The following is a 55462-nucleotide window of genomic DNA, read 5'->3' as shown; positions in this document are numbered from 1 at the left end:
ATGCGGCTCTGGTTTTTTCTGCCTATCAATGTAATGGACTCTGCTTTAACCGAATCAGGGAATATGCTGAATTCAAAATCAGATTTGAGGCCCTCACCTCTTACGCCGCCATTCACTTCCTCGTCCGGATCCGACAGTACATGCAGATATGAGTAAGTATCGAAAATCAGCACAGGCGTCTGAACGGCTTTTAAACGGTAGCTGCTTTCTTTGGGTTTAGCAGCCGCTGCGTCGGAAAAGTCAGAGTACATGGTTACTCTGTTTTTATCATCAAATTTGAAATAAAAGCCAAAACTGCCTCCGCCATTTGGATAAATTACCGCATTCCAGCCATTAGGTGCCTCTACCAACTGTTTTTCGTAAGATGCAAGCGCCGCATTGAGACGCGCGTCTGCTGTTTCCTCAAAAACAGTATCGTCACTATTTTCGCAGGACACGAAAGCAGTCGCCAGGAAAAGCAGATATATAATGGATTTTTTCATCTAATAATTAAAATAGTTTGTTCATAGATCCTCTAACCCTCTTTTGAAGGCTGTAAAAATCTATTTTCCAGGTATTTTTATAGTACGCTACAATGATCGCTTCTTTTTGTCTTAATGACGACTGCGCCTGCGCTTTCGTCACGCCTCTTGGGCTCGTACCTTCGGGAATTGCGTTCACAATCTTATCAAATCCTGCTCTACCTTCCGTCAGCATCATCGCGATCATTTCTACAAAATCTTCGTCGAAATTCAGCGAACTGTAAGCCGTCACAAATCCATCCCTTCTTGCGTCTGTATCCGACCAGTTTATCCAGTTTCCACCCTGATACAACGACTTTGTAATATTCTTATATTCAACAGGATACAATACTGTCTGATGCAAAATGTGTCCAAATTCATGGTGTATCGTGTGCAAAAACCAGTCTTTCACAAAGGCTGAGTCACGGGATGCATTATAGCCCTCCATACCCTTGATTTTGAACAGGTTCACGCCATATAAAATCACCTTACGGCCTCCCTCAGCCGTTCCAAGCGTAATGGACCCCTCGGCATTGTACTCGTTACTCCCGGAGAGAATAAAGAATTTAGGCGAATATTTATTGTAAAAAACTTTCCCTGCTTCCTCCACGTATGGATTCGTCCATGCCTTTTTAACGGTACTCAGCAATGGTACTACCTGCGCTTCATCAGGCGGGACGAGCGTTTTGGTAATGTTGGCAAACTCAAACTGGTCCCATTTATACTTTGCGGAAATATTGTAAGGCGTAGTAAGGCTGTCGAGTATCCATTTGTCTACCGGCCCCTGTGCCCAGGTATCGCTGCCTAGTCCGGGAATGTCTCCCACTTCCCCTATTCCGTCTTCCTTGCACGCACTGAGCGTGACACTCAGCATGAGCGGCGCAAAGAAAATTTTTGAGAATGATTTTATGTTCATTGATGTCGCTATTTTCTGATTTTTACCTGCTATTCTGTTCAATACCCGATAATGTCGCCGATTGTGGAATTTGAAGAATCCTGCGCGGATCATTAGCCGGAACCGAAATAACCGATCCCGTAAATGTTTCGTGTTCAACCGGAATCGCGTACCGTTGTATGTCAAACCACCTCATGCCTTCCTGTACGAATTCAACCCTTTTAAATGCCAGAACCGTACTAATGATGTTGTTCCTTAAATTACTAGTTCCAAAATAAGTTCTCATGCTACTTGCAGTGACGCTTTGCGATGTGCCCTTGTAATTGCTTACGCGTTTGCTGACGAACACATTCAGGTCGGCCAATGCAGCCGTAGTGTTGTTCAGGTAAGCATTTGCTTCAATTTTATTGAACAAAACTTCCTCTGCCGTTAATACCGGGAGCATGACATAAGGTTGTCCAATATCAGCATTCACTGATTCCCTGACGAAATACTCATTCAGCTTCGGGATCAAATAGTTATTGTCCCCCTGGGTATATAGCGGGTAGACCCAGCTGGCCCCTCCTGCAATAATGTTTTCGGAGTCTGAAATTTCCTGCCATTTCCGGAAGTTCAGGCCGTATCTGTAAACCGCCACGTATCGGCCGTACGTCGAAGACGTTTCGATTAGCAGCAGATTGGCATTTTGTGTCGCCCTCGAATAGGTATTGTACAGCTCGGCAGGTGACAGGCTCGAATAAGTTGTATTCCAGGGCCTTAGGTTGTCACCGATACTGCCACCGGGAAATGCATCATTACAGTATTGCAGTACTTTGGTATAATCCTTTTTGACCAGATAAAACCGCGAGGCAAATGCATTGGCAGCAGCCCGGTTGAAATGGTATTTCGGAATGGTGTAAGAACCGTCACTGATCAGCGGCAAGCCTTCCAACAAGTCCTTTTCGATCATTTCATAAACATATGCGACTGTTTTCCTTTCGTATTTTTTAATAACGATCGTTTCAGGCTCAGTTACATAGGGTATGCCAGGATCGGAATTAGGTTGCTGCGGATCGAAAAACTTGCTGAAATAATTGACCAGCATGAAATGGGCATAAGCTCTTGCTAATAATGCCTCTCCCTTCTGTGCATTGTATTGGATTGGGTCGCTGGACTTATTGATAATTTCCAGTGCCTGATTCGCTACGGAAATGGCACGATAGCATTCAGCCCAATATTGATCTGGCGAATCTTGCTCATCCACGGTAGCTTCTACTTCTTCAAACTGAAAGGAAAAGCGATTGGTTTTGTCATCCTGTCCACTACCCTTATCTCCTACATTATCACTCATTGCTTCCGAAAAAACCACGTAAGCGCCCTGAGGATAAGCGGTTGTAAGCAATTGCGACACCTGTTTCGGTGTGTTGATCGTTGCCCTGGTACTATCTGGCTCTTTGGAAAGAAAATCTTCGCAGCCTGCCAATGCAAGAACAGGTATGATCAGAAGTATCCTTTTTAAAATCAATGTCTTACTCATATTTTTAATTCATAAAATCATCCGGTACTTAAATCATTTCAAACCTCTCTCCTTACAACGTCAGCTTTATCGCTACTGTGAACTGCTTCTGTATAGGCTGCGCTACACCTCCCGAATTAAAAAATTCCGGATCCTGTCCTTTCAATTTCTTATCAGCATAGATCAGCCAGGGGTTAATGGACGAAATCTGAATGCTTGCTGCCTTAAAACCGTATTTTACCGCAATAGGAAGCGGTACTTTATAAGCCAGCGAAACAGATTTCAGCCTCACAAAATCTCCTTTTGCAACACGTTCGGTTGAGTAATTGTAGATGTTGTAAGGATAAGTACCCACCAGATATTGCTGTTCCAGCTGGTCGCTGATCGATGGTACCTGCGTGACTTTCTCGTCACCGGGTAAAACCCATCTATCCAAAAATTCCCTCGGCATTGCATCCAGATCACTGAATGCGCCTTTATACAATGGATTCAGACGAATTTTGTTCCCAGCCTGGTAAGTGAAAAACACATTCAGCGAAAACTCTTTATAGGTAAGCGTATTGTTGAAACCACCCGTGATAGGAGGATCAACAGGCCCTTCGTATTTCAGATAACTGATGTTCTGATCCTGCAAATAAACGTCAGAACTTACCTCACCGTTCTCGTTCAAAAATATCGGAACGCCGGTTTTAGGATTAAGCGATCTGTAATCAATGGAGAAAAGGCTTCGTACCGGCTTACCCTGCACATTCGCTCCTTCTGCTTTGACAAGGTCGAAAATACCCGGATTGTTATCGACACTGGTGATCAATGTGCGGGCATAACCTACTGTAATCCTTGAACGGAAATCCCAGTCACGATTTTTGAAAAGAACGCCGTCCAAAGAAAAATCAACACCATGTGACCGCATATCGGCGTAGTTAGCAACTTTGTAAATCTGTCCGCCAATCCCCGAAGTCTTGATCTCATCGATCAGATCAAAGCTGTTTCTAATGTAGCCGTCGACTGTAAGATTGACTCTGTTTGCCAGGAAACCAAGGTCTACTCCGACATTGCCACTGTACAGTTTCTCCCAGGTAAGCTCGGTATTTTCAAGTGAGGTGAGCTGTATCGCAGATTCCTTTTCATCCACGACGGGCCTCCTGGTAATAATGCTTTGAAACAAAGCGGCGGTATTGGTAGCCGGGCCGGTATCGGCAGAAAGCCCGTAACTTGCACGCAGCCTTCCCATACTCAGCCACTTAAATCTTTTCACGAAATTTTCGCGGTCAAAATTCCAAGACCCCGCTACTGTATACGTCGGCAGCCAGCGGGCGTTGGCAGACTTACCAAAACCATTGGAACCATCGTAGCGAATGTAGCCTGTGAAGTTATATTTATCATCCAGGGTATAGCCCGCGCTTCCGTAGAATGCAGCGAAACGTTCATAATCCATCCGCATACCATAATATTGGAAATTACTTTCAATGGTTTGTTTCAGGATCCGGTAATCAACGAAAGGCGTTCCGCCCTGTTCGTATTGAAATCCATAACCGGTATTATTCGAATTCTTACGGTTGGTATACTTAATTTCCTGACCGGCCAGAAGGTCTATAACATGCCTGTCATTGAATTTTTTATTGTATCTCAGGTTATTACGGATGTTGTAAAACAGCAACTGATCCTCATTCGTGTTATAGAAACCTCCGCTTGGCAGCACGATGACCGGGTATGCATTGGGTACATCAGGATCGGTATAAAGGTATTTGTTGGCCAAAGCAATGGTAGAATTCCCCGCTGCCCTGTAAGCATTGGCCATGTTACTGTTCTCGGTAATGGTGTGCTCACGCCCCGTTTGAATGTACCGCATCGCACCAATGAAATCGTAAGTCAGGTTATCAGTAATTTTGTAGGAAAAATTGCCTTGTAACTTGATATCAGCTAATGTGAGGTTGATTTTATTGTTTTCCAGCTCAGTAAGGATATTGAATGGAGCAAAGTTTCGCCTGAAATACTCACGATCACCATTCTCGTCAAAAGCGGTCAGCGTCCGGCTGGTATTCAATGCGTAGCTGAATGGGTTGATGTCAAAATCCCTGTCAAATTTACCTTCCACTGGGTTGCTGCGCCTGCTCAGCGAGCCAGGGGCCTGCTGCCGCCGCACCGAAGCCAGCGTAGAAATCCCCATGCTGATCTTGTCTGAAATCTGGTAAGTGTTTTTGAAGTTCAGCGTGTACCTCTTAACCTTATCGGCAACGGTCCAGCCATTGTCATCCAGGTAACTGGCCGACACGTATGAATTAGATTTGTCGGTACCAAAAGAAACGCTCAGCGAATGTTCCTGAATAAAGTTTTGCTTGAAAAGGACGTCAAACCAATCCGTATTTTGTTTGGCATAACCCAAAAGAAAATTCCTCCTTGCTTCCGGTGTATTCGCCAACGGGAATGCTCCGTTGTCATCGCCGGTCATCAAATTGTACATTTTACCGTACACACCGTAATCCGGCTTGGATAATATGCCGGAATTCAAATAGCCTTTCCGTTCCAATTCACCCAAAACAGACATCTGCTGGGCCGAATTCATGATGTTAAAATTCCTGTATGAAGGGGTGAGCTGGGTACTGAAGTTTCCTGCGTAAGTAATGACCGGCTTGCCGCTTTTACCTTTTTTGGTAGTGATCACGATCACACCATTCATCGCTCGCGCACCGTATAATGCTGCCGCAGCTGCGTCTTTTAATATATCAAATGTTTCAATATCATTGGGATTCAACCCCGCAACCGCGGAACCCAAAAGTGTTGTGGGGTCACCACTGGAAAGCTGATCATTGGAAATATTGACAATATCCTCCTGCACCACCCCGTCGATCACCCATAATGGCTTATTGTCCCCATTCAGCGAAGTAGCACCACGGATCCTGATCTTCGGCGCAGCTCCAAAGGTTCCCGACACGTTCTGAATGGAAACACCGGCAGCACGTCCTTCGAGCATACGGCTTACGTCGGGAAGACCGTCAATTTTCACATCGTCCGTTTTCAGCGTAACCGCTGATCCTGTAAATTTATCCTTATCAATCTGCTGAAAACCAGTCACAACCACATCCTGCAACCCTACCGCATCTTCGGACAAAACAATGCTTAGGCTACGACCAGCTTTTACCTCTTTGGGTAGAAATCCTATCATGGTAATGACCAGCGTCGCTGCATCATTCACGCCTTGCAGCAGGAACTCTCCTTTTTCATTGGTTACGGTGCCTTTCTGAGTGCCTTTCACCCGCACCGTCGAACCGATCAGAATTTCGCCGGTACTGCTTTTGACCACACCTTTAATATCAATATCTGCCGCAGAAGCAGAAGAGGGAGAAGCAAAACCGGATAAAAAAACAAAAACAAGGAGTAATACTAACAGCCGACTCAGGCCACTGATCCGATAGAAAACATCCATATATATAAGTATAAGTCTAACTCTAAATTAATGGGTGTCCGCCGAGGCGGGTTTAGTTATTAAAGCTCTCAATAATACACATTATCAGAGAAAAAAACGAAAAGATTATAGCACTAACGGTTACAAATCTTTTTTAAATTCTTTAAACAGTAAACAAAAAATGGAAGTCAATGAATGACTAGGATACGCAAGAAAACCGAATGATGTGGAGGGGATGCTGATAAACTTTGGCAATTATCTTAAATAAAACACATTAGACCTCATTTTATTGTTTTCCTGCTATCTGATTTTAGCCTTTTTTACAAGGGCTCACTGCTATCTTTTTTCTTCTCGGTCAAGACGGCCGTAATGCGGTTCAGTTCATCGACCTTATGGGCAAAATCCCCCTTTAACATATCCCTGACCGCTTTTAGCTGTTCCATGGCTGTATCGAGGTTATCGGGTAATGCCTCACCCAATACTTCTTTAAGACGTTTTGCAAATGTCGGGGACATTCCGTTTGTGGAGATAGCAACTTTGAGATTCCCTTTTCTAACCACAGAAGAAAGGTAAAAATCGCAAATAGCGGGTGTATCGGCGACATTGGTAATGATATTCCTTGCCCGGGCGACTTCGGCTATCCGTTTGTTTTCCTCTTTGTCGTTGGTAGCGACGATCACGAGGTCTTTTTCATGCAGATCATCGTCATTGAATCTCCGATCAATTAGATTTATTCGTGAATTCTGGTTAGCTAAATCCCGTATTTCCTGCCGTATTTCAGGGGAAACGAGTGTTACCCTGGCTTCTGGGGAATTATCAAGAACTGCGGTTATTTTTTCCAAACCGACATAGCCACCACCAATGATCAGTGTATGCAGGTTTTCAAGTTTCAGGAATATCGGGAACAGGTTATTCATCTATCAAATTTACACGAAATACGACACATTAGGTTGTGAAAGCTACCATTTTATAACTATTCCAACAATTACACTTTTACTATGTATTCTTTCCCCGTACCTTTGCACCATGATCGCGATTACGAACCTCAGTTATTTTCTTGGCGACCGGGCACTTTATGATAGTGCTTCGCTACATATAAAGCCCAAACAAAAAATTGGCCTTATCGGTCTCAATGGTACCGGTAAGTCAACTTTACTCCGGATGATTAACGGAGAATTCCAGCCAGACGGTGGAAATATTTCCAAAGCGGGGGATTGCACGATCGGGTTCCTGAACCAAGATTTGCTTTCGTATCAGAGCGATGACTCGATCCTTTCGGTAGCGATGCAAGCATTTGAACGTCAGAATGTTTTGCAGATTCAGATGGACAAGATCCTGCATGATATGGAGCATAATTACACCGATGCACTTGTCGACAGACTGGCCAGGGTGCAGGATGAATTTGAAGCATTGGACGGTTATACAATTCAATCCAAAGCGGAAGCGATTTTGGAAGGATTAGGCTTTGTAACAGACGACCTGCACAGACCTTTGCGGTTGTTTTCAGGGGGATGGAGAATGCGGGTAATGCTGGCGAAATTGCTTTTGCAAAAGCCGTCGCTACTGATGCTCGATGAACCTACCAACCACTTGGACTTACCGTCCATTCAATGGGTTGAAAAATATGTACAGAGTTACGAAGGTGCTGTGATCGTCGTTTCTCACGACAGGGCATTTCTGGATAATACCATTGATACGACTGTTGAAGTTGCCAATGGAAAGCTCAATTACTATGCTGGAAATTACTCCTACTACATGGAGGAAAAAGAGGAACGCAATGAAATTCAGCGCGGTGCTTATGAAAACCAGCAAGCCAAGATCCGTCAGACAGAACGTTTCATTGAACGTTTTAAGGCAAAAGCAACCAAATCCCGTCAGGTACAGAGCCGTGTAAAAGCGCTGGACAAAATGGATGTGGTGGATCAGGTCATTGATGAAAATGCAAAAGTTCACTTCCGTTTCCAATTTACAACCCAGCCAGGAAGACACGTTTTTCAATTGGAGGACGCTTCTAAGGCTTACGGGGAAAAAGTCATTCTCCAAGGTACCAACATCAGCATGGAGCGGGGAGATAAAATCGCTTTGATCGGTGCTAATGGTCGTGGTAAGTCTACGGTGCTTCGCGTCGTAGCTGGTACTGAGCCCATTGAAGGAAAAAGAAGATTGGGACACAATGTTTCATTTACATTCTACGCGCAGCATCAGCTTGAATCCCTCAATGTACAGCATAACCTGCTCGAGGAATTGAAGTATGCTAATTCAAACAAAACCGAAACAGAATTGCGGACCGTTTTGGGCTGTTTTCTATTCACCGGTGATGATGTATTCAAGAAGATCAAGGTACTTTCCGGAGGTGAAAAATCAAGGGTAGCATTGGCTAAAGTACTGCTTTCACAAGCGAATTTCTTGCTGCTCGATGAGCCTACTAACCACTTGGACATGCAGTCTGTCAACATTCTGATACAGGCTTTGCAACAATATGAAGGAAGTTACATTGTCGTTTCCCACGATAGGTATTTTGTTGAAAATATTGCAAACAAGATCTGGTACATTGAAGATCACGAGATCAAACAGTACCCGGGAACTTACCAGGAATATGAAGTATGGGTAGAAGAACGTGGTTTGCAATCTGCTGTGAGTGATAAAGCTGTAGTTAGCAGTGCGCCTCCACAGAAAAGCAGCCAGCAACAGCCCGTTTCCAATGGCAATGCTCAGAAAAACAATGGTAAGTCCGTTTCAAACGAAGATTCTCAAAAAATAAAGAAAGCGCAGAAGCAGATTGAGGAGCTAGAAACGACCATTAATAATCTTGAAATAAAAAAGGTTGAAACAGAGGAAAAACTAGCTGATCCCAAAATATATAATGATTCAAAAGCACTTGCTGATCTGAATCGTTTTTATGCAGATATTAAGCAAAAACTGGATCAGAGCACAGATACCTGGGAGAGTTTGATGCTTGAAGTGGATACGCTTGCGGGGAAGTAAAATCCAGTTGTCATCAAACGAAAAGCGGGAAATCAGATCGATTTCCCGCTTTTCGTTTGATAGCTGATATTAAATCAGTCCTCTCGTTTGCGAATAAATGTCACTTAACTTTAAACGCAAATCGAAGTTTGATAGGGTGATTTGTTCTTCGATATTTTCAGTTTCTGACGCCAAATACCAAATTCCACTTTCATTTTTTCGCCAAACCTCTACTGAAATTGATAAGGAGTCAACAAGTATATATTCTGTTAACGTCGGGATTGTTCGGTAAAGATGGAATTTGTCTCCCCTGTCATAAGCGCTGGTTGTCTTGGATAGCACTTCAATAATCGCTGAGGGATTGACCAATGTGTCTTCATCATTATCTGAAAATTCCAACCTACCGCAGACTATGAGCAAGTCAGGATAAGTATAGAGCCCATTTTGAGGGATGTGCAAGCGCATGTCGCTTGAGAAGCTCTGGCAGGATTTTCCTTTCAAAAATCCACCGATTTCAATGGATAAGTTTTCCTTTATCCGATTATGATTAGGGCTGGCCCCAGCCATTGCAAATATCTCTCCCCGATAAAATTCGCTCTTGTACTCGGCCTCTCTTTCCAATTCCAGATATTCCTTTTCTGAATACATTTTGATAGTTTGTGCTGTCATTCGTTCAAGGTAAGTTAGTAAAATTGTTAATCATGTTCAAAACCTCTTTATTGAACTATACGTACCTTACATTGAAAAGTAACGTTATCGTTTAAAACCTTATCATGCGTTTATTAGTCATTTTACTCTTCCTGGCATCGTATTTTGAGAAAGCAAATGCGCAGCAGCAAAATTTGCGTCTGGAAGATTTTATCTATCAGGAAAAAATCAGGACCGTGCTGCTGTATCCCACCCTGGAAAATCCTGAAAACCCTACACGACTGCTGACGCCGCCCATTAAACCTTTGAATGGCACATCTCCGCTAGAACTTGAATTTGATGATCTGTCAGGCCAGTTTGAAGGTTACCGGGCCAAAATAGTGCATTGCAATGCCGATTGGACCAAGTCGAATCTGAATGACATTGAGTTTACATTTGAATTCAATGAATATCCGATCAATGCTTACGAGCAGTCATTCAGTACCAAAGTGCCGTACTTTCATTACCGGCTGGAACTCCCAAAATTGAAGCTTTCCGGTAACTATGTAGTGTATGTTTATTCTGATCGCGACAGAAAACCTGTTTTGAGCCGCCGGTTCATGCTTTATGAAAACCGGGTCAACATTACTGCGCAGGCCCGCTTTTCGCAAGGGATTCAACAGCAGTTCAGCGATCAGCAGATTGACTTTACGATTGATTATAAAGGTTACCCGCTCAATGCGCCCCAAACAGACCTGAAAGTAATACTCAGAAAGAACTTCCGCTTCGATCAGATCAAAACAGGTTTCAAGCCGACCAATGTCAAGCCATTCGATCAGGTGCTGGAATACACGTTTTTTGATCTTGAAAATACTTTCCCGGGCGGTAATGAATTCAGGTACTTTGATAGCAGGACATTATCCGCAAGAGGATTTGGTATTAATGAAATGGAGAGATCTGATGAATTTACAAGGTTGCTTCTATTTCCGGACAAAGCCAGAGCCGGCGCGTACATTCAGATCGATGATTTTAATGGACAGTACATTGTCGATCAAAGGGAGTCGGGCCGGGGAAGTATTGAGGCGGATTACACGCCGGTTTTATTTACTTTAAGATCAGAGGAAGACCCTGATGCTACATTCTATGTTAATGGTGCATTTAATTTATGGCAGCTGAATGATCGAAATCGCATGACGTACAATCCGGATACGAAAGCATACGAGGCAGAAATAGTGATCAAGCAAGGCGTTATCAATTACGACTATACGGTTGTGAGAGGCAACACAAAACCCGACGAGGCATACATTGAAGGCAATTACGGCGCGACGGAAAACGATTACGATATCCTGATCTACCACAGACCACCAGCGGGCAGATCGGATCTGCTGGTTGGGTACAGGACTGTTGAGTGGAACAGAAGGCGATAAAAAAATGAGCGACTTATTCAGCCGCTCATTGCTCATATTATTTTTTCAGAAAGCCTTAGACATTAAACCTGAAATGCATAATGTCGCCATCCGCAACCACATATTCTTTACCTTCAACAGCCATTTTACCAACCTCTTTCACGCCCGCTTCCGTTTTATATTGTTCATAGTCAGCAATTTTGATAACCTCTGCGCGAATGAAGCCTTTTTCAAAATCACTGTGGATCACACCGGCAGCCTGAGGAGCTTTCCAGCCTTTCACGATCGTCCAGGCCCGAACTTCTTTAACTCCCGCTGTGAAATAAGTGATCAGGTTAAGGAGAGAGTAAGAAGCTCTGATCAGCTTGCTTAGTCCTGATTCTGTCAAACCATACTCACCCAAAAACATCTCATGCTCTTCCGGATCTTCAATTTCCGAGATTTGCGATTCAATGGCCGCGCAGAGTATAATGACATCCGCTCCTTCATGCTTCACCGCTTCTCTCAATTTTTCGGAATATTCATTGCCAGTAAGCATCGAACCTTCATCTACATTGGCAACATAAAGAACTGGCTTTGCTGTTAGTAGTTGCAAGTCGCCGATGACCGCTTCCTTCGTTTCTTCATCAATCACCACGCTGCGGGCATTTTTGCCTTCTTCCAGCGTTGATTTATATTTTTTCAGCCATTCCAGTTCTGCTTTTGCTTTTGCATCACCGGCGCGCGCGCCTTTTTCTGTCTTCTGAATTTTCTTTTCAACAGATTCGAGATCCTTCATTTGCAATTCAATGTCAATGATCTCTTTATCAAAAACAGGATCCACACGCCCTTCCACGTGCACAACGTTTTCGTCCTGAAAACATCTAACCACGTGAACAATGGCATCAACCTCACGGATGTTGGCGAGAAATTTATTCCCAAGACCTGCCCCCTGGCTCGCGCCCTTCACAAGCCCGGCAATGTCTACAAACTCGATGATAGTCGGTATGATTTTTTGAGGACTTACCAACTTTGTAAGTACATCCAGACGCTCGTCGGGCACGGTTACCACGCCCACATTGGGTTCTATTGTACAGAAAGGGTAATTGGCAGCTTCGGCTTTACCGGTAGAAATGGCATTAAAAAGAGTGGATTTCCCTACGTTTGGCAATCCCACGATCCCACATTGAAGACTCATATTTGATTGGTATGCAGTTAATAGCAGGCAATTCCCGTGCAACAGTGCAAAGAACACCTGTCTGCTGAATGATATTTTCTTGCAAAATTACCATTAAGCGAGTACAAAAACCAAAAGCCTTCGTAAATGATTGCGAAGGCTTTTATCTTAATGTAAATTTCTTAATCCCACTTTAGGTCAGACGACTCTCCTACTACATCCACCTCATCGGCTTTGGTCTCAAACTGGGAGAAGTCAACTTCCGGCATCAACTCTGTCTTCACGTGATCCACTGCATCTTTCAAAGCATCTACGAACTTATCGAAGTCTTCTTTGTACAAAAACATCTTATGTTTTTCATACGTGAATCCATCTCCCTGAGGATGACGACGGCTCTCTGTGATGGTAAGATAGTAATCGTTGGATCGCGTAGAGCGAACATCGAAGAAGTAAGTCCGTTTTCCTGCCCTGACCCTTTTGGAGTAGATTTGCTCTCTGTCTTCCACTATGTTTAGTTTTAAATAGGTTTTCAAACGCTAAAATATAAAGTTTATTGCTGCTAACAAAAAAACCGGAGCATATTAGCGATTTGTTAGCATTAGGCTTCTTTTTTTCAAACAATTTGCACTTTAACATCAACTTTTATTCGTTTTTATAATTTTTCTATTACTTTTGAAGTTCGTGGGTTTCCATTTTCACCGGATTAGCTCATCGAATGAATATGAAATAGGGCTTGATTACCTTATTATGTTTCACCTAAATCCAGAGATATGACTTATCATCGGATTCTGATTCTCATCCTATTAGCTTTCGCTACGCAACCAGACACCTTCGCTCAGGTTAAGCTTGGCAAAACAGAAACCGGAAATGCTTCTTACTATGCTACCAGGTTTCACGGCAGAAAGACCTCCTTCGGCGAAGTACATAAAAGTACAGAACTGATCGCAGCGCACAGAAGTTATCCGCTTAATACGATGCTAGAAGTAACGAATCTTGAAAATGATGAAAAAGTAATTGTCCGGGTTAATGATCGCGGCCCATTCTCAAGAAACCGCGTTGTAGACCTAAGTAAAGAAGCTGCCAGACTTTTGGGTATTATTGCAAAGGGCGTAGCTAATGTATCAATCAGAGTCGTTGGAATGGAGGGAATGGTGTTGCTGGGATCCAGTGAAGAAATTGATCCCAAATCCGGAAAAGTAATATCGATGAGCACCAAGAGATAACTTTCAGGCATAAATGAGTAACCGACAACTGGATCTGGCAAAAGTAAGGGAGTTCGGTAACCTGGAATTTCTTGCAAAACAATTAGTTGAAGGGTTCATAACCGGTTTACACAAATCCCCCTTTCACGGATTTTCCGTCGAATTTGCCGAACACCAGCTTTATAACACCGGTGAGTCCACCAGAAATATAGATTGGAAGGTTTTCGCGAAAACGGATCGCTTATACGTGAAACGTTACGAGGAAGAAACCAATCTCCGCTGCCATATCCTCCTGGATACCTCTTCTTCCATGTACTACCCGGAAGAAAACTTTGGCAAAATGACTTTCAGCGTCATGGCCGCCGCCAGTCTTACCTACCTTTTACAGCGACAAAAAGACGCGGTAAGCTTATGCACATTCTCCGAAAGCATTGAAATACAAACTGCCGTCAAATCGACGCCCTCCCATGTTCACAAGATCATGCTGGAACTCGAAAATCAGCTGCAGGCTAAAAGGCCTCTTTTAAAAACGTCCGTCTCGGAAGTACTCCATCAGATTGCAGAAAAAATCCATAAACGTTCGCTGGTTGTTATCTTCAGTGATATGTTTGATAATCTGGAAGAAGCAGAAAAAATATTTTCGGCTCTCCAGCATTTACGCCACAATCTGCACGAGGTCCTGCTGTTTCATGTGACTGACCGCAAAACCGAAGAGGATTTTGCCTTTGAAAACCGTCCGTACGAATTCATCGATCTTGAAACAGGGGATAGAATCAAGGTGCAGCCCGATCAGGTGCGAGAATCTTACAAGGAGTTTGTGGGTGATTTTTACCAGAAATTAAAACTGAAATGCGGTCAGTACAAGATCGATTTTATTGAAGCCGACATTGCCAAAGGTTTCGATCCCATTCTCATGGCCTATTTAGTAAAACACTCGAAAATGAGGTAATTTTTTAGGTAATTTGATGTCAAATACCTCTATCAGGCTTTGCACATCACGTTATGAAAAATTGGCTCACCGCTCTCTCGCGCCTACTCGTTATTATTATTCTGTTCGACGGCTGTAAATCCGCCGAAAAATCACTTAAAAAAGGAGATTTTGACGATTCGGTGCTACGTTCGGCCGACAAATTAAAAAGTTCTCCTACTCATTCTTCATCCATAGAGGTACTCAAACAGGCATACCCGCTTGCGCTCGAACAACACCTAGACGACATTAAGCAAGCTCAGTCTTCCGAGGATATCTACAAATGGGAGCCGCAACTCGACACTTACGTCAAGCTGAATAAACTTTTCACTTCGATTTCGCAATGCGCTGCGTGTACCAAAGTAGTTACCCCTAAAAATTTTGAAAACGAAGAAAAAATTGCGCGCCATAATGCAGCCAATGTCAGATATAAGGAAGCGACGGGTTTACTAAAAATCGGAGACCGGGAAAACGCACGGAAAGCGTATGAAAATTTCGAAAAGGTAAATATCATCCTGCCCGATTTTAATGATGTTCAGAAAAAGCTGGATCTTGCCTACGAAATTGCGTCATTCAAAGTGGTGGTAGAACAGGTATTGGTCACCTCAAAAAGATACCAGCTTAGTAATGAGTACTTTCAGGAACGTGTGAATGAATATCTTCAGACTAATAAGAGGCTAAACAAATTTGTCAGGTTCTATATGCCTAATGAAGCCGCTGAACTGAAACTTCAACCTGATCACATTATTACTCTGCAGTTCGACGACTTTGTGGTTGGACAGACATTAATCGAAAAAAATACCGAGAACCTGATTAGCAAAGACAGTGTGAAAGTTGGGGAAAAATTGGTCGGGCGATCTAAAATCCCGGTGTATGGCAAGGTGACGGCGAAATTCACTCAGAGCCGTAAAACAATACTATCCGCCGGATTACTGGACATGCAAATCACCGATTTCAGGACCAAACGCGTTGTAAATCAAGAAAAATTCAATGGCGAATATAACTGGATGTGCGAATGGGCGCATTTCAATGGCGACGAACGCGCGCTGACTGCCGCGCAGGTTCGCAAATGTAAGAGTCAGGAGTTACTACCTCCTGATCCCCAGCAATTATTCATTGAATTCAGTAAACCCATTTATGAGCGGCTTACTAGTAAATTGCAGGCGTACTATGCTAAATATTGAAGAGGCTTTCAGCAATCGGCTGTCGGCCGTCCTTTTTTACAACTCCTTATTCGTTGAGAAACAAAGACATGAAAAGCTGATCCAGGTGGGCGACCGGAATGATCTCAATTTTTGATTTTTTAAGATCCAGACCTTTGCTATTATATTTTGAAATATAAATTTTCTTGAATCCCAGTTTCTCCGATTCGGAAATGCGGCTTTCGATCCTGCTGACGGCCCTTACCTCTCCTCCCAGCCCTACTTCCGCGGCAAAACATACTGATGGCGGAATGAATTTGTCTTCATAGGACGAAACAATAGATGCGACAACGGCCAGGTCAATGGCCGGGTCTTCCACTTTCAAACCTCCCGCGACATTTAAGAATACGTCCTGTACACCCAACCTGAAACCGCCTCTTTTTTCCAAAACGGCGAGCAACATTTGCAAACGCTTTGCGTCAAAACCGGTGCTGCTACGCTGAGGCGTTCCATAATTAGCTACACTCACCAATGATTGCATTTCGATCAATAATGGGCGGTTTCCCTCCATCATCGATCCGATCGCTATACCGCTCACGGGCTCATCACGCTGCGAGATCAGGATTTCGGAGGGGTTACTTACCTGGCGGAGACCCGTTCCAAGCATTTCGTAGATACCAAGCTCAGATGTACTCCCAAACCTGTTTTTAATGGTCCTCAAAATCCGGTAAGTATTGTGCCGGTCGCCTTCGAATTGCAAAACGGTATCCACCATGTGTTCCAATACCTTGGGCCCTGCCAGCGAACCGTCCTTGGTAATGTGCCCAATCAAGAACACGGGAACACCCATTTCCTTCGCATATTTCATAAACTCGGCGGTACATTCCCTTACCTGGGACACGCTACCTGCACCCGACTCAATGTAGGTAGAGTGCATGGTCTGGATGGAGTCAATGATCACAACTTGCGGCTGAAAGTCTTCAATTTGCCGAAAGATGTTTTGCGTGTGCGTTTCGGTCAGAATAAAGCAATTATCACTTTTAGCAGACATTCTCTCAGCACGCATCTTGATCTGCTGATCAGATTCTTCTCCCGAAACGTAAAGCACTTTTTTATTTCCAAGTGTAAGCCCGATTTGCAGCATTAACGTGGACTTACCGATACCCGGCTCTCCTCCGATCAATATCAGCGATCCCTGAACGATACCTCCTCCCAAAACACGGTTAAGTTCCTCGTCCAAAGTCTTAATTCTGGGCTCATTTGCATATTCAATCTCAGCAATAGACCTCGGCCGACTGGCCAGATTAACCGCTTTCCAGGTTACTGCTGTTTTCTTATCATCTTTTTCAATAACTTCCTGAACTAATGTATTCCACTCACCACATGAAGGGCACCTGCCCACCCATTTGGGTGAATTATACCCACATTCCTGACAAAAATATGCTGTTTTGGCTTTGGCCATAAGGAGAAAAGTCTAATTTGTATACGCTTAAACACTAACAGGATTCGCCTGATAATTATTCAAATATTCATCCGTTTCAACCATAAAATCAAAAAAAATATAGGTTGGGTATAGTTTTTTATCTTTCGGCGTTATTATCCGGTTTTACTTAAAAAATTATATTATCGATGAACATCCTGACAAAAGTAGCTTGTATTTGCATGTTATGCATTTTTGCGTTGACATCTGTACAGGCGCAAAAAAAAGGTTTTGCTTTCGGTATCAAGGGTGGTGTGAATTTGTCACGCCTGACGATGGGAGATGTGTTTACAACACGTTATGATGATAACGGAAATCCCTACCTCGGATATGATGGTAAGGAAGTGAGAGACAACCTTAAACAAAGCTTTAAAACAAGAACCGGAGCGGTAGGCGGAATTTACGCAAGATTTGGACGTACATTTTTTATTCAGCCGGAAGTATTGGTATCTACCAAAGGTGGTTCTTTTGAAATCATTCAGACCGACAAGGAACAGCCGGTTAGCAAAACAATTAACATCAAGTACAGCAACATTGATGTGCCATTACTGATCGGCTTCAAAGGAGGACCATTACGAATTCTTGCGGGCCCGGTTACCTCATTTAGAATCGGGGATAACCAGAAATTGAGAGATGCGTTTAAATATTACACTTCCGATTTGAACAATGCAATGTCTCAGGCCACATTCGGATATCAGTTGGGTGCAGGCCTTGACCTGGGCAGTTTTAGTTTAGATGTGAGAAAAGAAGGTTCATTTACTAATCTGGCTTCTTTTCAGGTAAATGGCCAGCCGGTGGGAGGAGATGAATCAGTGAAGCAAAAGATCAGCTCCTGGCAGGTGACGCTGGGGTTGAAATTGTTTTAAAGTAATGAGTGAATGAGCGAGTTAGTGAATGAGTGAATGGTCCATCAAATTCATTCATTCATTCATTCATCGACTCATCGACTCATCGCACCGGCGACCCGGTCAAAACTCGCTTATAAACAAAACGAGCAGCCTTCGATCGAGCGATGGCTGCTGTTTTTATGAATAACCCACTAATTTAATTCACCAAAAGTTTTTGCGCTGAATGATTAAGCGCTGATACGTAGATTTGTGTGATCCAGAAAACCTGTGATCTCTTTAATTTTTCTACGTGATACGACTACTTCTTTGCCGCAAGACAATTTCAACATGCGGTCGTCTTCCAGACGCTCCACTACATAATCAGCGTTTACAAGATATGATTTGTGTACACGCATGAAATTATTATTCAATTGTTCGGCTAATGATTTCAATGTTTTTGAAACCAAATATTTCTTTCCGGTATTTGTATAGATGAAGGTATAATTTCCTTCACCCTCTAAAAATGTGATGGTATCGGGAGTCAGGAAAATTGTTCTGCCCATGGACTGAACCGAGATAGAAGTACGGCTGTCATTGTAAGTTCTTTCTGACAGGTTTGGGCGAGTAAAGCTTGCAAAATTTTTCATGGTAACTACGACTAATAATGTGATGATTTCTTGAATCAAAATTAGCACAAAGCGAAATCTCAGAAAAATACGTAGAACTACGTATATCCATTTAACCAATTGATAATCAATACAATAAAATTAACATTCCAAATCAAAAGGCGTAACTGAACTTAGTAAAATGCGTAATTTTACTTACTCCCAAAATGAGCTTTCAGGTCAAAAAATTTCCAAAAATCGCCTTAACAGACATTTGGAGGCACCCAGAAGGACTAACTTTAATTATCTTTGCAGGGATTTTAAGGTACCATTTGCACATTTTGCCCCGGTACCGATCTGATTTTTTAACACTAGAAGTTTATGATTACCGAACGGGTAAAAGAATTAGTTGCTGAAATTGAACAAAGTTCCGTTGAAAATAAGGATCAACTGGAAGCATTCAGGTTAAAATATATCAGTAAAAAAGGTGTTATTACCGAGCTGTTTGACGGACTCAAAAATATTCCGCAGGAAGACAGACGTGCCGTGGGCCAGGAACTAAACACCCTGAAAAATCTCGCTCAAAATCGTTTTCAGGAATTTTCGGCCGTTATTGAAAATGTTACCGAAAACAACCCGGAATCGCGGATAGATCTCACATTACCGGTTATTCCTAATTTGCAGGGCAGCTTACATCCGCTCACCATTGTACGCCGGAGGATCATTGAGATTTTTGAACGAATGGGCTTCAATGTCTCTTATGGCCCGGAAATCGAAAAAGACTGGTACAATTTCAGTGCGTTGAACTTTGCGGATAACCATCCAGCCCGTGAAATGCAAGACACTTTCTTTATCTCAAAAAGCGAGGGAGAGGTGAAAGACGATGTTTTGCTTCGTACGCATACATCTAATGTACAGGTGCGCCTGATGGAAAAACAAAAATTGCCCATCCGGTCCATTATGCCGGGAAGAGTATTCCGTAATGAAGCCATTTCAGCGCGCGCACATTGTGTTTTTCACCAGGTAGAAGGTTTGTATGTAGATAAAAATGTGAGTTTCAAAGATTTGAAAGATACATTATACCACTTTGCAAAAGAGATGTTCGGCAAGGATTCCAAAATCCGTTTGCGTCCATCCTACTTCCCTTTTACAGAGCCTAGTGCGGAAATTGACGTCACCTGTTTTATATGTGGCGGCCCGGGATGCAACGTATGTAAGTACAGTGGCTGGGTAGAAATTGCCGGATCTGGAATGGTAGATCCCAATGTGTTGGAAAATTGTGGTATCGATAGTCAGGAATATACTGGTTTCGCTTTTGGAATGGGTATCGAACGCATTACTATGCTTCGCTATGGCATTAACGATCTAAGGCTTTTCACTGAAAATGACGTAAGGTTTCTGAGACAATTCGAAGGCGCCTGATCCGATCATTGTCATCAAAATAAAAGCTCCATATTGGCCAGGACGGCGAAGTATGGAGCTTTTTACATGTAAGAGAAACACCTTAAAACCTTGTCTCAATATAATAAGGTAACATTCTTTTCCAGGACCACCATTCGTGTGGAATGTCCGTCCCCCAGATATCAAGCTCATGCGGGACACCCTTGGAATTCAATATCGACGAGATCTGTCTCGAATATTCCGGTACTTCATAATCTCCCGAACCTGTCACAAAATGGATGTGACGACTATCCCTGTACATGGAAAGGTGCCATTCCGCTTTGAGCTGGGGCAAATAATGCACCGGTGAGTTGAAATAAACATTATCATCGTAATATCCGTCCGTATACACACTCAGGTCATAACATCCGCTCATGGCGATCACGCCGTGAATGTAGTCGGGATGCTTGAAAAACAGATTGGCTGCATGCATTGCTCCAAAAGAAGCGCCGCCAGCTATGATTTCATTGTTTTGGTAAGTCGTGTCTTTAATGAATGGAATCACTTCTTTTATCACATAGTCATTGAAAAGCTGATGCCGCACAGCCTTGTCATACCCGTGCATGTGGGGATTCAGCCAGCTCTCCGAATTAATGCTATTGATACAATAAACCTTCACCTTCCCCGAATTAATGTATGGACTAATACTGTCAATCAGCCCGTTTCGCTCATATTCGAGGTAATCTGATGCGGCCGTAGGAATTAGTAAAAGCGCAAATCCATAGTGTCCATACACGGCAACATCCATATGTTCATTCAGCGCCGGACTATACCAACCGGTTACTTCACGTTGCATTGTTCTATCATTTTAGTTGCTGTTGATTAATAAACCCAGGCATATCCAACATTGGTTTACTTTTGATATTAATAAACCGTTATCATCAGCAGCCTGCCAGCAACTGTCAATGACAACTCAATACAAAACCCAGGTATCTTTTCCGCCTCCGCCCTGCGATGAGTTCACAACCAGTGAACCTTTTCGTAGTGCAACACGCGTCAAGCCTCCCGGGATCACGCTGATATCGTCTCCATACAAAATATAAGGACGCAAATCCACGTGCCTTCCTTCTGCATGCCCTTCTACCATACAAGGAACCCTTGACAATGAAATCGTAGGCTGCGCAATGTAGTTCCTCGGGTTATCCCTTATTTTTTCACGGAAAAGCTCATGTTCCTCTTCGGTAGCTTTGGGACCGATCAGCATTCCGTATCCTCCTGCCTCATTTGCCTCCTTCACCACGAGTTCGGCAATATTTTCAATGACGTAATTGAAATCTTCCTCTTCTCCGCAGATGTAAGTTTTTACATTAGGAATGATCGCCTCTTCGCCCAGGTAGTACTTGATGATGCGTGGTACATAAGCGTAGACCACTTTATCGTCCGCAACACCAGTACCCGGCGCATTCGCCAATGCAACCCTGCCTTTTTTATAAACCTCAAAAATTCCTGGGATACCGATCAGCGAATCCGGATTGAATGATTCCGGGTCCATAAATGTATCATCGATCCGGCGATAGATCACATCCACGATCTGCAGTCCATTGGTTGTGCGCATTTTCACATAACCGTCTGATACTACCAAGTCGCGCGCGTCCACAAGCTCCACACCCATTTGCTGGGCCAAATAGGAATGCTCGAAATACGCAGAATTATAGATCCCGGGGGTCAGTACCGCCACGGTTGGATTCGGTCTATCGGCCAGGTGCTGCAACATTTGCAATAACCTTGTCGGATAATCGGAAACAGGCCGCACGCCGGTACGGGCCAGCACATCAGGAAAGATCTGCTTAGACAACTCCCTGTTTTCCAACATATAAGACACCCCCGATGGACAACGCAGGTTATCTTCCAAAACCATAAAAGTACCATCGTCACCCTTGATCAGGTCAGTACCGGTGATGTGGCACCAGATCCCTTTCGGTGGTTTCAAACCGATACAAGGTTTCAAAAAGCATTTGCTGGATTCTATCAGTTCACGCGGCACTACACCATCGTTAAGTATATTCTGATCATTATACACATCGTCGATAAACATATTCAATGCCTTAATACGCTGTTTAAGGCCCGTTTCCAGCCATTCCCACTCAGCATTGGACAGTACTCGGGGAATAATGTCAATCGGCATAATCCGCTCAGTCCCTTCTCCCTCAGAATAAACATTGAAAGTGATGCCCATAGAAAGCAATGCACGTTCAGTAGCCAGTTGCCTGTTGGTCAGATCATCATTCGTGAGGTTTTCAAATTTGTTCTTTAAATGCTCATAACCAGGACGTATCTCTCCCTCTTCAGTGAACATTTCATCGAAGAAATTTTCGCATTGATAATTTGAAAATGAAAAATTCATACAATACAAAATTTGAATAAGTCTATATCTATAATTTACAGAACAATATATGGTCAATGTTTCACTTTACAAAACAATTATGTATTCCCACGTATCATTAATTCCGTTATTAAATTATAAATATTACTCCCACGACACTCCCCTACGTCAACCTGCAAAACTTTAAACTGTTGACTGACACCTCCAAAACTGATCCTTTTCAAACGTGCTCACTATTGATTATTAAAATCATGCCGTTGATTTGGTACCAATATTATTTTCCCAATCGATAAACATTCGTTGCAAGTCCGTGTACTTACCCTTTTATTTGCACCCTGATATGAATTTCTTATATCTGACGTTTTTAAGTCACTATGCACAAAAGTTGGTTACTCACGCTCACGGTGTTCCTCGGCCTGGCCCATTCTGGCTTGTCCCAGCACATGCCAGGTGTTGCTATGAGTAATTTTGCAGGAACCAATGCACTCTACCACAATCCCGCATTTGTTGCCGACAGCCGGTACAGCCTCTATGTCAATGTAGTGAGTAGCCAGTTTTACACCGCCAATAATCATGTCAAATACGAAGCCCCTTACTCATTTCTGAGCCTGATCACCAACACGGTTTCAGACGAATACCGCAACGAAAGAGGCGTACTGCAATTTCCGCGTTCCTACCTGGGTGAGAAACTGAATGGCAACCGTAAATACCTCAATGCCGGTGGCGACACCCGTTTACCGTCGGTCATGTTCAACATGTTTAAGGGGAAAATTGGTGTAGGTATTTCCACACGGGCAAGGTACATTCTCAATACAAGCGGCGTCACGGAGCCATTAGCACGGTTGATCAGCAAAACCACGCAGCTCAAAGAATTGCAGGGACCAATTTTTGAAAACCAGTCGGGCCAACTGCATCTAAACGGTTTGGGAGAAGTAGCATTCACCGTGGGTGGAACTGTTTTTGACAATGAAACAGATTTTTTTAAGGTAGGTATTACGGTAAAAAGGCTCATTGGGCTCTACAATGCTCATGCCATTATTGAGAATTCATCGTACGACATCCGGCCTGACGAAGCCTGGGAGAATAAGCGGCAGTATATCAATGTCAATGAGATCAACCTGCGCTACGCAATGACCCGCGACGAAGGGTTCCAAAATATTAAACCTTCTCCTGCCTGGCTGTTCGGCGGGGCGCCTCCGGGCAGTGGCTGGGGCTTTGATCTGGGTGCTGTGTATGAGTACCGGCCCAATATCAATAAATTCACCTACACCGAAAAAGGCGTTCGCAAACGGGATGCTTCCAAAACCAAGTATCTGTACCGGGTTGCAGCTTCGCTGACTGACATTGGAAGGGTCCATTTCAAAAATCCTGCGTACGTATTACAACAAGAGATACATACCACAAATAAAGAGCTCCGGTATGATGCCTTTCAAAAATTAAAGGGCTCCGAGGGTATCTTCACGGCGATCAATACCTCACTGGATGGCGGCCAACCGATGGCGCCCAACTTTAAATCCGTGTTGCCGATGGCATTTCAGGCCAGCATAGATTACAATGTCAAGCCTAATGTGTACATGAGCGGACTCTGGGTGCAAAATTTGATCTCGCAAAGCGCATTTGGGATGAAGGCGGAGTCGTACATTGCCGTCACACCACGGTACGAGCACAAATGGTATGAAATTTCGGTTCCGCTTTCCTTAATGAACCGCTATCGTTCCCCGGCAATTGGCATAGTCGGCCGCGCAGGGCCTTTGTGGATTGGTACTGATCACCTCACAGGATTGCTGAACATTGGCAATCCAAAAGCATTCAATCTGTATTTTGGGATTTCAGCCGGGCTTTTCCGACGTCCTCCTGAGTCTCAGAACCAATGCTGGCCACCGGAAGATTCGTGGTTGAGACGCATTTTTACCAAACGATAATATAGTCTCAAACGTTAATAAATGATATGGTATCGTTTTTCTTGACAATACCCGGTATCTAAAAATCAGAAAAAATGAGAGAAATAGAAAAATCCAAAGAGGAGTGGCAGCAGGAACTGACTGGCCAACAATGTTTTGTACTTTTTGAAAAGGGGACTGAAAGGCCTTTCTCCCACCCTTACAACGACAATAAAGAGGAAGGAACGTATGTATGTGCTGCATGCGGAACTCCTTTATTTGATTCAGAAGCCAAATTTGATTCAGGATCAGGGTGGCCAAGCTTCTTCAGGCCGGTATCCTCTGGTAATGTGGAAGAGATCGTAGACAAAACCCACGGCATGACGCGTACGGAGGTAGTGTGCAGAACCTGCGGCGGTCATTTAGGGCACGTTTTCAACGACGGCCCGAAACCTACGGGGCTAAGGTATTGCATGAACGGCGCTGCATTGAAATTCAATAAAGCCGAATAGCATATTTTTCGTAAAAGCCGGACTTAGTCAGATATGTCCGGCTTTTCTTATCTTTGAATTCTTACGAACCTTAACGTTTGATGGAAGTTATCAGATCGTTTTTTACTAAAATCAAGGCCCTGTTTCAATTCATTGGAACACAGCTGGCAACACTCATCAACCGTACTGCTTACAAGCTAACTTCTCTGTTTACAGGTAAGAAACGTGCTGACGGTCTGTTCCACTCCTATCGCCAGAACAAAAGATCGATACGGGGCTGGTGGGAAGACAAAATAGATGTAAATGCGCCATACTACCGGCCGGTTATCATCATCTGGAAAACATTTGTTTACGGGTTTCTGACTTGCGCTATTTACGTTTTCTGTGTCGAGACCAATTTCCTTTGGCTCATGGGAAGCATGCCCAGCGTGGAAGATCTTCAAAATCCCAAAGTAGCCCAGTCTTCTGAGATTTATACTGCCGACGGCATCATGATCGGCAAGTTTTATACTGAAAACAGGACACCGGTCACTTCCAAAATGATCTCGCCCAATTTGGTAAACGCGCTGATCGCCACCGAGGACGTCAGATTTTACAAGCATTCCGGTATCGATTATAAGGCGATGGCCAGCGTAGCCATTGGTATGTTAACCGGCGCTACGGACCGTGGAGGTGGCAGTACCATTACCCAGCAGCTGGCGAAAAAGCTATTTAAAACTCGGAAATCAGGTGCGAGAGGCCTATTAGGCTACGTTCCGGGATTGGGAACATTGATTTACAAAACCAAAGAATGGTTGACCGCCATTAAGCTGGAAAGGAATTTTACCAAAGAAGAAATCCTGACCATGTACTTCAATACGGTAGACTATGGTAACAATACTTACGGAATCAACACGGCGGCACAATCCTATTTCAGTAAGTCTCCCGATAGCCTCAACATTCAGGAATCCGCTGTACTGGTAGGTTTGCAAAAAGCAACAACTACCTACAATCCGGTCCGTAATATGAAACGGTCGCAGGAACGACGCAATGTGGTGATCGCGCAAATGCAGAAATATGGCTACATCAATGCCAAGCAGGCCGATTCGATTAGTGCGTTACCTATTGAACTCAAAACAAAATTCGAAACTCCCTACGACGGCAATGCCAATTATTTCAAAAACGCAGTCGTCGATTTTGTAAAGAAATGGGGCGATGAAAACGGTTATGATCTTTACACCGACGGTTTGAAGATCTACACGACCATTGATTCCCGTATGCAGGAGCATGCAGAGGACGCTATGACTCAGAAAATGAAACAATTGCAACGAGTGTTTGAAAACCATTGGAACAAACAAAATCCATGGGTTGATGAGCAAGGCAATGAAATTCCTGATTTTCTTGAAAACGTTGTTAAAAGAACTAGCAAGTACAAATCGCTGGCCGCTAAATTCCCGAACCAGCCCGATAGCGTGACTTTCTATTTGAACAAAAAAGACACCATGACGGTGTATGATTGGAAAAATAGCAGCCAGATGGACAGATATTGGAGTTCAATGGACTCTCTGGATTACTATAAGAGAATATTGCGTGCTGGAATGATGGCGATGAACCCGCAAACCGGCCAGATCAAGGCGTGGGTGGGTGGTTTGGACTACAATTACTTCAAGTACGACGCGGTAAAACAAGGAAAACGTCAGCCTGGATCTACATTCAAACCATTTGTATACACGACCGCCATCGACGACTCTTCATTCAATATGTCGCCCTGCGATGAGATCGTCGATAAGCCATTTGAAAAGAAATACATGGAAGACGGCGAAGAGAAGGAATGGAAGCCCAGAAACGCTACCGGTACTTTTTCATATTCGAGCATGACATTGAGACGCGCACTGGCACAATCCATCAACTCTGTTACCGCTGAGCTAACAGACCAGGTAGGAGCAGGGAATGTGGCACGTTATGCTAAAAAAATGGGGATTACCACACCATTGAGAGCATTGCCTTCGATCGGATTGGGACCTTTTGATGTATCGCTTTATGATATGGTGGCGGCTTACAGTGTTTTTGTCAACAATGGAACCTACACGCGGCCCATTCTGGTCACGAAAATTGAGGATAGCAACGGTAAGATCATTGAGGAATTCCAACCTGAGCATAGAGAGGCTATCAGTCCTGAATCTGCATTCCTGATGGTACAAATGCTGCGTGGCGGTGTGGAAGAACCGGGTGGGACGTCGGGCAGTATCCGCTGGAAATTTGATGTAACGCGCAATGGCAATGAGTTGGGGGGCAAAACCGGGACGACCTCTAATAACTCGGATGGCTGGTTCATGTGCATTACCCGCGACCTCGTGGTGGGCGCCTGGGTAGGAGGCGATGATCGCAGTATACATTTCAGGACTACCAATCTTGGCGAGGGAGCTAAAACTGCCTTACCCATTGTGGGGAGCTTTCTGGAAAAAGTGTACCGTGACAAGTCCATTGGCTACGAACCAGGGCCATTCCCCAAACCAAGTTTTAAGATATCCAAAGAATACAACTGCCCTACGCAATGGGCTCCTAGCGAAAGCGATTCGCTGGGCGTTGAAGGCGACAGTACACCTGCCAAAAGAAATGAAGAGGATGATTTTTTAATTGGTCCGCCGCCGATCCCGTTGGATACTGGAAAAAGGAATTAAGACTTGCCAAGTCTTAAAGACTTGGTAAGTCTCTCTTAAATCTACCCAACTTTCAAAACCTCCTTATACTGCATCCTATACAAATTCGCATAGACGCCTTCTTTCTCCAAAAGCTGTTCGTGGTTTCCTTCCTCCACGATAGCGCCTTTGTCCACCACAATAATTTTATCCGCCTCCTGAATCGTGGAAAGCCTGTGGGCAATCACAATGGCCGTGCGGCCTTTCATTAACGTTTCAATAGCTTTCTGGATCAGCTCTTCCGTTTCACTATCCACGGACGACGTCGCTTCATCCAAAACAATGATCTTCGGCTCGTGAACCATTGCGCGAACGAAAGAAATGAGTTGTCGCTGACCTACTGAAAGCGTAGCGCCGCGCTCCATGACATTGTAGCTGTATCCGCCGGGCAGTCTTTCAATAAAATCGTCCACTCCCACCATTTTGGCCGCTTCGACAATTTTCTCGTGGGTAATGGTGGAGTCTCCCAGCCTGATGTTATTTTCAATGGTGTCGGAAAACAAAAACACGTCCTGCAAAACCACTCCAATATGTCTGCGAAGCGCATTCAGCTCGAAATCATGAACCTCGACCCCATCTACATATATATTGCCTTTGTTGATATCATAAAAACGGGTTAACAAATTGATAATGGATGACTTACCAGCGCCCGTGGCGCCCACAAATGCAATGGTTTCACCCTCCTTCACCGTAAAATTAATGTCCCTCAGCACATATTCTTCCTCATTATAGGCAAACCATACATTCTTAAATTCTACATTTCCCTTGATGGTTTTGGGGTCAAATGTGCCTTCATTGGATGTATACTCGTCGCTATCAAGCAATTTCAGAATCCGGTCGGTGCTGACGATACCCATTTGCAATGTATTGAAACGATCGGCGAGCTGGCGGATCGGGCGAAAAAACAGGTTGATAAACATGACAAATGCGGTGACCGTACCAAATGTCACTTCCGATTCCAGGATCTGTTTGGATCCATACCACACTACCAGGCCGGTACCAGCTGCCGCAATAACGTCAGCCACAGGATAGTAAACCGAGTAGTACAGAATAGACCGGATATTGGCATTACGATGGACTTTATTGATCTCCTGAAATTTTTGAAATTCAATGTCCTCACTGCTGAAAATCTGGACGATACCCATTCCGGTGAGATGTTCCTGCACAAATGAGTTCAGATTGGAAACCGCAGCCCGCACTTCGTTAAATGAATCCTTTATTTTTTCTTTAAAAACATAAGTACAAAACAGCATCAGCGGGATCATAGACAAACTGATGATCGATAACTTCCAGTCTGTGTAAAACATCACGGCGATGATCAGTACCAGCTGCAAAATATCGCCTGCAATTGCCGCCATACCGTCGCTAAACACATTGGAAAGCGTTTCAACGTCGGAAATCGTACGGGTAACCAGTCGGCCGATGGGTGTGTTATCAAAAAATTTCAGTCGTAGGCCAATGATCTTCTGGTACAGTTGAACGCGGATGTCCCGGATGATGTGCTGACCTAGCCAGCCCGACATATAAGTGTTCCAAAACTGGGCAAGACCTTGAAAAATCGTTACCACGATCATCACGATCAGCATAATGGTCAGCTGGCGATAATTACCGCTGGCAATGGGCGCATCAATGGTGTATTTGATCAAAAGCGGGGTGAGCGGAGCAAGCAGCGCATTCAGTAATATGATCCCAATCAGCATATAAAACTGCTTTTGGTAAGGACGAACGAATGCATATAAACGTCTTAAAGTAGGAAGATCGAATATCTGGCCGCTTTTGGTTTCCTGATTCACCTGGTACGATTAAATTGATTTGCTTTTCTGACTGGTAACTTTACCAACAATGTAAAAGTAAAAAATGTCACCCAAGGATTAAAAAAACTGTTGCTTACCTGGTATCTTTCTCAAATCCATTACCTTACACATCTGACGCTACATCTTTCGAAAAATGGAACTATTACTCAGCATCTGCCTTGGATTGGGCCTCAGCGCAAGCTGCGGTTTCAGAGTATTTCTTCCGATGCTCGTTGCCAATATTGCAGCTATGAATGGCTGGATCACACCTGGCGAGCAGTTTCAATGGCTTACAACCTGGCCCGCATTTTTTGCACTGCTCACCGCAACCGTTCTGGAAATCGGTGGTTACTACATTCCGTTTATTGATAATTTGTTGGACACCATTGCTACTCCGGCAGCAGTAATCGCGGGCACATTGCTGACAACATCGGTAATCCAGATAGACAGCCCTGTACTTCACTGGGGACTAGGACTGATCATTGGAGGAGGGACAGCCGGGCTGGTGCAGGTTGGTACCGGATTGTTACGGTTGTTATCCTCTAAAACTACCGCCGGAATTGGAAATCCTATTGTCTCCACTGCCGAAAATGTCGCTTCATTCAGCTTATCCGGATTGGCTATTTTTCTTCCGGTTATAGCTCTTGTTCTGGTAGTTTTACTGGTTATATGGCTTTTGAAAAGATTAATGAAAATGAAAAAGTCGTAATACATGGTTTCCGTGCCTGATGCAATACCTGTCCATTCTCTTCCGAAAACGCCTAGCCAGGTTCCGGCATTAAGGATTTTCCGGTTTAAAAACAGTCAGGATTTCCAAAGGGAACCGCTTGTGCCTCTGCCTATTACCCCATTACCGACCGACACACCACATCGCCATACCTACTACGAGATCCTGTTCATTGAAGAAGGACAGGGTTACCATGAAATTGATTTTCATTCCTACAATATTCAGGGGGCCGGCCTGCATTTCCTGACACCCGGTCAGGTTCATTTGTTAACTTTTTCGAGTTATTTTCAAGGTTACATTGTCGCTTTTTCAGAGGATTTTTACACTTTTTACAATCCGGTCAATCCATCGTTGTCTCAGCTGCCGTTTTTTCAGCCTGCACGCCGGCAGCCTATCATTACCCTCGATGCTGCCGAAAAAAAGTACTTCCATAATATCATGGAAAATATGGTGTCGGACCATTTGAGTACAGCAACTGACCAGACATTGATCGGCAAATACCTGGGTGTGCTTTTGCAGAAATGTTCTTATTTAATTCAAAAAAATGAGCAACCGGCAGAGTCAGCAGCACATACAGTGCCGGAGCTGGTGGGCCGTTTCCAGGAACTGGTCGAGAAGAATTTCAGGCAAATGCATGAAGTTCAGCAGTATGCGCACGAATTGTCGGTCTCCCCTGATTATTTAAGTAAAATCATCAAGAAATTTCTCGGTACGCCTTCGCAGGAATACATTCTGGATAAGCTGCTATTGGAGGCCAAGCGACTGCTGGTGTTCACCAATTTGAGCAGTAAGGAAATTGCCTACCACATTCACCTGGACGATCCGTCCTATTTCAGCAGGATCTTTAAAAAGAAGACAGGACTCACACCGAACGAATACCGTGATCATGTTCGGAAAAGTACCATTTAATAGCAAATATGTACCTTGCTATGCCTTAACTGGCAATATATCTTTGTATTATCCAAAAATAAAATGGCTAAATAATACTATTGATATAAATTATGCAGATTCGAAACGATCTTACAGCCGCGTCACTCCAATCCAAAATTGACAGATTATGGCAGCTTTCAGCCGAAAAAATCAACCTGATTTCCAGAGAATACGACAACTCCAAAGGAACGCCCGTATTCACCGTCAACGGAAAATATACATTGCGCGGATGGACTGAATGGACGCAGGGCTTTCAATATGGCGCCGAAGTGCTTCAATATGACGCAACAGGAGAATCTGCATTTTTGGAAAGTGCCAGAAAAAATACGGTTACCAGTATGGCTTCTCACGTTGGCCATTTTGGTGTTCACGATCACGGCTTCAACAATGTAAGTACTTACGGAAATTTGCTTCGGTTAATGAACGAAGGCCGCATCCCGGAAAATGAATGGGAGCGCAATTTTTATGAGATAGCATTGAAAATCTCAGGAGCTGTGCAGGCCAAGCGCTGGACAAATGCTAAGAATGGCGAAGGCTACATTCACTCATTCAATGGACCGCATTCTCTGTTTGTGGACACGATCCGCTCGGTACGTGCGCTCATGGTTTCGCATTTGCTTGGTCATAGTTTGATGGGTGAAAATGATTTAAAAACCAGCCTGTTGGAACGCGGAACGTTACATTCTATCGCAACTGCCAAATATTCAGTTTATTACGGCGAAGGCCGCGATAGCTACGATTTATGGGGTAGAACAGCGCATGAAAGCGTTTTTAATACCAATGACGGTAACTACCGCTGTCCCAATTCACAACAAGGCTTCTCAGGTTTCACAACCTGGACGCGCGGACTGGCCTGGGCAATGGTCGGATTTGCTGAACAATTGGAAACACTACCCAGCTTTTCGGACGAAGAACTGGCTCCGCTGGGTGGCCGTAGCGAAATAGAAGCGATTTATTTAAAAGCTGCGAAAGCTACCTGCGATTTTTACATTGCAAACACCGCTTCCGATGGCATTCCATACTGGGATACCGGCGCTCCATTGATTCACAAACTGGGAGATTACACCACGCGTACTTCCGACCCATATAATGAATTTGAACCAATCGACAGTTCTGCGGCTGCTATCGGAGCACAGGGCTTGTTACGTTTAGGTAAATATTTGAATGAAAAAGGCCAGACTGATCAGGGTAATGTGTACTGGCAAGCAGGTTTGACAGCCGTGGATTCGCTCTTCGCCGAACCATATCTGTCGACAGATCCAACACACCAAGGCTTGATCCTGCATTCCATTTATCACCGGCCAAATGGCTGGGATAATATACCGGCTGGTCAGACAATACCGTGCGGCGAGTCCAGCATGTGGGGCGACTACCACGCAAGAGAAGTGGCGCTTTATTTGCATCGGATTAATAACGGGTTGCCTTATTACTCTTACTTGGGCGCTGTGAAATGACAAATTCTGAAAACATAACACTCGACCGTTGCTGCATCCATACCATTACGACCAAGCCCTGGGCTTTGCCGGAGGCGGTGGAAAACTATGCTGCGGCAGGTATAAAAGGCATCAGTGTCTGGCAAAACGCCATTGAGGGAATCGGGCCGCACCGGGCTGGTGAACTGATCCGCAAGGCCGGGCTCAAAATCGTTTCTTACGTACGCGGCGGATTTTTCCCGCATACCAGCAGCGCAGGAAGAGCACAGGCGATTGATCATAACAGAAAGCTACTTGAAGAAGCCGCAGCTTTGGGAGCTCCGATGATCGTACTGGTTTGCGGCGCGTCACCTGATCAGTCCTTGGAAAAATCCAGGGACCAGATCCGGGAAGGCATAGCTGCTATTTTGCCATTAGCCGAAAAATTAGGCGTAAAACTAGCCATTGAGCCGCTTCACCCCATGTATGCTGCCGACCGTTCGGCGATCAATACCATGGGCCAGGCGAATGATATGGCGGAATATTTCAAATCTCCTTTTGTAGGTGTGGCCGTGGATGTCTACCATTTGTGGTGGGACGCTGATCTTGAAAAAGAAATCGCCAGGTGCGGCGCACATGGAAACCTGCTTGCTTATCACGTTTGCGATTGGAAAGTGAACACCATTGATCTGCTCAATGACCGGGGATTAATGGGCGAAGGCTGCATTGATCTGAAAAAGATCAGGGGTTGGGTTGAGGCGACGGGTTTCGATGGGTTTTGTGAAGTTGAGATTTTTTCAAATATCCACTGGGCAAAGGATCAACACCTGTTCCTGAAAGAAATTACTGAGGCATTTGTAACAACAGTTTAATTAAAAAATACCATTCGCTAACCGCTAAAAGCTAACAGCTAAAACAACAATGACAACACATACCATTGGCATCATCATGAACGGCGTTACGGGCCGTATGGGTACAAATCAGCATTTACTAAGATCTATCAAGGCTATTATTGAACAGGGCGGTGTAAAAATTTCTTCTGACGAAGTGATTATGCCTGATCCTATTTTGGTAGGCCGTAATGAAAGCAAACTGCAGGCACTTTGCAAGCAGGCTGGCATTCAGAAATATACTACTGACCTGGATTCCGTAATGTCCGATCCGCATTACCAAATCTATTTTGATGCGCAGGTAACAGGCCGTCGTGCGGCTGCGGTTAAGAAAGCTATTTTGGCTGGAAAACACATTTACTGCGAAAAACCAACCGGTACTACCACTGATGAAGCGCTGGAATTGTATGAACTGGCGACAGCCGCAGGTCTCAAAAACGGTGTGGTGCAGGATAAGCTCTGGTTACCTGGTATGCTGAAACTGAAACGTTTGATGGAGAGTGGTTTCTTCGGAAAAATCCTTTCTGTTCGTGGGGAGTTCGGTTACTGGGTATTTGAAGGTCACAGCATTCCGGCGCAACGTCCGTCATGGAACTATCGCAAGGAAGACGATGGTGGTATCATTGTAGATATGCTTTGCCACTGGAGATACGTTCTGGACAATCTTTTTGGAAAAGTAAAAGCGGTGTCCTGTCTTGGAGCAACCCACATTCCTGAGCGTATCGACGAAAACGGCAAGCCTTATGTATGTACCGCGGATGATGCATGCTACGCGACCTTTGAACTGGAAGGTGATGTAATTGCTCAATTCAACTCTTCATGGACCGTTCGCGTCCGCCGCGACGATCTTTTGACATTGCAGGTAGACGGAACGCATGGCTCGGCAGTGGCCGGACTCCGTGATTGCCACATTCAGCATTATGGTAACACGCCGAAACCTGTGTGGAACCCTGATATCGCGCAGCCTATCCCATTTTTTGACGGCTGGTCTAAAGTACCCGAGCAGGAGATCTTCGACAATGCATTCAAAGCCCAGTGGGAGCTGTTTTTGAAACACATTGTAAAAGACACACCATTCCCATGGGATTTGAAAGCCGGTGCTCGTGGGGTACAGTTGGCCGAAAAAGGCATTGAAAGTTGGGAGAAGCGTCAGTGGGTTAATATTGAGGAGTTGTAAATTTTAATAAGACTTGGCAAGTCTTTTCAGACTTACCAAGTCTCTTTTTTAAAAACATGAAAAAAACAGCACTTATTACAGGAGGAAGCCGAGGTATTGGCTTTGGAATAGCGAAAGCACTGGCGAACGAAGGCTACAACCTGGCGATCAATGGTGTGCGTGATGAAGAAGGTGCGGCCGAGGCGCTAAACGAACTTCGTGAGCTAGGCGCAGAGGTACTTTATTGCCAGGGTAACATCGCGGTAGAAAGTGACCGTGAAGCCATCGTAGAGAAAGCATACTCTGTTTTTGGCCAGATTAATGTGCTGGTTAACAATGCCGGAATCGCCCCACGCCAGCGGCTGGATATCCTGGAAACCACTATTGATAACTACCAGGAAGTGGTGAAAACCAACATGGAAGGACCTTTCTTCCTGACCCAGGCTATTGCCAAACGCATGGCACATGCCAAGGAAAATAATCATGCATTTGATGCCGCCATTATTTTCGTAACCTCCATTTCAGCAACCGTTGCATCCATTAACCGAGGTGAATATTGTATTTCGAAAGCGGGACTGGCAATGACCAATCTGCTTTTCGCAGTAAGAATGGCGGAATATAATATCCCTGTTTTTGAAATCCGCCCGGGTATTATTGCCACTGATATGACTTCCAAGGTACAGGAGAAATACGATAACCTTTTTCAGGGTGGGATCGCACTGCAGCCACGCTGGGGTACACCCGAGGACGTGGGCAAGGCAGTGGCATCCCTGACCAGAGGCGATTTCCCTTACTCTACCGGCCAGGTGATCGGCGTAGATGGAGGAATGTTGATTGATAGGCTGTGAATGGCTGTTAGCGATTAGCTGTTGGCTTTTTGCTGTTGGGTCTTAGCTTTTATTTATCTGAAAGAAACATATTGTCAAACAAGCTAACGGCTAAAAGCTGATAGCTAAAAGCTTCCAACAATGTCTGAAATTCAAAACCCTCGTCCTTCCCTGCTTTCGCAATTGTTACAAGTGCCGGTCATTGTAGCAGCATTGGGTTATCTGGTCGATATGTACGACCTCTTTCTATTTAGTGTCGTTCGCGTGCCCAGTTTGAAAGCGCTGAATGTTCCGACTGATCAGCTATTAACCGAAGGAATCCGTTTGCTCAATTACCAAATGGCCGGAATGCTGATCGGCGGCGTTTTGTGGGGCGTTATCGCGGATAAGCGAGGAAGACTTTCCGTACTTTTTGGCTCTATCATTATGTACTCGCTCGCTAACATTGGCAACGGGTTTGTGACATCATTGGATCAATATGCTATTCTGCGTTTCATTGCTGGCGTCGGCCTTGCGGGAGAGCTCGGAGCTGGAATTACCCTGGTAACCGAAGTATTACCGAAAGAAATCCGCGGATACGGAACCACATTAGTTGCCACATTGGGTGTATTAGGCGCCATACTCGCTTATTTCGTTGCAGATCTGTTCGCATGGCGGATCTCCTATTTCGTCGGGGGCGGTATGGGCTTGTTGCTTTTGGTGCTTCGTTTCAATGTTTTTGAATCTGGAATGTTCCAGCAGGTGAAAGAAAAAACGGTTGACAGGGGAAATATTATGATGATCCTGACCAATGGTAAACGCTTGACAAAATACCTGATGGCTATTTTGGTCGGCCTTCCGATCTGGTTTGTGGTCGGTATCCTCATTACATTCTCACCCGAATTCGGCGCGGCGAAAGGAATCGAAGGCATCAATGCAGGCAAAGCAGTCATGCTCGCATTCTCGGGACAGGTAGCTGGTGACATCGTCAGCGGCTTACTAAGTCAATATCTAAAAAGCCGCAAGAAAGTGATCAGGCTTTTTATACTACTTTCACTTACGATGATGGTCGGTTACCTGATGATACCGATGCAGGATTTGTTTTCCTTTTATCTGATATGTACATTATTGGGGTTCTGCAATGGTTATTGGACGTTGTTTATCACCATCGCAGCCGAGCTTTTCGGAACCAACCTACGGGCGACAGTTGCGACAACTGTTCCGAATTTTGTTCGGGGCGCCACGATCCCGTTGGCAGCGTTGTTCGTCAGCTTCAAGCCAGACATAGGGGTAATTCAAAGCGGACTAGTCATTGGAGTAGCCACATCAGCAGTCGCCCTGCTCGCATTATATTTTCTTGAAGAAACATTTACAAAGGATATGAACTTTGTAGAGAAAGAGTAATAAGTATCGGTTTTAGTTAGGTTTAAAACGGCCGCTGGTTTCAGTGGTCGTTTTTTTTTAACACTTGTTAACATATCGAGAAGCAACATTATGATCTCAGTACGCCTCTCTTTGTTCAAATCATTCAGATAATGTTTAACCGTTCAATTACTCATGAAAGATATCAACCACTCATTTACCTAAAATTTCCACTCCTGTACTTTGTAATACATAGTACCGAAATTCCTGCCACTTTTGTCATGTCCTCAGGGACAAAAAGAAAATAAAAACAATAACAACAGCCATAAAAATAAAATAGCCATGAAAACTTCAGTAAAAACTTTCGCATTCGCATTAGCCTTTATCGCATCTACTTTCGCTGCCAACGCAGAAGACAAAGAGAACAAAAGACCTTCCAGCTTCGGCACTGGCATCTACCCTACCAAAGACGGTAAAATCAATGTCCTGGTAGACAAAGCCAACCTGGAATCAAACACAACCTTGTTACTTAAAAATGAAAATGGTGACGTCGTATATCGCGAAACGGTTAGCAGAGATAACAAGAAATTCGGTCGTGTCCTGAACATGGATCAGATGGAAGCTGGTAAATATAAACTGGACATAATCAGTGGAGACGAAATCCAGTCTAAGTCATTCCAATTGTCAGAGCAAAAAACTGAACGAGTTTTGTCGGTGAAATAATCACTTTTAAGGTTCAATTTGAAAAGCTTCCGGGTTCGCCTGGGAGCTTTTTTTGTTGTTAGTGCCAATCAAAACTGTTACTTATTACGAATACTTGCGTCAAAAGGTCGAAAGCGGAATCATGAAGTTCTATTAAAAGTAGAACTTTTTATCTAAGTTCAACCGGCGATGCAGCTAGAAGGGAAAAGTTTACTAATTCATTTGAAACGTAAAAATCGTGGGAATGACAAATTATGTAAGTCAATTGACCCGCTGATAGCTGACCTGGAAAGTACTGATGTCTTTTGGAAGACTTCCGACTATTACGACGAGATGCCGAAAAAGTGCATAATACCGGTTTCTATTTTATTGATATCCACATTCACCGGGCTCTCGTCATGATAATAATAGAGTCAAACGAAGCAACAATCGTCTGGGCAGGAAGCCATCACGAATATGAAAGAAAATTCAAGAACAATAACAACAGCATTGAAAAATGGCTAATAAACAACAACCTGCTGTAATGACAGCATATGATGTTAGGGAAATAATCCGGAAAGGAGCACTGAAGTCTGAGCTGGAAATGGAACGAGCTGTATGGGCAGAAAGGTCATTACGGCTAATAAGTAAGGATCAGCCAGAGTTGGATTCATTAAGAAAAGAAGTTAGAAACCTGATTATTCAATATGAATCCGTACACTGGTCTGATGTAGAATTGGTTACCGACCAACAGGTTCGAGAAAGTGAATCGGCAGAAAAGCGGGTCAAAAAAGAGTTTAAGTTTTTTCAAAAAAGGAAAGAACTCATTCTCAAAAAATTAAAAAAGTATAAGTTGAATCAAAATGATTTAGGTGAAATCCTAGCTCATGGCAAATCTTACATATCTGAGCTTCTGAATGGGACACGCTCATTTTCAATGAATGATCTGGTCATTATTCACAGATTATTCGATATAAGTCTGGAAGATCTTATATGCATAGAAATATCGGCTGACGTTGAAAAGAGAATCAAGGCAACCTTGGAAAAAGCAGCTGCAAATTCTTCCAAATCAAAAAATCCTTCACAGGTAAGTTCGTTGGTTAAAGCGCTTTATTCCAAAAACGCTTTCCCACCAAACGAATCGCTTTATGAATTCCCGTCGTGACTTTTTGCAAACGCTTTCATTAGGAATCGGAGCCGCCACCCTCACTGATATGACCCCTGCGGTGGCCGTCCCTACTTTTCCTAATGTCCCCGCCGACAAACAACTCCGTGTCGCATTAATGGGCCTCGGCGGCTACGCGAACATTGTGGCAAGAGGGATGAAAGAATGCAAAACCGCAAAACTGGTGGGTATTGTGACCGGTACTCCCTCAAAAGTCCCGGAATGGAAGCAGAAATACGGGATTGAGGACAAGAATATTTACAACTACGAAAATCTCCACGAAATCAAAAACAACCCGGACATCGATCTGGTATACGTGATTACTCCTAACTCCCTGCACCATAAGCATGTATTGCAAGTAGCCGCTGCTGGAAAACATGTGATTTCCGAGAAACCTGTGGCTGATAATGCTAAGCAGGCAAGGGAAATGATCGCCGCCTGTGAAAAAGCTGGCGTGAAATTTTATATTGGCTATCGTCTGCATTTTGAGCCGCACACCCGTGAAGTAGTAAGAATGCGGGAAGCAGGGGAATTTGGGAAAATTATGCACGTCAATAATTATATGGGTTTCAAATCCGGCGATCCAAATCAATGGAGGCTGAAAAAAGCATTGGCTGGCGGAGGTGCGATGATGGACGTAGGAGTTTATGCTTTGAATGGAGCCCGTTATTGCACCGGCGAAGAGCCGATTTGGGTGACGGCGCAGGAATCCAAAACCGATCCCGTGAAATTCAAAGATGTGGACGAAACGATCACTTTTCAATTGGGTTTCCCGAGCGGTATCATTGCCAGTTGTGGCTGTACTTACAATTTCAACCATTCTGAAAGGCTTCACGTCATGGGCGACAAGGGCTGGGCGGAACTTAATCCTGCATTCGGTTATGGCCCAATCCGCGGCATTACGCATAAAGGCCCGATCGAGCAACCAGACGTAAATCACCAGGCCTACCAAATGGACGGAATTGCCGATGCGATCCTGAATGGCAAGCCCGATCCGAATGTAACCGGAGGGGAAGGATTGAAGGATATGATCGTTGTGGATGCCGTTTATGAATCGATCCGCAAAGGTGGAGCCAAAATATTTATCAACAAATAATCACTCATTACTATGGATTCTCGTCGTGATTTTCTTCAAAAACTAACCCTCGGAATTGGCGCTACTGCCCTGGCCGATTTGCCAGCTAACGCCCGCGAACTATATTCAGGACCAAAGGCGGATAAGCAATTACGCGTTGCTATTATGGGACTTGGCAGTTATGGAACGCGGGTTGCGGAGGCGATGAAAGATTGCAAAATGGCAACGCTTGTTGGAGCTGTTTCAGGTACACCTGCCAAGTTGGAAGATTGGAAAAAGAAGTATAATATTCCTGAGAAAAATACTTACAACTACGAGACGGTCAGCCAGATCAAAAACAATCCGGACATTGACATTGTCTATATTACCACGCCTAACTCGTTGCATCACAAACATGTACTGCAAATTGCAGCAGCTGGCAAACACGTTCTTTGCGAAAAACCTGTGGCCGACAATGCGAAACAAACCCGCGAGATGATCGCCGCGTGTGAGAAAGCTGGCGTGAAGTTTTACATTGGTTATCGCATGCATTTTGAGCCACATACCCGCGAGTTGATCCGGATGCGTGAGGCTGGTGAGCTGGGTAAGATCATGCATGTGAACAATTATATGGGTTTCAAATCCGGCGATCCCAATCAATGGAGGCTCAAAAAAGCATTGGCCGGAGGTGGCGCGATGATGGATGTGGGCATTTATGCATTAAATGGCGCGCGATATGCCACGGGTGAAGAGCCGATTTGGGTCACTGCCCAGGAATCCAAAACCGATCCGGTGAAATTCAAGGAAGTGGACGAAACGATTATGTTCCAGCTGGGCTTCCCGAGCGGCGTCATTGCGAGCTGTGGCACGACTTATAATTTCAACAATTACGAAAGGTTATATGTGATCGGCGACAAAGGTTTCGTCGAACTGAGCCCGGCATTCAGCTATGGCCCGATCAAAGGCCGGACGCACAAAGGCCCGATGGACCAGCCTGTGATTACGCACCAAACGCTGCAAATGGATGGGATCGCCGACATTATCCTCAACAACAAACCCGACCCAAATGTAAGTGGGGCCGAAGGATTGAAGGATATGATCGTCGTCGATGCCGTTTACGAATCGATTCGCAAAGGCGGAGCGAAGATTATGTTGGCAGGTAAATAGCATTTCAAACCGCAAAGAATCACCATGAAATTCCCGAAGTTGTTCAAGCAATGCATCTCCGCATTCATGGTGATTCTTGCATTCAATACCAGTTGCAGCAAGAAAAGTGTCACCTTTTCTAAAAATGGCGATACCGATAATCGTTTCAAAGTGATCGGCTATTTACCAAACCGAACGGACCTTGTTGCTGCCTCAAATCAAATTGATTTTGGCAAGATCACGCATTTATACATTGCCTTTATCAATCCCGATTCGCTGGGTAACCTCACAAGAACCGAGAATCTTAAAGAAATCGCGGTGATAGCACATTCCAAAAATGTGAAGATCATGGCTTCCATCGGCGGTGGCGGCGCACCGAAATATTATCCCTCTTTTTTGATTGGAGAAAAGAAAACCAAACTGATCAATGATCTTGTAAATCTGGCAGTTGACAATAACCTCGACGGCATTGATGTAGATCTGGAAGGCGCATTGATCGACGCGAATTACGAAAACTTCGTGATCGACCTCGCAAAAGCACTAAGGCAGAAAAACAAAATGATCACCGCCGCAATCGCGACCGTTTACAAAGACCAGTTTACCGACAAAGCATTGGCGCAATTCGATTTCGTAAACATCATGTCCTACGACCGCACCGGCCCCTGGCGACCTGAGCGCCCCGGTCCGCACGCCCCCTACTCGATGGCCGAAGAAGATCTGAAATACTGGCTGGAAACCCGCAAAATCCCCGAAGAAAAACTTACACTCGGCGTCCCATTCTACGGCTACGGCTTCGGCGGCACTGCTCCTGAAAGTATTTCCTACAAAAACATTCTGCGGCAATATCCTGATTCTATTAACCAGGATCAGATGCATTTGAACGGCGGGATGGTTTATTATAATGGGTTGCCGACGATTAAGAAGAAAACGGAGCTAGCTTTGGACAAGGTTGGAGGGGTGATGATCTGGCAGTTGATGCAGGATAGTACTGGGGTGAAGTCGTTGTTGGGTGGGATTGATGGGGTGGTGAAGGGGAGGTGAATTTTGAGAATTTTTCCATATTTGTCAAACAAAACACACTAATGCCATTAAATGAAATTAGAAAAGTACACACTAACCGCGTCACAAAAGCGTACAGTATTTGAATTCGAATCAATTGGCCCAAAAGGTGCTATTCCTAAGATTGTTGTATTCCAAAAAATGGATACTGACAAATACTTCAACCTGGCATTTGGAGATTTAAACGTTGAAACTGGCGATTTCAATGACCTTGCAACATCGGATAACGGTGATAGTGAAAAGGTCCTAGCCACGGTTGTTCAGGCATTAAAAGACTTTCTAACGGCTTACCCTAATGCAAACGTGTATGCTACTGGAAGTAATGACATTAGAACCAGATTATATCGCATCGGTATTTCGTTGTATGGCGAAGAAACTGCTGAATGGCTGAATATATATGGAGAAAATGACTCTGGTTTTGAACCGTTTGGGTCAGGCAAAGATTATCTGGGGTTTCTTTTTACCAAAAAATCGACTAAATTGTAGTATGCAAAAAACATCATCGACCCCGACAGATCGTAAGTTTTACTCAGTAGTCGATCCTGAGTTGGACAAGTATGAGGGCGTAGTTCTGTTCCCTGATAAACTGGCTATCGCAAACGAAGTTTTGAGAACAAAAGAGCTTCCGAAAGCCTTGCGACCAAAAGTACCTGCCGAAAAGTGACACGTCCCAACATCTTGGTCATTTGCGGAAGAAATAAAAGACGAAGCCGCACGGCCGAGCATATTTTTAAAAACGACTCCCGATTCAATGTTCGATCGGCAGGGTTGAGTCCTCAAAGCAACCGAAAAATTTCTGAGAACGATCTGCATTGGGCTGACTTGGTCCTAGTAATGGAAGCTGATCAAAAGACTAAAATCAGAAAAGTATATCAATATCTCGAATTACCTTCGATCGAAGTGCTCAATATCGCAGATGACTATGAGTTTATGGATGATGAACTTGTTGAAGCATTGACTGTTAAAATGAATGCCTTACTGGATGTTAATTTCGAATTATAAAGTGACAAGTTCTTCCAGACAAGCTTTTGTAATTCGATTTTATCCACTAAGAAGGCAATTCAACTCCTTTGAAAACTGCTTTCAGTAAATCGCAAGGATCAACATCCATCGCAAGAGCAATTAAGTAAAGCTCTTTTGCTCTTAAATGCGAACCTTCCTTCAAAGTCAACTCGCTAAGTCTTGACGCACTAATTCCTGTTTTACGGGAAATCTCAGCTTTGTTAATAGATTTTCTTCCAAGAAAAAGCCCTAATTCAGTCATTTCGGTATTATTGTCTGTGACGTAGCATGAAAATTTTTACCTCGATGGCATAAACAACTCCCGCACATCCACATCCAGCAACCTCGCAATCTCGTAAAAAGTCTCAATCGTAGGCTGCATATCATTTGTGCACCATCTTGAAACGGTGGATTTATCCTTATTAATCGCCTCTGCCAGCCACTTAGCTGACTTATCCCTTTCCGCAAGAACGATCTTAATCCGATTAAACTTCTGCTTAGGCATTAACTCAATGTTTTCGTTTGACGCAAACTTAGTGAAAACTTTAAGTTAATGATAATGAGGGTTTTAAGTTATTAATATGTGTAAATAACGAAATACTATTTTCGTAAAACGAAATTTTAGTTTATTTTTACGAAAACTTAACCATACTTTTACATGCACAAGTTTAAGGATCGTCAATTAAAAATTTATCCAAAATACCAAAGGACTTCCCAATGGCGAACCAAATTCGTTCCAGAAATCAAGCTGTGCGGCGAGTGGCTCAAAAATTTGGGGTTCGATCATGGAGAACACATTACTGTCCGCTTTGAAGATCATAGGTTGATTATTGAACCTGTGGGAGAGTTGAGAAAAAGTCCGCAGTTGGAGATTTGGCAGGATTAAACACTATCGCTTTATTAAAAATAATAAGAGCAACACGCAAAAACTCGCGAGAGCCAATAAGATGCTTAGAACCGTCAAACTTTCCTCTCATCATTTCCCAAAGAAATAAAGGCCGAAATTATCCAACCTCGCATCAATCGCGTAGCGATGAAATATCGGTAGCAACGGTATCCGCCGTATGTTTAAAATCCCGGAGGGATGTAAGATTGTTGCATGCCTGACGGCATTTCGAAAAATTCGTTTGCCGGTTTTCTACCAACATTGTATGCCTAGCGGCATTCGAATACATCAAATGACTAACAAGCTGTGCGGCGAGTGGCTGAAAGATTTGGGGTTCGATCATGGAGAACACATTACTGTCCGCTTTGAAGATAACAGGTTGATTATTGCACCTGTGGGAGAGTTAAGGAAAAGCCCACAGTTGGAGATTTGGGAAGATTAACTATACGGATGAAATCATGGCTAAAAGAAAATCAAGAATGTGGGCAATCCTCCAATCCCAGTCGACCTTCACTCGACCGAGGCTAAATTTGAAGACTTGACGCTGTCTGAGATCAACATGAAAGCAAAAGATATCTTCAAAAATATCCCGAAATCATATAGCGAGTTTAGAACCGCCGACGAGTGGTTACAGGTTCGATATGGGAAGCCTGGATCAGAAACCAGAAAGAGATTTGAAGCGCGAGCCCAGGCTTTTCTTGAGAGTGAATCACCTGAAAGCAGCGCAATCACAGTTGATCCCGAAATCTTAGGTGGCACTCCGGTTTTCTCCGGAACGAGTATCCCTATTCAAAATCTTGTAGACCATTTGACTACCGAGGAATCTATTGAATCCTTTTTAAACGACTTTGACGGTGTTACCAAGTTGCAGGTTATGAGAGTATTGAGAAAGATTCTTCGCTTTCCTGATTGAATCATTAATAAAATTCAGTTACCTCCGGGAAAATTGATCCCAGCCGAAGAATAAATGAAGTTGCACTATCTCCCATGATTTCCATTACTAATGCTACTTTTGGAGACTTTGTAATCTCCTCCATCAAACACACCATTCATGATACCTGTTGATGATTTGAAATGTATTGCATTGGAGCGACTGGCCGACGCCGAGATTCTCCTGCAGGCAAAACGATTTGATTGCGCAGTCTACCTCAGCGGATATTGTATGGAAATTTATCTGAAATATAAAATCTGCCTGACGCTCAACTGGGAAGGATTTCCATCAACTGGAAAAGATTTCGAAAAGTTGAAAAGTATAAGGACACATGATTTGACTGTACTTTTGTCATTATCAGGTTCTGAAAGTTTTATATTGAAGGAGCATTTACTAAGCTGGTCGCCATTGTTGGAATGGAATCCGGAGGTTAGGTATCGGTTGGTTGGCGCTGTAAAGGAAGAAGAAGCAATAGAAATGATACAAAGTGTTAAATTCATGATTGAAATTTTATGAAAGAGATCGTAAAAAAGTTTATTCACATCGAAGAGGAAAGCTCGAGGGAAATGGGAGACTATACATTTTTCGCGCTCTTTTTAAGAGAAAATGCCGCAAATAGATGGGATATTGTTGTTGCCTCCAAATGGATTAACGAGAACAAGAGTGCTGCAAGAAGTTATTTGGCAAAAAAAGTGCAGGACGCGTTGGACGTGACTGAGATTGTGAAAATCAGTCATATCGCGATTTTGGATAATGAACTTTTTGAAGTCCCTGAATTTCTGGAAGACGTTTCCGTTCAGCATGGTTCTATCCGTTTCAAAGACGAAGAATTTTCAGGACAGCAAATTGAGCGTGGTTATGTGATTACGGTGAACAGCAACCAAGCTGCCTAACCCCCATGCGGCTCATCACCTGGAACTGCAACATGGCATTCCGCAGGAAAGCCGATCTGATCCTCTCCTACCAGCCGGATATCCTGGTTGTACCTGAATGTGAATGTCCCGATAAGCTGCTGTTTCCAGCCAATACGCCCAAGCCGACGGATGTTTTATGGTTTGGGAAAAACAACAATAAAGGACTTGCTATCTTTTCGTATAGTGACTACCGCTTCCGGGTTCTTGATAATCACAATGCGGATTTGCGGATGATCATTCCGATTTATGCTACAAACGGACATTTTGATTTCAATCTATTTGCGATTTGGGCCAACAATCCCGACGATAAGGATGGCCAATATGTGGAGCAAGTTTGGAAAGCGGTTTTACACTATGACAGCCTGATTTCCAATACGAAAACGATCCTGATCGGAGATTTTAACAGCAATACGATCTGGGACAGAAAGTCGAGGATCAGCAATCATTCAGATTTGGTGAGGTTATTGGAAAAGAAAGGTGTCCATAGCACGTATCATTTGCATCACAAACAAACCCAGGGCGCAGAAGAACATCCAACATTATACCTATACCGGCACCAAAACCGGCCCTATCACCTAGATTATTGCTTTGTTTCAGAAGATATGTCCGAAAAACTGGAATCCGTCGAAGTCGGTGATTTTGATTTCTGGACAAAATATAGCGATCACGTTCCGGTGATTGTGACTTTTAGAGAATGAAAGGCTTGCTTTCTTGCGTTAAGGATAGTGTTTCTTTTTTTGCGAAAAACGGTAATAAAAAGAGGGAAAATGAATGCTGATTCTGGAAATTTTTCAGAAGTCTATTATGAAGGCTGTTTTGCAAGAATTGGGAGCGATTTGAATTTACCAGCAACCATTTAATAACTGATATAGGCATATTGATAATTAGTGTTTGAATTCGAAATTTGGCTCATTAGCTTCCCACCATTAAGTAAACTATTCCCTCTTAATGTGTCTAATTTATCAAATTCTTACCTGGTCAGCGAAGATAAATCCTCATTTGAATACCGATTTTTCTTCCTGAGCAAAGGTGCAAATACAGTTCTCAAAGCAGTTCAATATACTTACGCGCACAAATTTGAAGATAGGAATGTGTATAACCTTGGATTTGGAGACTATGATCGTAGCGGAGATCGGATCCAAGATAAAATTCATACAAATAACGGCGATGCCTATAAAGTCTTTAACTCGGTAATATCGACGACACCGATGTTCTTCGAAAAATTTAGTGATGATATTTTGATGGTTCTTGGAAGTGACGGAGGATCTGAATTTGCCGAAAATTGTAAAAGGACTTGCATAAAAAAGTGTGAATCGTTTTGCAGGAAATTCAATCAGAGAATAACAATCTACCGAAACTATGTTGAAAAGAATTTCGTGGAATTAAGTCGTACATATTGGTTCTTAGGTGGTTACATAATAGTTAATACCCATATCGTGACTGAAAGGTACATTTTAGGAAGGAATTATGATGCTATTTTAATCTTTAAGAAATAATCATAACTTTAAGTATGGAAACAACAGAAAAACAACTGAGCGGAATGACCGAGGCCGAAGAAAAAGAGTTCCTAAATATGGTTCTCGAAAAGACCCGCGGTAGAGATCTCTTCCCTGAAAAAACCGCAAGAGCCCGCGAGTTCTTAAAAGCACTCGAAGCGAACGGCCAAAGGTTAATCCCTGAGAATTTCAAAGGTGTCAGGAGCTGACACCTTTTTTAATGCACATACCTAAGAAGCTTGGCGAACTAGGCTTAAAATCAGTGAGCTTTTCAACAAACCAATTTTGAGCTTTTCAGCAAACTCACACGCTTAGTTTCTACCGACCTTTGTTATCGTTAATTCAAAAGGAAAAACGATGACAAAGGTTTGGTTTATTACAGGCAGCTCCCGCGGATTGGGAAAAAGCCTCACAGAAGCAGTGCTCAGAAATGGTGATAAAGTTGCCGCCACAGCACGCAATACACAACAATTGGACGAGTTAGTTCAGCAATTTCCGGATCAGATCTATCCGATTCAGCTGGATGTGACCAACAAAGAAAAGATTTACTCGGCAGTCGCAGACACAATTACGCACTTTGGTAAAATTGATGTTCTGGTAAACAATGCAGGCTTTGGTATCACCGGTGCTGCAGAGGCATTTACCGACGAGCAGGTAAAAAGTCAATTGGATACGAATCTATATGCGCCAATCGAAGTGACCCGCGCGGTGTTACCGCATATGCGCAAGCAGCGTTCGGGTAATATTTTACAAATCAGTTCCATAGGCGGGCGTGTTGGTGGGGCGGGACTTACCATGTACCAAGCGGCCAAATTCGGTCTCGTAGGATTCAGCGAAGCACTTTCCAAAGAAGTTTGGCCATTGGGTATTAAAGTGACCTGCGTGGAACCCGGCGGCTTTCGCACGGATTGGGCAGGATCTTCCATGAGTTTTGCACCAAATGTGGAAGGGTATGAGTCGACGGTTGATGGTGTAAAAGGATTTTTTGATAACGGAAATTTTGTTCCAGTGGGCGATCCCGACAAAGCCGCGAAAGTGATGATTGAACTTGTTAATCATCAGGAGCCTCCTTTACACCTGATTTTAGGCAGCGAGGCGGTTGAAATTTTGGAGCGTGCAGATGCCGGGAGAAAAGCCGAATTTGAAAAATGGAAGCCGGTCAGCATTTCAACAGATCATGATGATGCCGAAAATTTCTTTGAATCGGAGGCTGCCAAAGCATATGCTAAAATGAAAGGAATTTAAACTTTCGAACTGGCACATTAAATCGCCTAACACGAAACAGCATTGCGGAACAAAACGGGCCTGCGATGCTGTTCCTATTACCTATTTCTACAGCTATGAGCCAACAAACAGAAGCGTCCAAATTTTCGCAAATTGTGTACTCCTGCTATTTTGCCAGAAGCAGGGAAGGAGAGCAGTTTGTACAGGAACATGTGCTGAGTTACCAGATCGCCGGAACGCTTGTCGTCAATGACGGCGTGAATGATATCATTTCCAAGGAAGGCGATTTTAGGTTTACCAGGCGAAATAATTTAGTCAAGTTCAACAAACAGCCACCTGAAAACGGGGAATTCAAAGCAATTTCGATTTATCTGGATCAGGAAACGCTCCGCAATTTTAGTCTGGAATATGGTTATAATGCTACTCCGCATCAGAATAGCAAAGCTGTTGTAGAGCTTAAATCCGACAAACTGCTCCAAAGTTTCGTCGATTCATTGATGCCCTACCGGGAATTTCAGCCGCCGAACAACCCGCAACTGACGTCTTTGAAATTGAAGGAAGCCATTCTCGTTCTACTGCAGACCAATCCTGAAATGAAGGATGTCTTGTTTGATTTCAGCGATCCGGGCAAGATTGATCTCGAAGGATTTATGAATCAGAACTTTCATTTCAATGTGCAATTGAAGCGTTTTGCCTATCTCACGGGAAGAAGCCTCGCAACATTCAAGCGCGATTTTGAAAAAATATTCCATATTTCTCCCAGCCGTTGGCTACTGCAAAAAAGACTGGAAGCAGCACATTACCTGATCAAAGAAAAAGGGAAAGCTCCTTCCGAGGTGTATCTGGAAACTGGTTTTGAAGACCTTTCGCACTTCTCTTTTGTTTTTAAAAAGGCTTATGGTGTCGCTCCATCGCGTGTCGCATAAGTAAGGAACGAGAATCTGCGTACTTTTAAGGCAACCGGGACCAACTTAACCCGGCATTGTTTTGATATGAAAAAGTCAGCAGGTTTTTATTCAATTTTACCCGGGCTAGCTGCATTGCTCCTTCCGGCTTTACTTTCAGCACAGATCATGGATTCGAAATCGATAGTTGCACCTGGTGCGCAAGTTGAAAAACTCGGCGATGGTTACAAATTCACCGAAGGGCCCGTCGCCGATAAAGATGGAAATGTATTTTTCACAGATCAGCCCAATAACAAAATCATTCGCTGGGATGCGGAGACGAGCAAATTCAGTGTTTTCTCTGACAATGCAGGTCGCGCGAACGGGATGTATTTTGACAAAAAAGGAAATCTTGTCGCCTGCTCGGATGAAGATAACCAGGTTTGGTCTTTTGATAAAAATGGTAAGCCTACTGTTTTGGTAAAAGATTATGAAGGCAAACTTTTAAATGGCCCAAATGATCTCTGGATTGACCCAAAAGGTGGCATTTACCTCACAGATCCTTTGTACAAACGTGATTACTGGAAGCGCGACCCGAAAATGCAGCAAGACGGAGAATACGTGTATTACCTTGATCCAAAAGGCAAAAACATGACAAGGGTAGAAGCTAATATTAAAAAACCCAATGGTATTATTGGCACTAAAAACGGCAAAACATTGTATGTCGCGGACATCGGTGACAGCAAGACCTATAAATACGACATTCAGAAAGACGGTACATTAACTAACCGTACACTTTTCGTTTCAAAAGGCTCCGACGGAATGATCCTTGACGCGGAAGGAAATTTATACATTACCGGAAAAGGAGTGACTGTTTTTGACCCAAAAGGTGAACAAATCGCCCATTTCCCTATTCACAATGGTTGGACCGCTAACATCTGCTTCGGTGGAAAAGACAATGATATGCTCTTTATCACTGCGGAAACGGCGGTTTATGGGTTGAAGATGAAGGTGAAGGGGGTGAACTAAACTTCGGCATTCGGCAATCGGCTCTCGAAAATAGGGCCTATTGTTAATTGTCAACTTACCTACGTTCACTCAAAAGCGAAACCTGCGTTTCCAACTTCTACGGCATTTCTTGTATCATGGCTAGTATAATAAAAACGATTAGCCATGATACAAAATTTCAAATTCTCTCCTCAGGCCGCCGCAGCAAAAGCTGCGCTTTTAAGTATTTTAGTGTATACATCATCTTGCCATACTGCCGAACTGGCAGTTGACAATGACCTTAAAAATGAGACGGAAGTTTATCTCGTAAAAGGCCGACAGGGTACTCAGATTGGGCAGGTCATTTCTTTTGGCGATTTTAAAACTAGCAAAGTAAAGCGCGGCTGGACTTTCAGTTATTCCATTCCATTTATCGTAAAATTCAACGGAGCGAAAGAGAAATTGAGCTTTGAGCAATTTGACCCAAATGGTAACACCGCGGATGTTGCTCTGGTTAGCCGTTTCAAAGAAACCGAGTACGCCTCCTTAAATGATTATTTTTCAATTTCTTTGAACTACAAAAATTATTTTGCTGGCTCAATTAAGCTTAATACTCAGGAAGAAGCCTGGGAGTTCATCGTGCACAATGTGGATGGCGGGAGTAGGAACCTTGGAAGAGATAAGACAATCGGCTTTTTACAAAATGGTGCAACAAAAGTTGATATTTATGGCGTAAGGCAGCTAGAAGGCTCGCCTTCTTTTGTCACACAGGATGATGTATATGGTTATGCATTTCATCTCAATGGGAAAATAATCGGCACCGTGTCTACCATTAATAATGGCAAAGTTTGGCTCAAAAATGGCCTCAGCGACGATTTGAAGTTGATTTTAGCAAGCATTTCTTCTGGGCTAATGCTGCGCAATGTTATGGAGGGCAACACTTTGAGCATGAAATAAATGGTGATTTCTGCGTGGTTACGAGCCAATTCACTGACTCCAATCACGCAGAATTTAAGTATATCCAGATTAGTGAATAGTTAAGATCACATGTCGCCTTTCCCTTTACAATGATCCATACTATATACCTGAGCAAGTCGTTACAAAAGGGAATCAGCTTTCCTGCTATGCGATTAATTTTTACGGCAACATTCCTTTTCATTTCAATCATCGCCTTCGCTCAGGAACGGGTCACTATCAGCGGGTTTGTGAAAGAACAGGGCAGTCAGGAGCAATTGCCTGGTGTCAATGTATATTTGGAAGGCACGCCTTATGGAGCGGTAACTAATACTTACGGCTTTTATTCCCTCACTGTCCCCGCTGCTGATTCCGCAACCGTTTCATTTTCGTTTGTTGGCTACGAAAAAACCGATCGTCGCGTTGGTTTGACCAAAAACAGAGAGCTTAATATCTTTCTTAAAACCGTAAACCAGCTGGAAGAGGTAGTCGTTTCGGCCCGGCGGCAGGAGGATTATGTAAGCCGGTCTGTGCAAATGAGCAAGATAGAAATCCCCATCGCACAGCTCAAAAAAGTACCTGCATTCTTTGGTGAAAAAGATGTACTGCGTGTTTTGCAGCTCATGCCCGGTGTTCAAAAAGGAACTGAGGGTCAAACCGGACTGTACGTGCGGGGAGGTGGACCTGATCAAAACCTGATCATTATGGATGATGCGGTGGTTTACAATGCCAATCACCTCTTTGGTTTCTTTTCCATTTTCAACAGTGATGCCCTGAAAAGCGTGGAGCTTACGAAAGGGGGCTTTCCGGCGAGGTACGGCGGCCGTTTATCGTCCGTTCTGGAAATGAATATGAAGGAAGGCAGTAAGGATAAGCTGCACGGCGAAGGCGGAATCGGGCTGATATCTTCACGTCTGACGTTAGAAGGGCCCATATCAAAAGGCAAATCCTCATTTCTGATTTCCGGACGCAGAACTTACATTGATGTGCTAGCCTCGCCTTTCATTGCCAGGCAGCAACGTGGAGTCGACAGCCAGGTAAAACCGGGCTACTATTTTTACGATCTCAATGCCAAAATGAATTACGACCTGGGCAGCAAGGATAAGCTGTATGTCAGCGGATACTTCGGGCGGGACAAATTTTATGCGCGCGAAAAAAGCAGTTCATCCGAAACCAAGGCCGGGCTGGATTGGGGAAATGCCACTGCTACGATGCGCTGGAACCATGTTTTGAACCAAAAGCTTTTCGTCAATACATCGTTGATTTTCAGCAATTTCAACTTCGGCGTTTCCAGTTATTCCAAAGATATCAGAAGTGACGGCACCACAGAGGATGAATTCAGCCTTGACTATAATTCCAAGATCAGGGACCTGGGTGTCAAAACGGACTTTGACTTTTACCCTTCCACCAGGCATGCCATCAAATTTGGAGCGCAGGCTACATTCCACAAGTTTATACCATCCGCACTGGCCATCGAAGGCTCATTCATCGACAACCCAATAGAACGCTCTGTCAAGCCCGTCAATGCAGTGGAAGCTGGGATTTATCTCGAAGACACCTGGCAGGCATCCGATGCGCTGAAAATTAACGCCGGTCTCAGATTAAGTTCTTTCCAAACGCAAAGCAAAACTTACATTCGCCCGGAGCCACGGATCTCCGCTGCATTGAGACTGGCGCAGGATTTTTCCTTCAAAGCTTCCTATGCCCAGATGAACCAATACGTTCATTTACTTTCCAACACCGGCCTCGGGCTTCCTACCGACCTCTGGGTACCGACGACCGACCGCGTAGCTCCACAGCAATCGAAACAGATAGCGGCGGGATTTGCAAAAGACCTCGAAAAACCTGCTGTTACGCTCACATTGGAAGGTTATTACAAGAGAATGGATAACATTCTGAACTATAAGGAGGGCTCTTCTTTTTTAAGTATCAATGGTGAAAATGCCAACGAGCTGAGTTGGGAGGACAATGTCACGGCTGGCAAGGGCTGGTCTTACGGCGCAGAATTCCTGATACAGAAAAAAACGGGAAGGTTTTCGGGCTGGATTGGCTATACATTATCATGGACCTACTGGAAATTTCCCGAGCTGAACTTTGGAAAAACATTCTTCCCGCGTTACGACCGACGTCATGACCTCTCGGTGGTGGGTATTTATGAAATTAGCAAAAGGATCACGCTTTCCTCCACCTGGGTGTACGGAACAGGCAACGCACTCACGCTGCCTGTGGCTACCTACACGGCTGTAAGCGATAACTTTATGACCCGTTTTAATCCAAATGGCAAACCTGCCATTGGCTGGAATGGCCCTACTGTGAGTGAATACGGACAAAAAAACAGCTTCCGGGCAGAACCATTCCATCGTATGGATTTTGCCATTCAGTTTCACAAAAACAAAAAACGGCATGAACGGACCTGGGAATTCGGCGTTTACAATGCGTACAACCGAAGGAATGCATTCTTCTACGACATTGAGGAAGAGACTACCGTGAATGGTAGCACCACCTCCACCAAAAACACTTTGAAACGGTATTCACTTTTCCCGGTGCTGCCTTATTTCAGCTATAATTTCAAGTTTTAAGTTTCGAGCTCATGAGGTTTGCGTATAACATTTTAATTCTGTTAATGGCCGGGCTTTTTGCCTGTGAATCGCTTATTACCGACATTCCTGCTTCCAAACTTCCGAAGAGTGAGTCTAAGCTGGTGGTGCAATCGTTTATTTCCCCTCAGGCTACCCGCATTAATGTGGTTGTTACGGAATCAGTTCCGCTATTTGGTGAAATTACCAGTTCCAGAGGGAGCGTGATCCGAAACGCCATCGTTAAAATCTCGGATGGTGTCCACGAAGCCGTAATCCCCTTTGATACCGCCAGCCAGTTATACAGCATTGACAAGGCCCTTTTTGTAATTGCCGCATCCAAAACTTACACATTGAACGTATCGGATGGCAAAAGGACGGTAACATCCAGCTGCACGGTACCGGAAAAACAAGCATTCACCAAAACCTACGTGATCGATACTTCTTTGTCCAGAAACGGGTATGACACGGATACTGCCCTAACCCTCAAAATGACCTGGGACGATATTGTTGGCGACATTAACTTTTACAGGGTGAAAGCTTCCGTGGATCTCGAATACAGTATTCCGGAAGGAAACAGCGCAGAGACTTTTAAAGAAAGACGGGTGAGAAACCGCTTCAATTTTAGATGGGACGAAACCATTGGGAGAAACGACTACCAAAGCGATCTTAATATCGATGGGGTCACTTTCACATCGCCTGTCGGACGGGCTTCGCTACCCCAGGTAGTGACCTATGACTATGGTAATGGCAGCAAATTCACGGTTTATCCCAAAGCCAAGATTATTACGGTCACAATGGAAATCTATAACACGGACGAAAACTATTTCAAATACAATCGCTCACTCGAGACGCGCGGAAGTTCGGACAATCCATTTGTAGAGCCATCACTGATATTCACCAACATCAATGGCGGACTGGGCTGCTTCGCTGCCTACAACGCAGGTCAGGCCATATACCGCCCCAAATAAGTACCAGACAAACTTACTATTACACAGTTTAGGGTTCTACATTTTCTGGAAAAATGAGGTCAAAGTACCTCAAAATGTACGGCTGATTTTCTAATCCAACGGCTTCCAAGACTTCCCCGGTAAGGCATGCTTTTTTGACATTTGGTCTGTAAACGTCACTATCAGTTTACGGATACAGACCATTTTTATAAAATCTTAAATGACTTACTTATGGACTTGCAAGGAACAGATCAGGATAAGATCAAAAAATCGAATCCTTCCAATAAAAACATGAGTGAACCAGATACACTCATTGAAACGCTACAAGATTTACAGGAACAGGGCTTTACATACGATTTTAACCTCACTGCCCACTCGCTGGAAATTCACAAAGACGACGGAATATGCCTGACGCTGTCACCCGATGATTTTGACATTGTACACGTTTACCGTTTCGAAGGCATGACGAATCCTTCCGATATGTCCATCCTATACGCGATTGAATCCAAAGATGGCCTAAAAGGCACATTGGTAAGTAGCTATGGCGTATATGCCGATGCGATGTCCAATGAAATGATCCGGAAACTGGATACGAGAAGTTCTCTGATCGTTCATCACCCGGAAGATGATGATATTGCGCATTGAATCAAATAGCGTATCTTATCGTCAGTTAACCAGAAGATGTTGCTTTACCATGAAAGATGGTCAGGCGGCATCTTTTTATAAATAAATACATGAGAATCACCCCCTTCCTCAGATTTAAAACATTGACTGTTTCCATTGCATTGCTAAGTTTCGGTTGTAGCAAGGAGAAGCCCGTCACTACCGGGCTGGATGGTCACTATATTAACCGTACATTTCTCGAAGCTTCCAGGGATTCCGTGCCGGGATTGATCGGAAATTATTGTCACGAGCTCAATTTTGTAAGTAAGGACAGCGTCCGGATCTTCTTCGGATTTGAAGAAGCGCTATTCAGGTATGAAAAATCAGGTGATA

The 55462-nt window shown here is 43.9% G+C and carries 54 protein-coding genes; 39 read left to right on the top strand and 15 right to left on the bottom strand.

Annotation, left to right across the window (positions count from 1 at the left end; all coding sequences use genetic code 11):
* From ABIO93_RS04130 to ABIO93_RS04110, 5 genes are all read right to left on the bottom strand, one after another.
* Positions 1-482: DUF4302 domain-containing protein (locus ABIO93_RS04130; protein ID WP_348064732.1), on the bottom strand; the 482-nt coding region annotated here is incomplete at its 3' end.
* 7 nt (positions 483-489) lie between these two features.
* Positions 490-1416 carry a putative zinc-binding metallopeptidase gene (locus ABIO93_RS04125; RefSeq protein ID WP_348064730.1) on the bottom strand — a complete coding sequence of 309 codons (927 nt, stop codon included), beginning with the start codon at positions 1414-1416 and terminating at the stop codon, positions 490-492.
* 22 nt (positions 1417-1438) lie between these two features.
* Positions 1439-2911: a RagB/SusD family nutrient uptake outer membrane protein gene (locus ABIO93_RS04120; RefSeq protein WP_348064728.1), complete on the bottom strand. Its 1473-nt coding sequence runs from the start codon at positions 2909-2911 to the stop codon at positions 1439-1441.
* Between the two features lie 52 nt (positions 2912-2963).
* Complete coding sequence (locus ABIO93_RS04115) at positions 2964-6314, bottom strand: SusC/RagA family TonB-linked outer membrane protein (protein WP_348064726.1); 3351 nt, start codon at positions 6312-6314, stop codon at positions 2964-2966.
* A 299-nt stretch (positions 6315-6613) separates the two neighbouring features.
* The gene (locus ABIO93_RS04110) at positions 6614-7210 is read right to left on the bottom strand and encodes a bifunctional precorrin-2 dehydrogenase/sirohydrochlorin ferrochelatase (RefSeq protein ID WP_348064724.1); all 597 of its coding nucleotides are present in this window, start codon (positions 7208-7210) and stop codon (positions 6614-6616) included.
* Between the two features lie 109 nt (positions 7211-7319).
* Between ABIO93_RS04110 and ABIO93_RS04105 the strand changes: the two genes are divergently transcribed.
* On the top strand, positions 7320-9278 hold the full coding sequence (locus tag ABIO93_RS04105; RefSeq protein WP_348064722.1) for an ABC-F family ATP-binding cassette domain-containing protein: 1959 nt from the start codon (positions 7320-7322) through the stop codon (positions 9276-9278).
* Positions 9279-9347: 69 nt separating this feature from the next.
* Here the strand turns inward: ABIO93_RS04105 and ABIO93_RS04100 are convergent, their stop codons facing one another.
* A complete protein-coding gene (locus tag ABIO93_RS04100; protein ID WP_348064720.1) occupies positions 9348-9926 on the bottom strand; it encodes a Uma2 family endonuclease in 579 nt (192 codons plus the stop codon).
* Positions 9927-10030: 104 nt separating this feature from the next.
* Here ABIO93_RS04100 and ABIO93_RS04095 point away from each other — a divergent pair, with 104 nt between their 5' ends.
* A complete protein-coding gene (locus tag ABIO93_RS04095; RefSeq protein ID WP_348064718.1) occupies positions 10031-11311 on the top strand; it encodes a DUF5103 domain-containing protein in 1281 nt (426 codons plus the stop codon).
* 55 nt (positions 11312-11366) lie between these two features.
* On the opposite strand, the gene ychF is transcribed toward ABIO93_RS04095, so the two are convergent.
* Together ychF and ABIO93_RS04085 are read right to left on the bottom strand one after the other, a co-directional pair.
* Positions 11367-12467: a redox-regulated ATPase YchF gene (gene ychF, locus ABIO93_RS04090; protein ID WP_348064716.1), complete on the bottom strand. Its 1101-nt coding sequence runs from the start codon at positions 12465-12467 to the stop codon at positions 11367-11369.
* Positions 12468-12628: 161 nt separating this feature from the next.
* The gene (locus ABIO93_RS04085; RefSeq protein ID WP_348064714.1) at positions 12629-12952 is read right to left on the bottom strand and encodes a DUF3276 family protein; all 324 of its coding nucleotides are present in this window, start codon (positions 12950-12952) and stop codon (positions 12629-12631) included.
* Positions 12953-13216: 264 nt separating this feature from the next.
* On the opposite strand from ABIO93_RS04085, the gene ABIO93_RS04080 reads away from it, so the two are divergent.
* Genes ABIO93_RS04080 through ABIO93_RS04070 form a run of 3 tightly spaced genes read left to right on the top strand, consistent with a single transcriptional unit; the run spans position 13217 to position 15799 of the window.
* A complete protein-coding gene (locus tag ABIO93_RS04080; protein ID WP_348064712.1) occupies positions 13217-13669 on the top strand; it encodes a septal ring lytic transglycosylase RlpA family protein in 453 nt (150 codons plus the stop codon).
* A 13-nt stretch (positions 13670-13682) separates the two neighbouring features.
* Positions 13683-14597 (top strand): DUF58 domain-containing protein, encoded by a 915-nt coding sequence (locus ABIO93_RS04075; RefSeq protein ID WP_348064710.1) that lies wholly within the window; start codon positions 13683-13685, stop codon positions 14595-14597.
* Positions 14598-14650: 53 nt separating this feature from the next.
* Positions 14651-15799, top strand: a complete 1149-nt coding sequence (locus ABIO93_RS04070; RefSeq protein ID WP_348064708.1) for a hypothetical protein — start codon at positions 14651-14653, stop codon at positions 15797-15799.
* Between the two features lie 46 nt (positions 15800-15845).
* On the opposite strand, the gene radA is transcribed toward ABIO93_RS04070, so the two are convergent.
* Positions 15846-17219: a DNA repair protein RadA gene (gene radA / locus ABIO93_RS04065; protein WP_348064706.1), complete on the bottom strand. Its 1374-nt coding sequence runs from the start codon at positions 17217-17219 to the stop codon at positions 15846-15848.
* A gap of 167 nt (positions 17220-17386) precedes the next feature.
* On the opposite strand from radA, the gene ABIO93_RS04060 reads away from it, so the two are divergent.
* The gene (locus tag ABIO93_RS04060; protein ID WP_348064704.1) at positions 17387-18103 is read left to right on the top strand and encodes a porin family protein; all 717 of its coding nucleotides are present in this window, start codon (positions 17387-17389) and stop codon (positions 18101-18103) included.
* A 209-nt stretch (positions 18104-18312) separates the two neighbouring features.
* On the opposite strand, the gene ABIO93_RS04055 is transcribed toward ABIO93_RS04060, so the two are convergent.
* Positions 18313-18711 carry a LytTR family DNA-binding domain-containing protein gene (locus ABIO93_RS04055; RefSeq protein ID WP_348064702.1) on the bottom strand — a complete coding sequence of 133 codons (399 nt, stop codon included), beginning with the start codon at positions 18709-18711 and terminating at the stop codon, positions 18313-18315.
* Between the two features lie 339 nt (positions 18712-19050).
* Between ABIO93_RS04055 and pheS the strand changes: the two genes are divergently transcribed.
* On the top strand, positions 19051-20091 hold the full coding sequence (gene pheS / locus ABIO93_RS04050) for a phenylalanine--tRNA ligase subunit alpha (RefSeq protein WP_348064700.1): 1041 nt from the start codon (positions 19051-19053) through the stop codon (positions 20089-20091).
* Positions 20092-20173: 82 nt separating this feature from the next.
* Here pheS and ABIO93_RS04045 read toward each other — a convergent pair whose 3' ends face one another.
* On the bottom strand, positions 20174-20905 hold the full coding sequence (locus tag ABIO93_RS04045; RefSeq protein ID WP_348064697.1) for an alpha/beta hydrolase-fold protein: 732 nt from the start codon (positions 20903-20905) through the stop codon (positions 20174-20176).
* Between the two features lie 117 nt (positions 20906-21022).
* Positions 21023-22453 (bottom strand): circularly permuted type 2 ATP-grasp protein, encoded by a 1431-nt coding sequence (locus tag ABIO93_RS04040; RefSeq protein ID WP_348064695.1) that lies wholly within the window; start codon positions 22451-22453, stop codon positions 21023-21025.
* 353 nt (positions 22454-22806) lie between these two features.
* Between ABIO93_RS04040 and ABIO93_RS04035 the strand changes: the two genes are divergently transcribed.
* The 3 genes from ABIO93_RS04035 to ABIO93_RS04025 all read left to right on the top strand — a co-directional run bounded on the left by ABIO93_RS04035 (position 22807) and on the right by ABIO93_RS04025 (position 27463).
* Positions 22807-24354, top strand: a complete 1548-nt coding sequence (locus ABIO93_RS04035) for a DUF5723 family protein (protein ID WP_348064693.1) — start codon at positions 22807-22809, stop codon at positions 24352-24354.
* A 74-nt stretch (positions 24355-24428) separates the two neighbouring features.
* A complete protein-coding gene (msrB, locus tag ABIO93_RS04030) occupies positions 24429-24824 on the top strand; it encodes a peptide-methionine (R)-S-oxide reductase MsrB (protein WP_348064691.1) in 396 nt (131 codons plus the stop codon).
* 80 nt (positions 24825-24904) lie between these two features.
* Entirely contained in the window at positions 24905-27463 is a 2559-nt protein-coding gene (locus tag ABIO93_RS04025; protein WP_348064689.1) for a transglycosylase domain-containing protein, read from the top strand.
* A gap of 41 nt (positions 27464-27504) precedes the next feature.
* Here ABIO93_RS04025 and ABIO93_RS04020 read toward each other — a convergent pair whose 3' ends face one another.
* Complete coding sequence (locus tag ABIO93_RS04020; RefSeq protein WP_348064687.1) at positions 27505-29274, bottom strand: ABC transporter ATP-binding protein; 1770 nt, start codon at positions 29272-29274, stop codon at positions 27505-27507.
* Positions 29275-29428: 154 nt separating this feature from the next.
* Here ABIO93_RS04020 and ABIO93_RS04015 point away from each other — a divergent pair, with 154 nt between their 5' ends.
* From ABIO93_RS04015 to ABIO93_RS03945, 15 genes are all read left to right on the top strand, one after another.
* Positions 29429-29983 (top strand): DUF4126 domain-containing protein, encoded by a 555-nt coding sequence (locus ABIO93_RS04015; RefSeq protein ID WP_348064685.1) that lies wholly within the window; start codon positions 29429-29431, stop codon positions 29981-29983.
* A gap of 3 nt (positions 29984-29986) precedes the next feature.
* On the top strand, positions 29987-30910 hold the full coding sequence (locus ABIO93_RS04010) for an AraC family transcriptional regulator (RefSeq protein WP_348064683.1): 924 nt from the start codon (positions 29987-29989) through the stop codon (positions 30908-30910).
* Positions 30911-31002: 92 nt separating this feature from the next.
* Entirely contained in the window at positions 31003-32385 is a 1383-nt protein-coding gene (locus ABIO93_RS04005) for a glycosyl hydrolase (RefSeq protein WP_348064681.1), read from the top strand.
* Positions 32382-33215, top strand: coding sequence for a sugar phosphate isomerase/epimerase family protein (locus ABIO93_RS04000; RefSeq protein ID WP_348064679.1), 834 nt, complete (start codon positions 32382-32384; stop codon positions 33213-33215). Before ABIO93_RS04005 ends, ABIO93_RS04000 begins: the two co-directional genes overlap by 4 nt.
* Before the next feature lie 49 nt (positions 33216-33264).
* Positions 33265-34410: a Gfo/Idh/MocA family oxidoreductase gene (locus ABIO93_RS03995; RefSeq protein WP_348064677.1), complete on the top strand. Its 1146-nt coding sequence runs from the start codon at positions 33265-33267 to the stop codon at positions 34408-34410.
* Positions 34411-34466: 56 nt separating this feature from the next.
* Positions 34467-35237, top strand: a complete 771-nt coding sequence (locus ABIO93_RS03990) for a 3-ketoacyl-ACP reductase (protein ID WP_348064675.1) — start codon at positions 34467-34469, stop codon at positions 35235-35237.
* A 120-nt stretch (positions 35238-35357) separates the two neighbouring features.
* Complete coding sequence (locus ABIO93_RS03985) at positions 35358-36599, top strand: MFS transporter (protein ID WP_348064673.1); 1242 nt, start codon at positions 35358-35360, stop codon at positions 36597-36599.
* 300 nt (positions 36600-36899) lie between these two features.
* Complete coding sequence (locus tag ABIO93_RS03980) at positions 36900-37280, top strand: hypothetical protein (RefSeq protein WP_348064671.1); 381 nt, start codon at positions 36900-36902, stop codon at positions 37278-37280.
* Between the two features lie 475 nt (positions 37281-37755).
* Positions 37756-38403, top strand: a complete 648-nt coding sequence (locus ABIO93_RS03975; RefSeq protein WP_348064669.1) for a helix-turn-helix transcriptional regulator — start codon at positions 37756-37758, stop codon at positions 38401-38403.
* Complete coding sequence (locus ABIO93_RS03970; protein WP_348064667.1) at positions 38387-39499, top strand: Gfo/Idh/MocA family oxidoreductase; 1113 nt, start codon at positions 38387-38389, stop codon at positions 39497-39499. The genes ABIO93_RS03975 and ABIO93_RS03970 overlap by 17 nt, the downstream gene beginning before the upstream one ends.
* A 12-nt stretch (positions 39500-39511) precedes the next feature.
* Positions 39512-40624 carry a Gfo/Idh/MocA family oxidoreductase gene (locus ABIO93_RS03965; RefSeq protein ID WP_348064665.1) on the top strand — a complete coding sequence of 371 codons (1113 nt, stop codon included), beginning with the start codon at positions 39512-39514 and terminating at the stop codon, positions 40622-40624.
* Between the two features lie 24 nt (positions 40625-40648).
* A complete protein-coding gene (locus tag ABIO93_RS03960; protein WP_348064663.1) occupies positions 40649-41644 on the top strand; it encodes a glycosyl hydrolase family 18 protein in 996 nt (331 codons plus the stop codon).
* Between the two features lie 51 nt (positions 41645-41695).
* Positions 41696-42148 (top strand): hypothetical protein, encoded by a 453-nt coding sequence (locus tag ABIO93_RS03955; protein ID WP_348064661.1) that lies wholly within the window; start codon positions 41696-41698, stop codon positions 42146-42148.
* Position 42149: 1 nt separating this feature from the next.
* Positions 42150-42326: a hypothetical protein gene (locus tag ABIO93_RS03950; RefSeq protein ID WP_348064659.1), complete on the top strand. Its 177-nt coding sequence runs from the start codon at positions 42150-42152 to the stop codon at positions 42324-42326.
* A 170-nt stretch (positions 42327-42496) separates the two neighbouring features.
* Positions 42497-42664 carry a hypothetical protein gene (locus ABIO93_RS03945; RefSeq protein ID WP_348064657.1) on the top strand — a complete coding sequence of 56 codons (168 nt, stop codon included), beginning with the start codon at positions 42497-42499 and terminating at the stop codon, positions 42662-42664.
* Positions 42665-42710: 46 nt separating this feature from the next.
* Here ABIO93_RS03945 and ABIO93_RS03940 read toward each other — a convergent pair whose 3' ends face one another.
* Together ABIO93_RS03940 and ABIO93_RS03935 are read right to left on the bottom strand one after the other, a co-directional pair.
* A complete protein-coding gene (locus tag ABIO93_RS03940; RefSeq protein WP_348064655.1) occupies positions 42711-42926 on the bottom strand; it encodes a helix-turn-helix transcriptional regulator in 216 nt (71 codons plus the stop codon).
* A gap of 36 nt (positions 42927-42962) precedes the next feature.
* Positions 42963-43169, bottom strand: a complete 207-nt coding sequence (locus ABIO93_RS03935) for a helix-turn-helix transcriptional regulator (RefSeq protein ID WP_348064653.1) — start codon at positions 43167-43169, stop codon at positions 42963-42965.
* 153 nt (positions 43170-43322) lie between these two features.
* On the opposite strand from ABIO93_RS03935, the gene ABIO93_RS03930 reads away from it, so the two are divergent.
* The 14 genes from ABIO93_RS03930 to ABIO93_RS03865 form a co-directional block, all read left to right on the top strand.
* Complete coding sequence (locus tag ABIO93_RS03930; RefSeq protein WP_348064651.1) at positions 43323-43550, top strand: SymE family type I addiction module toxin; 228 nt, start codon at positions 43323-43325, stop codon at positions 43548-43550.
* A 559-nt stretch (positions 43551-44109) separates the two neighbouring features.
* Entirely contained in the window at positions 44110-44463 is a 354-nt protein-coding gene (locus ABIO93_RS03925; RefSeq protein WP_348064649.1) for a DUF433 domain-containing protein, read from the top strand.
* Between the two features lie 138 nt (positions 44464-44601).
* The gene (locus ABIO93_RS03920; RefSeq protein ID WP_348064647.1) at positions 44602-44997 is read left to right on the top strand and encodes a HEPN domain-containing protein; all 396 of its coding nucleotides are present in this window, start codon (positions 44602-44604) and stop codon (positions 44995-44997) included.
* Positions 44994-45374, top strand: a complete 381-nt coding sequence (locus ABIO93_RS03915; protein WP_348064645.1) for a hypothetical protein — start codon at positions 44994-44996, stop codon at positions 45372-45374. Before ABIO93_RS03920 ends, ABIO93_RS03915 begins: the two co-directional genes overlap by 4 nt.
* A gap of 5 nt (positions 45375-45379) precedes the next feature.
* Positions 45380-46093 carry an endonuclease/exonuclease/phosphatase family protein gene (locus ABIO93_RS03910; RefSeq protein WP_348064643.1) on the top strand — a complete coding sequence of 238 codons (714 nt, stop codon included), beginning with the start codon at positions 45380-45382 and terminating at the stop codon, positions 46091-46093.
* An 812-nt stretch (positions 46094-46905) separates the two neighbouring features.
* The gene (locus ABIO93_RS03905; RefSeq protein ID WP_348064641.1) at positions 46906-47100 is read left to right on the top strand and encodes a hypothetical protein; all 195 of its coding nucleotides are present in this window, start codon (positions 46906-46908) and stop codon (positions 47098-47100) included.
* 148 nt (positions 47101-47248) lie between these two features.
* Positions 47249-48136: an oxidoreductase gene (locus ABIO93_RS03900; RefSeq protein ID WP_348064639.1), complete on the top strand. Its 888-nt coding sequence runs from the start codon at positions 47249-47251 to the stop codon at positions 48134-48136.
* Between the two features lie 95 nt (positions 48137-48231).
* Positions 48232-49041, top strand: a complete 810-nt coding sequence (locus ABIO93_RS03895; RefSeq protein WP_348064637.1) for an AraC family transcriptional regulator — start codon at positions 48232-48234, stop codon at positions 49039-49041.
* 66 nt (positions 49042-49107) lie between these two features.
* Positions 49108-50028, top strand: coding sequence for an SMP-30/gluconolactonase/LRE family protein (locus ABIO93_RS03890; RefSeq protein ID WP_348064635.1), 921 nt, complete (start codon positions 49108-49110; stop codon positions 50026-50028).
* 144 nt (positions 50029-50172) lie between these two features.
* Positions 50173-50943 (top strand): hypothetical protein, encoded by a 771-nt coding sequence (locus ABIO93_RS03885; protein ID WP_348064633.1) that lies wholly within the window; start codon positions 50173-50175, stop codon positions 50941-50943.
* 167 nt (positions 50944-51110) lie between these two features.
* Positions 51111-53519, top strand: a complete 2409-nt coding sequence (locus ABIO93_RS03880; protein ID WP_348064734.1) for a TonB-dependent receptor — start codon at positions 51111-51113, stop codon at positions 53517-53519.
* Positions 53520-53530: 11 nt separating this feature from the next.
* Complete coding sequence (locus ABIO93_RS03875) at positions 53531-54487, top strand: DUF4249 domain-containing protein (protein ID WP_348064631.1); 957 nt, start codon at positions 53531-53533, stop codon at positions 54485-54487.
* Between the two features lie 210 nt (positions 54488-54697).
* Positions 54698-55111 carry a hypothetical protein gene (locus ABIO93_RS03870; protein ID WP_348064629.1) on the top strand — a complete coding sequence of 138 codons (414 nt, stop codon included), beginning with the start codon at positions 54698-54700 and terminating at the stop codon, positions 55109-55111.
* 89 nt (positions 55112-55200) lie between these two features.
* On the top strand, positions 55201-55462 hold a 262-nt coding region (locus tag ABIO93_RS03865), incomplete at its 3' end, for a hypothetical protein (protein WP_348064627.1).

Origin of the sequence: Dyadobacter sp., assembly GCF_039919315.1 — a bacterium.
Lineage (GTDB): Bacteria > Bacteroidota > Bacteroidia > Cytophagales > Spirosomataceae > Dyadobacter.
The sequence above is the reverse complement of the archived record's forward strand: the minus strand, read 5'-3'. Positions and strand labels throughout refer to the sequence as shown.

Bases quoted from the DNA above. Each gene is read 5' to 3' on its own strand.
- ABIO93_RS04125 (WP_348064730.1), bottom strand. From the start codon at position 1,416: ATGAACATAAAATCATTCTCAAAAATTTTCTTTGCGCCGCTCATGCTG.
- ABIO93_RS04120 (WP_348064728.1), bottom strand. From the start codon at position 2,911: ATGAGTAAGACATTGATTTTAAAAAGGATACTTCTGATCATACCTGTT.
- ABIO93_RS04115 (WP_348064726.1), bottom strand. From the start codon at position 6,314: ATGGATGTTTTCTATCGGATCAGTGGCCTGAGTCGGCTGTTAGTATTA.
- ABIO93_RS04110 (WP_348064724.1), bottom strand. From the start codon at position 7,210: ATGAATAACCTGTTCCCGATATTCCTGAAACTTGAAAACCTGCATACA.
- ABIO93_RS04105 (WP_348064722.1), top strand. From the start codon at position 7,320: ATGATCGCGATTACGAACCTCAGTTATTTTCTTGGCGACCGGGCACTT.
- ABIO93_RS04100 (WP_348064720.1), bottom strand. From the start codon at position 9,926: ATGACAGCACAAACTATCAAAATGTATTCAGAAAAGGAATATCTGGAA.
- ABIO93_RS04095 (WP_348064718.1), top strand. From the start codon at position 10,031: ATGCGTTTATTAGTCATTTTACTCTTCCTGGCATCGTATTTTGAGAAA.
- ychF (WP_348064716.1), bottom strand. From the start codon at position 12,467: ATGAGTCTTCAATGTGGGATCGTGGGATTGCCAAACGTAGGGAAATCC.
- ABIO93_RS04080 (WP_348064712.1), top strand. From the start codon at position 13,217: ATGACTTATCATCGGATTCTGATTCTCATCCTATTAGCTTTCGCTACG.
- ABIO93_RS04075 (WP_348064710.1), top strand. From the start codon at position 13,683: ATGAGTAACCGACAACTGGATCTGGCAAAAGTAAGGGAGTTCGGTAAC.
- ABIO93_RS04070 (WP_348064708.1), top strand. From the start codon at position 14,651: ATGAAAAATTGGCTCACCGCTCTCTCGCGCCTACTCGTTATTATTATT.
- radA (WP_348064706.1), bottom strand. From the start codon at position 17,219: ATGGCCAAAGCCAAAACAGCATATTTTTGTCAGGAATGTGGGTATAAT.
- ABIO93_RS04060 (WP_348064704.1), top strand. From the start codon at position 17,387: ATGAACATCCTGACAAAAGTAGCTTGTATTTGCATGTTATGCATTTTT.
- ABIO93_RS04055 (WP_348064702.1), bottom strand. From the start codon at position 18,711: ATGAAAAATTTTGCAAGCTTTACTCGCCCAAACCTGTCAGAAAGAACT.
- pheS (WP_348064700.1), top strand. From the start codon at position 19,051: ATGATTACCGAACGGGTAAAAGAATTAGTTGCTGAAATTGAACAAAGT.
- ABIO93_RS04045 (WP_348064697.1), bottom strand. From the start codon at position 20,905: ATGCAACGTGAAGTAACCGGTTGGTATAGTCCGGCGCTGAATGAACAT.
- ABIO93_RS04040 (WP_348064695.1), bottom strand. From the start codon at position 22,453: ATGAATTTTTCATTTTCAAATTATCAATGCGAAAATTTCTTCGATGAA.
- ABIO93_RS04035 (WP_348064693.1), top strand. From the start codon at position 22,807: ATGCACAAAAGTTGGTTACTCACGCTCACGGTGTTCCTCGGCCTGGCC.
- msrB (WP_348064691.1), top strand. From the start codon at position 24,429: ATGAGAGAAATAGAAAAATCCAAAGAGGAGTGGCAGCAGGAACTGACT.
- ABIO93_RS04025 (WP_348064689.1), top strand. From the start codon at position 24,905: ATGGAAGTTATCAGATCGTTTTTTACTAAAATCAAGGCCCTGTTTCAA.
- ABIO93_RS04015 (WP_348064685.1), top strand. From the start codon at position 29,429: ATGGAACTATTACTCAGCATCTGCCTTGGATTGGGCCTCAGCGCAAGC.
- ABIO93_RS04010 (WP_348064683.1), top strand. From the start codon at position 29,987: ATGGTTTCCGTGCCTGATGCAATACCTGTCCATTCTCTTCCGAAAACG.
- ABIO93_RS04005 (WP_348064681.1), top strand. From the start codon at position 31,003: ATGCAGATTCGAAACGATCTTACAGCCGCGTCACTCCAATCCAAAATT.
- ABIO93_RS04000 (WP_348064679.1), top strand. From the start codon at position 32,382: ATGACAAATTCTGAAAACATAACACTCGACCGTTGCTGCATCCATACC.
- ABIO93_RS03995 (WP_348064677.1), top strand. From the start codon at position 33,265: ATGACAACACATACCATTGGCATCATCATGAACGGCGTTACGGGCCGT.
- ABIO93_RS03990 (WP_348064675.1), top strand. From the start codon at position 34,467: ATGAAAAAAACAGCACTTATTACAGGAGGAAGCCGAGGTATTGGCTTT.
- ABIO93_RS03985 (WP_348064673.1), top strand. From the start codon at position 35,358: ATGTCTGAAATTCAAAACCCTCGTCCTTCCCTGCTTTCGCAATTGTTA.
- ABIO93_RS03980 (WP_348064671.1), top strand. From the start codon at position 36,900: ATGAAAACTTCAGTAAAAACTTTCGCATTCGCATTAGCCTTTATCGCA.
- ABIO93_RS03975 (WP_348064669.1), top strand. From the start codon at position 37,756: ATGGCTAATAAACAACAACCTGCTGTAATGACAGCATATGATGTTAGG.
- ABIO93_RS03970 (WP_348064667.1), top strand. From the start codon at position 38,387: ATGAATTCCCGTCGTGACTTTTTGCAAACGCTTTCATTAGGAATCGGA.
- ABIO93_RS03965 (WP_348064665.1), top strand. From the start codon at position 39,512: ATGGATTCTCGTCGTGATTTTCTTCAAAAACTAACCCTCGGAATTGGC.
- ABIO93_RS03960 (WP_348064663.1), top strand. From the start codon at position 40,649: ATGAAATTCCCGAAGTTGTTCAAGCAATGCATCTCCGCATTCATGGTG.
- ABIO93_RS03955 (WP_348064661.1), top strand. From the start codon at position 41,696: ATGAAATTAGAAAAGTACACACTAACCGCGTCACAAAAGCGTACAGTA.
- ABIO93_RS03950 (WP_348064659.1), top strand. From the start codon at position 42,150: ATGCAAAAAACATCATCGACCCCGACAGATCGTAAGTTTTACTCAGTA.
- ABIO93_RS03945 (WP_348064657.1), top strand. From the start codon at position 42,497: ATGGAAGCTGATCAAAAGACTAAAATCAGAAAAGTATATCAATATCTC.
- ABIO93_RS03940 (WP_348064655.1), bottom strand. From the start codon at position 42,926: ATGACTGAATTAGGGCTTTTTCTTGGAAGAAAATCTATTAACAAAGCT.
- ABIO93_RS03935 (WP_348064653.1), bottom strand. From the start codon at position 43,169: ATGCCTAAGCAGAAGTTTAATCGGATTAAGATCGTTCTTGCGGAAAGG.
- ABIO93_RS03930 (WP_348064651.1), top strand. From the start codon at position 43,323: ATGCACAAGTTTAAGGATCGTCAATTAAAAATTTATCCAAAATACCAA.
- ABIO93_RS03925 (WP_348064649.1), top strand. From the start codon at position 44,110: ATGAAAGCAAAAGATATCTTCAAAAATATCCCGAAATCATATAGCGAG.
- ABIO93_RS03920 (WP_348064647.1), top strand. From the start codon at position 44,602: ATGATACCTGTTGATGATTTGAAATGTATTGCATTGGAGCGACTGGCC.
- ABIO93_RS03915 (WP_348064645.1), top strand. From the start codon at position 44,994: ATGAAAGAGATCGTAAAAAAGTTTATTCACATCGAAGAGGAAAGCTCG.
- ABIO93_RS03910 (WP_348064643.1), top strand. From the start codon at position 45,380: ATGCGGCTCATCACCTGGAACTGCAACATGGCATTCCGCAGGAAAGCC.
- ABIO93_RS03905 (WP_348064641.1), top strand. From the start codon at position 46,906: ATGGAAACAACAGAAAAACAACTGAGCGGAATGACCGAGGCCGAAGAA.
- ABIO93_RS03900 (WP_348064639.1), top strand. From the start codon at position 47,249: ATGACAAAGGTTTGGTTTATTACAGGCAGCTCCCGCGGATTGGGAAAA.
- ABIO93_RS03895 (WP_348064637.1), top strand. From the start codon at position 48,232: ATGAGCCAACAAACAGAAGCGTCCAAATTTTCGCAAATTGTGTACTCC.
- ABIO93_RS03890 (WP_348064635.1), top strand. From the start codon at position 49,108: ATGAAAAAGTCAGCAGGTTTTTATTCAATTTTACCCGGGCTAGCTGCA.
- ABIO93_RS03885 (WP_348064633.1), top strand. From the start codon at position 50,173: ATGATACAAAATTTCAAATTCTCTCCTCAGGCCGCCGCAGCAAAAGCT.
- ABIO93_RS03880 (WP_348064734.1), top strand. From the start codon at position 51,111: ATGCGATTAATTTTTACGGCAACATTCCTTTTCATTTCAATCATCGCC.
- ABIO93_RS03875 (WP_348064631.1), top strand. From the start codon at position 53,531: ATGAGGTTTGCGTATAACATTTTAATTCTGTTAATGGCCGGGCTTTTT.
- ABIO93_RS03870 (WP_348064629.1), top strand. From the start codon at position 54,698: ATGGACTTGCAAGGAACAGATCAGGATAAGATCAAAAAATCGAATCCT.